General features: G+C 61.2%; 57 protein-coding genes and 2 tRNA genes (2 of these 59 cut by a window edge). 22 read left to right on the top strand and 37 right to left on the bottom strand.

The annotated features are described in order from the left end of the window. The 3 genes in view from HKX24_RS02805 to dxs are tightly spaced (at most 41 nt apart) and all read left to right on the top strand, a layout consistent with a single transcriptional unit that may run on beyond the window. Nucleotides 1-25: the 3' end of an exodeoxyribonuclease VII small subunit gene (locus tag HKX24_RS02805; protein WP_067264990.1), read on the top strand. It extends 218 nt beyond the left edge of the window; only the last 25 of its 243 coding nucleotides appear in the window; the start codon falls outside the window, past its left edge; the stop codon is at nt 23-25. 8 nt (nt 26-33) lie between these two features. Then, the gene (locus HKX24_RS02800; protein ID WP_271692789.1) at nt 34-915 is read left to right on the top strand and encodes a farnesyl diphosphate synthase; all 882 of its coding nucleotides are present in this window, start codon (nt 34-36) and stop codon (nt 913-915) included. Nucleotides 916-956: 41 nt separating this feature from the next. Beyond that, entirely contained in the window at nt 957-2,885 is a 1,929-nt protein-coding gene (dxs, locus tag HKX24_RS02795) for a 1-deoxy-D-xylulose-5-phosphate synthase (RefSeq protein ID WP_168613002.1), read from the top strand. Here dxs and HKX24_RS02790 read toward each other — a convergent pair. From HKX24_RS02790 to HKX24_RS02775, 4 genes are all read right to left on the bottom strand, one after another. After that, nucleotides 2,882-3,475 carry an exopolysaccharide biosynthesis protein gene (locus HKX24_RS02790; protein WP_271692787.1) on the bottom strand — a complete coding sequence of 198 codons (594 nt, stop codon included), beginning with the start codon at nt 3,473-3,475 and terminating at the stop codon, nt 2,882-2,884. The genes dxs and HKX24_RS02790 overlap by 4 nt on opposite strands. A gap of 26 nt (nt 3,476-3,501) precedes the next feature. Next, nucleotides 3,502-4,356 carry an SDR family oxidoreductase gene (locus HKX24_RS02785; RefSeq protein ID WP_271692786.1) on the bottom strand — a complete coding sequence of 285 codons (855 nt, stop codon included), beginning with the start codon at nt 4,354-4,356 and terminating at the stop codon, nt 3,502-3,504. 126 nt (nt 4,357-4,482) lie between these two features. Next, complete coding sequence (locus HKX24_RS02780; protein WP_271692785.1) at nt 4,483-5,094, bottom strand: sugar transferase; 612 nt, start codon at nt 5,092-5,094, stop codon at nt 4,483-4,485. 10 nt (nt 5,095-5,104) lie between these two features. After that, complete coding sequence (locus tag HKX24_RS02775; protein ID WP_271692784.1) at nt 5,105-5,998, bottom strand: NAD-dependent epimerase/dehydratase family protein; 894 nt, start codon at nt 5,996-5,998, stop codon at nt 5,105-5,107. Nucleotides 5,999-6,139: 141 nt separating this feature from the next. Here HKX24_RS02775 and HKX24_RS02770 point away from each other — a divergent pair, with 141 nt between their 5' ends. Further along, entirely contained in the window at nt 6,140-7,258 is a 1,119-nt protein-coding gene (locus HKX24_RS02770) for a polysaccharide biosynthesis/export family protein (protein WP_271692783.1), read from the top strand. Between the two features lie 2 nt (nt 7,259-7,260). Here HKX24_RS02770 and HKX24_RS02765 read toward each other — a convergent pair whose 3' ends face one another. After that, on the bottom strand, nt 7,261-8,505 hold the full coding sequence (locus tag HKX24_RS02765; protein ID WP_271692782.1) for a glycosyltransferase family 4 protein: 1,245 nt from the start codon (nt 8,503-8,505) through the stop codon (nt 7,261-7,263). A gap of 123 nt (nt 8,506-8,628) precedes the next feature. Between HKX24_RS02765 and ade the strand changes: the two genes are divergently transcribed. From ade to msrA, 6 genes are all read left to right on the top strand, one after another. Further along, on the top strand, nt 8,629-10,431 hold the full coding sequence (gene ade, locus HKX24_RS02760; protein ID WP_271692781.1) for an adenine deaminase: 1,803 nt from the start codon (nt 8,629-8,631) through the stop codon (nt 10,429-10,431). Next, entirely contained in the window at nt 10,428-11,891 is a 1,464-nt protein-coding gene (locus HKX24_RS02755) for an AMP nucleosidase (protein ID WP_067262140.1), read from the top strand. Before ade ends, HKX24_RS02755 begins: the two co-directional genes overlap by 4 nt. A 127-nt stretch (nt 11,892-12,018) precedes the next feature. After that, entirely contained in the window at nt 12,019-12,306 is a 288-nt protein-coding gene (locus tag HKX24_RS02750; RefSeq protein ID WP_007118569.1) for an HU family DNA-binding protein, read from the top strand. A gap of 180 nt (nt 12,307-12,486) precedes the next feature. Then, complete coding sequence (locus HKX24_RS02745; protein WP_271692780.1) at nt 12,487-13,356, top strand: DMT family transporter; 870 nt, start codon at nt 12,487-12,489, stop codon at nt 13,354-13,356. A 79-nt stretch (nt 13,357-13,435) separates the two neighbouring features. Next, nucleotides 13,436-13,885, top strand: a complete 450-nt coding sequence (msrB, locus tag HKX24_RS02740; RefSeq protein ID WP_271692779.1) for a peptide-methionine (R)-S-oxide reductase MsrB — start codon at nt 13,436-13,438, stop codon at nt 13,883-13,885. After that, on the top strand, nt 13,882-14,391 hold the full coding sequence (msrA, locus tag HKX24_RS02735; protein ID WP_276153814.1) for a peptide-methionine (S)-S-oxide reductase MsrA: 510 nt from the start codon (nt 13,882-13,884) through the stop codon (nt 14,389-14,391). The genes msrB and msrA overlap by 4 nt, the downstream gene beginning before the upstream one ends. 28 nt (nt 14,392-14,419) lie before the next feature. On the opposite strand, the gene HKX24_RS02730 is transcribed toward msrA, so the two are convergent. The 9 genes from HKX24_RS02730 to HKX24_RS02690 all read right to left on the bottom strand — a co-directional run bounded on the left by HKX24_RS02730 (nt 14,420) and on the right by HKX24_RS02690 (nt 27,859). Next, nucleotides 14,420-16,426, bottom strand: a complete 2,007-nt coding sequence (locus tag HKX24_RS02730) for a hydantoinase/oxoprolinase family protein (RefSeq protein WP_276153813.1) — start codon at nt 16,424-16,426, stop codon at nt 14,420-14,422. A gap of 11 nt (nt 16,427-16,437) precedes the next feature. Then, complete coding sequence (gene queG / locus HKX24_RS02725; protein ID WP_276153812.1) at nt 16,438-17,502, bottom strand: tRNA epoxyqueuosine(34) reductase QueG; 1,065 nt, start codon at nt 17,500-17,502, stop codon at nt 16,438-16,440. Further along, on the bottom strand, nt 17,502-18,170 hold the full coding sequence (locus HKX24_RS02720; RefSeq protein ID WP_067263858.1) for a glutathione S-transferase family protein: 669 nt from the start codon (nt 18,168-18,170) through the stop codon (nt 17,502-17,504). The genes queG and HKX24_RS02720 overlap by 1 nt, the downstream gene beginning before the upstream one ends. Before the next feature lie 58 nt (nt 18,171-18,228). Next, nucleotides 18,229-18,957: a monofunctional biosynthetic peptidoglycan transglycosylase gene (mtgA, locus tag HKX24_RS02715; RefSeq protein WP_276153811.1), complete on the bottom strand. Its 729-nt coding sequence runs from the start codon at nt 18,955-18,957 to the stop codon at nt 18,229-18,231. A 7-nt stretch (nt 18,958-18,964) separates the two neighbouring features. After that, the gene (locus tag HKX24_RS02710; protein ID WP_271692775.1) at nt 18,965-19,669 is read right to left on the bottom strand and encodes an SGNH/GDSL hydrolase family protein; all 705 of its coding nucleotides are present in this window, start codon (nt 19,667-19,669) and stop codon (nt 18,965-18,967) included. Between the two features lie 108 nt (nt 19,670-19,777). Further along, nucleotides 19,778-24,310 (bottom strand): glutamate synthase large subunit, encoded by a 4,533-nt coding sequence (gene gltB / locus HKX24_RS02705; protein WP_276153810.1) that lies wholly within the window; start codon nt 24,308-24,310, stop codon nt 19,778-19,780. A 163-nt stretch (nt 24,311-24,473) separates the two neighbouring features. Then, the gene (locus HKX24_RS02700; RefSeq protein ID WP_271688733.1) at nt 24,474-25,907 is read right to left on the bottom strand and encodes an NAD(P)-dependent oxidoreductase; all 1,434 of its coding nucleotides are present in this window, start codon (nt 25,905-25,907) and stop codon (nt 24,474-24,476) included. A 159-nt stretch (nt 25,908-26,066) separates the two neighbouring features. Further along, nucleotides 26,067-26,873 carry an undecaprenyl-diphosphate phosphatase gene (locus HKX24_RS02695; RefSeq protein WP_271692772.1) on the bottom strand — a complete coding sequence of 269 codons (807 nt, stop codon included), beginning with the start codon at nt 26,871-26,873 and terminating at the stop codon, nt 26,067-26,069. Next, nucleotides 26,873-27,859, bottom strand: coding sequence for a complex I NDUFA9 subunit family protein (locus HKX24_RS02690; protein ID WP_271692771.1), 987 nt, complete (start codon nt 27,857-27,859; stop codon nt 26,873-26,875). The genes HKX24_RS02695 and HKX24_RS02690 overlap by 1 nt, the downstream gene beginning before the upstream one ends. Nucleotides 27,860-28,027: 168 nt before the next feature. Here HKX24_RS02690 and HKX24_RS02685 point away from each other — a divergent pair. From HKX24_RS02685 to HKX24_RS02670, 4 genes are all read left to right on the top strand, one after another. After that, nucleotides 28,028-28,113, top strand: a tRNA-Leu gene (locus HKX24_RS02685). A 227-nt stretch (nt 28,114-28,340) separates the two neighbouring features. After that, entirely contained in the window at nt 28,341-29,180 is an 840-nt protein-coding gene (locus HKX24_RS02680) for a TIGR04255 family protein (RefSeq protein ID WP_276153809.1), read from the top strand. Next, the gene (locus tag HKX24_RS02675) at nt 29,164-29,763 is read left to right on the top strand and encodes a hypothetical protein (protein WP_276153808.1); all 600 of its coding nucleotides are present in this window, start codon (nt 29,164-29,166) and stop codon (nt 29,761-29,763) included. The genes HKX24_RS02680 and HKX24_RS02675 overlap by 17 nt, the downstream gene beginning before the upstream one ends. Beyond that, complete coding sequence (locus tag HKX24_RS02670; protein WP_276153807.1) at nt 29,763-30,257, top strand: hypothetical protein; 495 nt, start codon at nt 29,763-29,765, stop codon at nt 30,255-30,257. Before HKX24_RS02675 ends, HKX24_RS02670 begins: the two co-directional genes overlap by 1 nt. 25 nt (nt 30,258-30,282) lie before the next feature. Here the strand turns inward: HKX24_RS02670 and HKX24_RS02665 are convergent, their stop codons facing one another. From HKX24_RS02665 to HKX24_RS02650, 4 genes are all read right to left on the bottom strand, one after another. Then, a complete protein-coding gene (locus HKX24_RS02665; protein ID WP_276153806.1) occupies nt 30,283-30,789 on the bottom strand; it encodes a hypothetical protein in 507 nt (168 codons plus the stop codon). Between the two features lie 69 nt (nt 30,790-30,858). Further along, a complete protein-coding gene (locus HKX24_RS02660; RefSeq protein WP_276153805.1) occupies nt 30,859-31,371 on the bottom strand; it encodes a hypothetical protein in 513 nt (170 codons plus the stop codon). Continuing rightward, nucleotides 31,368-31,979 carry a hypothetical protein gene (locus HKX24_RS02655; protein WP_276153804.1) on the bottom strand — a complete coding sequence of 204 codons (612 nt, stop codon included), beginning with the start codon at nt 31,977-31,979 and terminating at the stop codon, nt 31,368-31,370. The genes HKX24_RS02660 and HKX24_RS02655 overlap by 4 nt, the downstream gene beginning before the upstream one ends. A gap of 55 nt (nt 31,980-32,034) precedes the next feature. Beyond that, nucleotides 32,035-32,652: a hypothetical protein gene (locus HKX24_RS02650; protein ID WP_276153803.1), complete on the bottom strand. Its 618-nt coding sequence runs from the start codon at nt 32,650-32,652 to the stop codon at nt 32,035-32,037. A 96-nt stretch (nt 32,653-32,748) separates the two neighbouring features. Between HKX24_RS02650 and HKX24_RS02645 the strand changes: the two genes are divergently transcribed. Further along, the gene (locus HKX24_RS02645; protein WP_276153802.1) at nt 32,749-32,979 is read left to right on the top strand and encodes a helix-turn-helix domain-containing protein; all 231 of its coding nucleotides are present in this window, start codon (nt 32,749-32,751) and stop codon (nt 32,977-32,979) included. Between the two features lie 410 nt (nt 32,980-33,389). Continuing rightward, complete coding sequence (locus HKX24_RS02640; RefSeq protein WP_276153801.1) at nt 33,390-33,794, top strand: hypothetical protein; 405 nt, start codon at nt 33,390-33,392, stop codon at nt 33,792-33,794. A 455-nt stretch (nt 33,795-34,249) separates the two neighbouring features. Here the strand turns inward: HKX24_RS02640 and HKX24_RS02635 are convergent, their stop codons facing one another. The 13 genes from HKX24_RS02635 to HKX24_RS02575 all read right to left on the bottom strand — a co-directional run bounded on the left by HKX24_RS02635 (nt 34,250) and on the right by HKX24_RS02575 (nt 43,688). After that, nucleotides 34,250-36,001 (bottom strand): hypothetical protein, encoded by a 1,752-nt coding sequence (locus tag HKX24_RS02635; protein WP_276153800.1) that lies wholly within the window; start codon nt 35,999-36,001, stop codon nt 34,250-34,252. After that, nucleotides 35,994-36,332 (bottom strand): hypothetical protein, encoded by a 339-nt coding sequence (locus tag HKX24_RS02630; RefSeq protein ID WP_276153799.1) that lies wholly within the window; start codon nt 36,330-36,332, stop codon nt 35,994-35,996. Before HKX24_RS02630 ends, HKX24_RS02635 begins: the two co-directional genes overlap by 8 nt. Further along, nucleotides 36,329-36,775, bottom strand: a complete 447-nt coding sequence (locus tag HKX24_RS02625; protein WP_067265737.1) for a DUF5681 domain-containing protein — start codon at nt 36,773-36,775, stop codon at nt 36,329-36,331. Before HKX24_RS02625 ends, HKX24_RS02630 begins: the two co-directional genes overlap by 4 nt. Before the next feature lie 187 nt (nt 36,776-36,962). After that, on the bottom strand, nt 36,963-38,141 hold the full coding sequence (locus HKX24_RS02620; protein ID WP_276153798.1) for an AAA family ATPase: 1,179 nt from the start codon (nt 38,139-38,141) through the stop codon (nt 36,963-36,965). Next, the gene (locus HKX24_RS02615) at nt 38,141-38,581 is read right to left on the bottom strand and encodes a hypothetical protein (protein ID WP_276153797.1); all 441 of its coding nucleotides are present in this window, start codon (nt 38,579-38,581) and stop codon (nt 38,141-38,143) included. The genes HKX24_RS02620 and HKX24_RS02615 overlap by 1 nt, the downstream gene beginning before the upstream one ends. Before the next feature lie 103 nt (nt 38,582-38,684). Beyond that, complete coding sequence (locus HKX24_RS02610; protein ID WP_276153796.1) at nt 38,685-39,053, bottom strand: hypothetical protein; 369 nt, start codon at nt 39,051-39,053, stop codon at nt 38,685-38,687. A gap of 107 nt (nt 39,054-39,160) precedes the next feature. Beyond that, nucleotides 39,161-39,313, bottom strand: a complete 153-nt coding sequence (locus tag HKX24_RS17620) for a hypothetical protein (RefSeq protein WP_346428852.1) — start codon at nt 39,311-39,313, stop codon at nt 39,161-39,163. Between the two features lie 155 nt (nt 39,314-39,468). Continuing rightward, on the bottom strand, nt 39,469-40,149 hold the full coding sequence (locus HKX24_RS02600) for a hypothetical protein (protein WP_276153794.1): 681 nt from the start codon (nt 40,147-40,149) through the stop codon (nt 39,469-39,471). Next, nucleotides 40,142-40,321, bottom strand: coding sequence for an AlpA family transcriptional regulator (locus HKX24_RS02595; RefSeq protein WP_276153793.1), 180 nt, complete (start codon nt 40,319-40,321; stop codon nt 40,142-40,144). Before HKX24_RS02595 ends, HKX24_RS02600 begins: the two co-directional genes overlap by 8 nt. A gap of 73 nt (nt 40,322-40,394) precedes the next feature. Next, the gene (locus HKX24_RS02590) at nt 40,395-41,582 is read right to left on the bottom strand and encodes an integrase arm-type DNA-binding domain-containing protein (RefSeq protein ID WP_276153792.1); all 1,188 of its coding nucleotides are present in this window, start codon (nt 41,580-41,582) and stop codon (nt 40,395-40,397) included. A 255-nt stretch (nt 41,583-41,837) separates the two neighbouring features. After that, a complete protein-coding gene (locus HKX24_RS02585; RefSeq protein WP_271692770.1) occupies nt 41,838-42,233 on the bottom strand; it encodes a response regulator in 396 nt (131 codons plus the stop codon). A gap of 74 nt (nt 42,234-42,307) precedes the next feature. Beyond that, nucleotides 42,308-42,487 carry a hypothetical protein gene (locus tag HKX24_RS02580; RefSeq protein WP_168613435.1) on the bottom strand — a complete coding sequence of 60 codons (180 nt, stop codon included), beginning with the start codon at nt 42,485-42,487 and terminating at the stop codon, nt 42,308-42,310. Nucleotides 42,488-42,605: 118 nt separating this feature from the next. Next, entirely contained in the window at nt 42,606-43,688 is a 1,083-nt protein-coding gene (locus tag HKX24_RS02575; RefSeq protein ID WP_276153791.1) for an FAD-dependent oxidoreductase, read from the bottom strand. 249 nt (nt 43,689-43,937) lie between these two features. Between HKX24_RS02575 and HKX24_RS02570 the strand changes: the two genes are divergently transcribed. The 4 genes from HKX24_RS02570 to HKX24_RS02555 are packed head-to-tail and all read left to right on the top strand — an operon-like array spanning nt 43,938 to nt 48,275. After that, on the top strand, nt 43,938-45,029 hold the full coding sequence (locus tag HKX24_RS02570) for an ABC transporter ATP-binding protein (protein WP_067265756.1): 1,092 nt from the start codon (nt 43,938-43,940) through the stop codon (nt 45,027-45,029). Between the two features lie 59 nt (nt 45,030-45,088). Further along, the gene (locus HKX24_RS02565) at nt 45,089-46,132 is read left to right on the top strand and encodes an ABC transporter substrate-binding protein (RefSeq protein WP_276153790.1); all 1,044 of its coding nucleotides are present in this window, start codon (nt 45,089-45,091) and stop codon (nt 46,130-46,132) included. 60 nt (nt 46,133-46,192) lie between these two features. Next, complete coding sequence (locus tag HKX24_RS02560) at nt 46,193-47,422, top strand: ABC transporter permease (RefSeq protein WP_276153789.1); 1,230 nt, start codon at nt 46,193-46,195, stop codon at nt 47,420-47,422. Between the two features lie 4 nt (nt 47,423-47,426). Beyond that, entirely contained in the window at nt 47,427-48,275 is an 849-nt protein-coding gene (locus HKX24_RS02555; RefSeq protein ID WP_067265764.1) for an ABC transporter permease, read from the top strand. Nucleotides 48,276-48,337: 62 nt separating this feature from the next. Here the strand turns inward: HKX24_RS02555 and HKX24_RS02550 are convergent. Beyond that, nucleotides 48,338-48,413 (bottom strand) — tRNA-Lys (locus tag HKX24_RS02550). 104 nt (nt 48,414-48,517) lie between these two features. Between HKX24_RS02550 and dapF the strand changes: the two genes are divergently transcribed. Further along, nucleotides 48,518-49,351 carry a diaminopimelate epimerase gene (gene dapF / locus HKX24_RS02545; RefSeq protein WP_276153831.1) on the top strand — a complete coding sequence of 278 codons (834 nt, stop codon included), beginning with the start codon at nt 48,518-48,520 and terminating at the stop codon, nt 49,349-49,351. Further along, nucleotides 49,348-50,601 carry a tRNA (N(6)-L-threonylcarbamoyladenosine(37)-C(2))-methylthiotransferase MtaB gene (mtaB, locus tag HKX24_RS02540; protein WP_276153788.1) on the top strand — a complete coding sequence of 418 codons (1,254 nt, stop codon included), beginning with the start codon at nt 49,348-49,350 and terminating at the stop codon, nt 50,599-50,601. The genes dapF and mtaB overlap by 4 nt, the downstream gene beginning before the upstream one ends. Before the next feature lie 255 nt (nt 50,602-50,856). Here the strand turns inward: mtaB and HKX24_RS17615 are convergent, their stop codons facing one another. From HKX24_RS17615 to HKX24_RS02515, 5 genes are all read right to left on the bottom strand, one after another. After that, nucleotides 50,857-52,251 (bottom strand): cytochrome c1, encoded by a 1,395-nt coding sequence (locus HKX24_RS17615; protein WP_346428850.1) that lies wholly within the window; start codon nt 52,249-52,251, stop codon nt 50,857-50,859. 11 nt (nt 52,252-52,262) lie between these two features. Beyond that, nucleotides 52,263-53,606, bottom strand: a complete 1,344-nt coding sequence (gene petB / locus HKX24_RS02530; RefSeq protein WP_067265773.1) for a cytochrome b — start codon at nt 53,604-53,606, stop codon at nt 52,263-52,265. Between the two features lie 15 nt (nt 53,607-53,621). Further along, a complete protein-coding gene (petA, locus tag HKX24_RS02525; protein WP_276153787.1) occupies nt 53,622-54,182 on the bottom strand; it encodes a ubiquinol-cytochrome c reductase iron-sulfur subunit in 561 nt (186 codons plus the stop codon). Between the two features lie 190 nt (nt 54,183-54,372). Next, a complete protein-coding gene (locus tag HKX24_RS02520) occupies nt 54,373-54,981 on the bottom strand; it encodes a glutathione S-transferase (protein WP_276153786.1) in 609 nt (202 codons plus the stop codon). Nucleotides 54,982-55,041: 60 nt separating this feature from the next. After that, nucleotides 55,042-55,464: the 3' portion of an FMN-binding negative transcriptional regulator gene (locus tag HKX24_RS02515; RefSeq protein ID WP_276153785.1), read on the bottom strand. 192 nt of this gene lie beyond the right edge of the window; 423 of the gene's 615 nt are visible here — the last part of the coding sequence; its start codon lies beyond the right edge, outside the window; the stop codon is at nt 55,042-55,044.

The following is a 55,464-nucleotide window of genomic DNA, read 5'->3' as shown; positions in this document are numbered from 1 at the left end:
GCTGAAACCCGTCGAAGGGCTTTGACCGCCCACATGCAAGAGACCACCCCCCATCCCTTGGCAGAGGCGCTTGCCCATGCCCGCGATCTGGCGCAAGCGCAGATCGACGCAGCACTCGGCGCGCATGACGGCCCGGTGGCCGAGGCGATGCGCTATGCCTGCGGCGGCGGCAAGGGGCTGCGCGGCTTTCTGGTGATCGAATCCGCCCGGCTGCATGGCATCGCCCCCGGCATGGCCGCCCCTGCGGCGGCAGCCATCGAGGCGCTGCACGCCTATTCGCTGGTGCATGACGACCTGCCCTGCATGGACGACGACGATCTGCGCCGGGGCCAGCCCACGGTGCACCGCAAATGGGACGAGGCCACCGCCGTTCTGGCCGGTGACGCGCTGCAAACGCTGGCCTTTGAACTGCTCGGCAAAGCGCCCTGCCCGGCGGAGGCACGTCTGACCTTGATGACCAGCCTCGCCCAAGCGGCAGGCGTCGGTGGCATGGTCGGGGGGCAAGCGCTGGACATCGCCGCCGAAACCGCCCCCGCCCCGCTGTCGCTGGCCGAGATCACGGCGCTTCAGGCGGGCAAGACCGGTGCCTTGATCGAATGGTCCGCCATGGCCGGGCCCCGGATGGCCGGTGCTGATGCCACCGCCCTTGGGACTTACGCCAAACACCTCGGCCTCGCCTTTCAGATCGCCGATGACATTCTCGATGTCGAAGGCGACGCCGAAACGGTGGGCAAGGCGGTCGGCAAGGACGACGCGGCGGGCAAGGCCACTTTCGTGTCCCACCTTGGGCTGGCCGGGGCCAAGACCCGCGCCGCCGAATTGGTGGACATGGCCTGCGACGCCCTATCTGAATATGGACCAGAGGCGCAGAGCTTGCGAGCCGCTGCCGCCTTCGTTATTGCCCGCGACAGCTAGCCGGGCGGCACATGCGCCAATGCGGCACCAGAGAGGCCCCGATGAGTGACAAACCCGCCACACCCCTGCTTGATCAGGTCACCCGCCCTGCGGACCTGAAACACCTGTCCGATGCCGAACTGACCCAAGTCGCCCGCGAACTGCGGGCCGAGACGATCTCGGCCGTGTCGGAAACCGGCGGGCATCTCGGCGCGGGACTGGGCGTGGTGGAACTGACCGTGGCGCTGCACGCGGTTTTCGACACCCCGCGCGACAAGATCATCTGGGACGTGAGCCACCAATGCTACCCGCATAAGATCCTCACCGAACGCCGCGACCGCATCCGCAGCCTGCGCATGAAGGACGGGCTATCGGGTTTCACCAAACGCAGCGAATCCCCCTACGACCCCTTTGGCGCGGCGCATAGCTCGACCTCGATCTCAGCCGCGCTCGGCTTTGCCGTGGGCCGCGATTTAGGCGGTGTGATCCCCGAAGGCTTGGGCGATGCGATTGCCGTGATCGGGGATGGCGCGATGAGCGCGGGCATGGCCTATGAGGCGCTCAACAACGCGGGTGATCTGAAAAAACGCCTGATCGTCATCCTCAACGACAACGAGATGTCCATCGCCCCGCCGGTGGGCGCGATGTCGAGCTACCTCAGCCGCCTCTACGCCGAAGCGCCGTTTCAGGACTTCAAAGCCGCCGCCAAAGGCGCGGTGAGCCTGCTGCCCGAGCCCTTCCGCGAGGGGGCCAAACGGGCCAAGGATATGCTCAAAGGCATGGCCGTGGGCGGCACGCTGTTTGAGAACCTCGGGTTTTCTTACCTCGGGCCGATCAACGGGCATGACATGGACCAGTTGCTGCCAGTGCTGCGCACCGTCCATCAACGCGCGACCGGGCCGATCCTGATCCACATCCAGACGCAAAAGGGCAAGGGCTACGGCCCCGCCGAAGCCGCGCGGGATCGCGGCCATGCCACGGCCAAGTTCAACGTGGTGACGGGCGAGCAAAAGAAAGCCCCCTCCAACGCGCCGAGCTACACCCGCGTTTTCGCCGACAGCCTGCTGGCCGAGGCCGCCGAGGACGACAAAATCTGCGCCGTGACTGCCGCCATGCCCGATGGCACCGGCCTTGACCTTTTCGCCGAACGCTACCCCAGCCGCTGCTTCGACGTGGGCATCGCCGAGCAGCATGGCGTGACCTTCTGCGCGGGTCTCGCCGCGGCGGGGATGAAACCCTTCTGCGCGATGTATTCCACCTTCCTCCAACGCGGCTACGACCAAGTCGTGCATGATGTGGCAATCCAGCGCCTGCCGGTGCGTTTCGCCATCGACCGCGCGGGGCTCGTGGGCGCCGACGGGCCGACCCATGCGGGCGCCTTCGACGTGGCCTTCCTCGCCAACCTGCCGGGTTTCGTGGTCATGGCCGCCGCCGATGAGGCCGAGTTGCGCCATATGGTCGCCACAGCCGCCGCCCATGACGACGGCCCCATCGCCTTCCGCTATCCGCGCGGCGAAGGGCGCGGGGTTGAGATGCCAGAGCGTGGCACCCCGCTGGAAATCGGCAAGGGCCGGATGATCCAAGAGGGCAGCAAGGTCGCGCTTTTGTCCTTCGGCACCCGTTTGGAAGAGGTCGAGAAGGCCGCCGAACAGCTTCGAGCCAAGGGCATCACCCCCACCATCGCCGATGCCCGCTTCGCCAAGCCGCTGGACCGTGAGATGATCCTCAAGCTCGCCCATGACCACGAGGCGCTGATCACCATCGAAGAGGGGGCAGTCGGCGGCTTCGGCAGCCATGTCGCACAGCTGCTGGCGGATGAGGCGGTGTTCGACAAGGGGCTCAAGTTCCGCTCCATGGTGCTGCCCGATACCTTCATCGATCAGGCCAGCCCGGCGGATATGTATGCCGTGGCGGGGATGAACGCCGAACAGATCACCGCCAAGGTGCTTGAGGTGTTGGGCATTGGCGACTTGGACGCGCAGCGCGCCTAACTTGCGGCGGTCAGCACCAGCAGGCCGCCCGCGACCAACGTAATCGCCACGCAGAGATAGCCCAAAAGCACGAAGAGCCCGTCGCGGGTGAATAGCCCGAAAGCCAACAGCGCCACGGTGCCCGCCCCGAGCGACGACATCATCGGCAGCACCTCCATGAAGGGCCAGCCGAGCGGGATGATCGTGACCACGACAAGTGTGATGAACCGCATCGGCCCGGTGGTGAGAAACTGAAGGCGCGGCTTGCAACGCCCGTCGACGAAAGCGCAAGGGCGGCGCAGAAAGCGCACGCAGCCGCTCAACCGATGGCCTGCCACCTCGCGCCGCAACAGAAATCGCGGCATCCATAGCCTGCGCCGCCCAGTCACCGCCTGCACGGCCAGCAGGATGATTGTCACCGCCGCAAGGGTCGAGACGCCGGGAATGCCCGACAGGGGTGAGACCAGCAGCAAGGCGACGATCAGGATCAGAGGGGTGATCGAACGGTCGCCGATCTCATGCAGCACGTCGTTGATCGACACCGCCTCCTTCTCTGCCGCGCGCTCCATGCTATCCAGCAGATAGGCCAACGTATGTTCGTCTTGACGCATTCAATGCCTCTGGCGGTGCCTCGGATTCAGTCTTCCGCCTCCAGCAGCGCGGCCAGACCAGAGCGGTAATCGGGATAGATCGGTTGCCAGCCCAACGCCGCCTTGGCGTGATCGTTCCGGACCTTCTTGCTCTCCGCGTAAAAGCTGCGAGCCATGGGGGTCATCTCGGCCTTGTCGAAGTCCACCGCCGGGGGCAAGGGCAGGCCCAAAAGCGCGGCGGCATGGCCGATCACATCCTGCGGCGGGGCGGGATCATCGTCACAAAGGTTATAGATCGCCCCCGGCTGCGGCTTGGCCAGCGACAGGTCCAAGGCTTGGGCGATATCCTCCACATGAATACGCGAGAAGACCTGCCCGGGCTTGATGATGCGCCGCGCCGTGCCTTTGCGCACCTTGGCGAATGGCCCGCGCCCGGGGCCGTAGATGCCCGCGAGCCGGAAGATATGCAGCGGCAAGCCGGGGATCGCGCCCCATGCCGCCTCGGCCTGCACCCGCGCCGCGCCGCGCCGGGTGGAGGGGGTGAGCGGTGTCGCCTCATCCACCCAATCGCCCCCGTGGTCGCCGTAGACGCCGGTGGTCGACAGATAGCCGACCCACCGCAAATGGGGGGCCGCTGCGGTGATTTCATCCTGCAAATCCAGCAGAACCGGATCCCCCTCCGGCCCCGGCCCGGCAGAGACCAATAGGTTGGGAACCTCTTGCAAAAGCGCAGACAGATCGCTGCCGGGCCAGAGCATGGGCTCCACCCCCGACGCTGCGATCTCATCCAGTTTTTCGCGGCTGCGGGTCGTGCCGATGATGCGCCAGCCCTGCGGGAGCAACCGGGCCGCCAAGGCCCGCGCGCTATAGCCATGGCCAAGGGAAAGAAGCGTTTTATCCATACCGCCAAAGTGGCCCGCTTGGGCCGCAACCACAAGCGGCAAGCGGTGGATTTACTCTTTCAGGAGGTAACAAAACCAATTCTTAGCACATACGCCCAGCGGCGTCTCCCCCGACGCCTGCAAACCTCAACCTCGGCTGAAGAAGTTCTGGACGGTTTGCAGCATCAGGGCAAAGTCAAAACAGATGCTTTGATGGCGCTGATAGATCAGATCAAGCTGGGCCTTGCGCGGGACGCAGGTGCGACAATAGACACGATCGGTCTCTGCCGCGGTCTCGCAGCGTGACAGCAGCCGTTCTTCATGTTTGTGAAAGCGGATCGTGGCCAGACCGGTCACGCCGGGCCGGGATTTCAGGACGTCGGCATAGACCTCGGGGAAACGCTCAACATATTCGCGCAGCGGCGGGCGGGGGCCGACAAAGCTCAGATCTCCGCGCAGGATGTTCCACAGCTGAGGAAACTCATCCAAGCGCCGTGCCCTGAGCCATGCGCCCGTGGGGGTGATCCGCGCGGTCTTGTTGCCGCCCGACACGCCCTGGTCCTCTTCTGCCACGGTCATCGTGCGCAGTTTCCAAAGCTTGAAACTCTCTTCCGGCGTTTTCATCCGTTCGGCCACATGGAAAAGTGGCCGCCCCTCTTTGACCAGCAGCCAGACCAGCAACCCCAGCAGGATCGGCCCCAAGATGATGACGAGCAGGCTGGCGAAGAACAGATCGAAAATGCGCTTGCGCCAAGTCATTGATGGGTCTTCATCGTTTATTCATATCCTGCTGCCATTCATGCACCAAACCGGCGGGCGTTTGAGTTTCTGGCGTGAAATCGACGTGGCGTTCAAGTGCATTCGTATCCAGCCGCACCTCGGGAATGGCAGCGGCAGGGGCGGGTTTGGGCTCCCACGCCAGCCCCGCCGCATCCAGCAACGCGCCCATTTCCACCGCGCCGGGGGCCGCGATGTTCAGAATGGGCGGCAGTTTGTCTGCTCGGTAGAGCGCGTGCAGCACCCGCGCCAAGGTCACCGGCCCGATGTAACTGCGGCTTGGTGTGCGACCATCGGGGAAGCGATCAATCTGCATGCCTGGTCGCCAGCCCCCGAGAATCGCATCCGCCCCCGCTACGTTGCCAATCCGCAGCGCGGTGACTGCGGTCTCGCTCTGCGCCTTATGCACCGCCCTTTCCATCGCAAGCTTCTGTCGGCCGTAGTCCGACAGCGGGGCACAGGACAGATCCTCCCACAGCGGGCCATTCTTTGCCCCATAAACCCTTGCCGATGAGGCGACGAGAAGCTGCGGGACCCCCGCCGTTTCTGCCAGTTTCAGCGCAGCTAAGGCGAGGGTCGCGTTATCTTCCAAGGCAGCACCCCCAGCCCCCGCCCGGGCTGGCGTCACACCCGCCAAAGAGATGATCGCTCTTGCCCCACGCGCGGCTGCGAGGGCCGCGTCGCTTGGGCTCTCTTCTGCATCTGGCAAATCGAAATCATAAAAACCGGGCCGCGGCTCTCTCGACTGGCTGCGCAGCGCCTCCGGCTCTGGCCAATGACGGCGCAGCATGCCGCCCAGCCGCCCCGTCGCGCCAAGCAAAAGCACATCGCCAGATGCCACCCCCCTGCCCGAAGCCGCATTGCCCATTGAAATCATTGACGCCATAGGTTCAGTCATTATCCTGCCGAATTAGAATTGTAATCATAGGCCGCGCAGGCAGCATTCTGCGAGACCCCTTATTTTACATTAGACATTGATCAAATACCCCGGTTTGCCGGCAAAACATTCGGAAGCGATGCGCATCTTATGAAGCACTTCAGCAAGCTGTTCCTCTCGATCCTGCTGGCATCCTCTCTTGCCGCCTGCGCGAGCCTTCCGCGCGGTGCCGCCATTCAGAAAGAGGTGACACGGGCGGCGGAGACTCCAGATGCGGATATCGCTGTCTATCCGGTGACCCATGCCTTTCTGCCCCATGTTGCCCAATGGCCCCGAACCGATAGTAAGCGCCATAGTTGGATCGGTGCCAGCCGGGGGTCAAATGCCCAAGTCATCCGCCCCGGCGATCGGCTGGACCTCTTGGTCTGGGACAGCGGCGATAACTCCTTGCTGACCTCTCCGGCTCAACAAGTCGCCACACTGCCCGGCATTCGCGTCTCGGAAAGCGGGACCATCTTCATGCCCTATATCGGCAAGGTCAAAGTCTCTGGCCGCACTCCGGATTCGGCCCGTCAATTGCTTCAACGGCAGCTTGAGGGGATCGTGCCCTCCGCACAGGTGCAACTGGCGATGACCGAAGGACGCGGCAATTCGGTGGACCTCGTGGGCGGGGTGAACAAGCCCGGCAACATCCTGATGCCGGACAACAACTTCACCGTTCTCGCCGCAATCTCGGCTGGCGGCGGCGTGCTCTCCAGTATCGAAAACCCGCAGGTCAAACTGCTGCGCGGCGCCAATATCTATACCACCTCGATCGACCGGCTTTACGAGAACCCAAGCCTTGATACCCGGCTGATCGGGGGCGATAAGCTGATCATCGAAGATGACCGCCGCTACTTCCTGTCGCTGGGTGCCGCCGGGCGGGAGGCACAGTTTCCCTTCAACCGCGACGAAGTCTCGGCGCTGGATGCATTGGCAATCATCGGCGGGGTGAACGAATCCCGCGCCGATCCCGAAGGCATCCTGATCCTGCGCGAATACCCCGCCAGCGCGGTGAGTGCGGGCGTGCGCGGCCCGCGCCGCAGGCGGGTGGTGTTCACGCTGGACCTGACCACATCCGACGGGCTGTTCTCGGCGCGGAATTTCCACATTCAATCCGGCGATCTGGTGCTCGCGACGGAAAGCCCGCTGTCGGACACCCGCACCATTCTGGGCCTTGTCGGTTCGGTCTTCGGGCTGGTGAATACCGCCGGAAACCTCAGCAACTGACCCTAGCCTATCCGCTTGCCCTCGGGCACCAATGCGTTGATCTGCGCAAGGTGTTCGGGCAGGCAGCGGGTCAGGAAATCATAATTCTCAACCACATGGGCTCGCGCCGCCGGGCCGAGATGGGCGTGATCCTGCGGACGGGCGAGCACCTCTACCACCTGCGCTGCCAGCGCATCGGGGTCGAAGAAATCCACCAGCAAGCCGGTTTCACCGTGGGTCACGGCCTCGCGCACCGGGGCCACATCAGAGGCGACGATCGTGGCCTGCATCGACATGGCTTCCAGCAAGGACCAAGACAGCACGAAGGGCATCGTCAGATAGATGTGACAGCGGCTGATCTGCACGAGCTTCTTGAAGTCGGGATAGGGCACTTTGCCCACGAAATGCACGCGGTCCCAATCGACCCGATCCTGCAACTCCGCCGCCATCTCTCCGCGCAGACCGCCGGGGTGATCGCTCTGTTTGCCGTAGGAGACCTCATTGCCGCCGACGATCACCACCCGTGCATTGGGCCGCTCAGCCAAGATACGCGGCAGGGCGCGCATCATCGTGTGAAAACCGCGGGTCTTTTCCAGATTGCGCGCGACATAGGTGATGATCTCATCCTCGCGCGTGACGGGCCGCGCCAAACGCCCCAGACGCAGGCTCACATCCGGGTCGGGCAAAAGCTGATCGGTGCGGATGCCGTCGTGACAGACATAGAGCTTGTGGTGAAAGCTCTCGGGAAAACGGTCGCGCTGCCAATAGGTCGGGCAATGGCCCAGATCGACGGTTTCGATATTGGCCAGCGGTACGATGTTGCGGGCATGGTTGAGGTAGGGCGCATGGGCCGAGATTTTCTCGGCAGGGTCAAAGCCCACCATGCCGCCGGTCATGTTATAGTAATACTCGAAATAACCGATGATCGGCACATCCGGCCAAAGCTGTTTGAAGAAACTCAACTCCCCCCAACCGACGTGGCCGATGATGATGTCGGGGCGAAACCCCTCTCGCGTTTCGATCTGCTGGGCGGCGTTGACGGCGCCGAACCCATTGCCTGAGGCTTCCTCCCAAATGCGCGAGAGACCATAGGCCTTCTCGTCGGGGCGGTGATGGGGGCGGTAGACACGGGTTTCGACCCCCGGCAACTGCGGCGCATTTTGACGTTGGGTCAGAAAATAAATGCGATGCCCGCCCGTCTGCGCCAGCCATTGTATCAATTCCCGGTATTGGCCGGGCATGTTCTGGTGCACAAAGAGAAAATTCATATAATCGTTCCGTAAAAGCCTTGCGCGCCAGTTAGCCGCAAGCGGCGCGCTCTGGCAACATCGCGCGCCCTTTCCGATGGCGTGATCGCTTGAACCTCCCCCGGCCCTATGTCACCTTTGGACATGACAGATAAAACGTTCCCCTCTTGGCCCGATGTGGCCGCGCAATTGGTCGAGGTCGCCGCCGGACGGCGCGCGGCCGACACGATCATCACCGGCGGCACATGGGTGAATGTGCACACCCGCGAATGCCTGCCCGACCATGACATCGCCATCGCCGCCGGGCGCATCGCCTTTGTCGGTCCCGACGCCGGCCATTGCCGGGGCGAGAGCACCCGCATCATCGAGGCCAAGGGCCGCTACATGGCCCCCGGCCTTTGCGACGGACATATGCATATCGAGAGCACCATGCTCACCCCCGCCGAGTTCGCCCGCGCCGTGATCCCGCATGGCACCACCTCGGCCTTCACCGACCCGCATGAGATCGCCAATGTGCTGGGCCTCGACGGCGTGCGCATGATGCATGATGAGGCGCTGATGCAGCCCATCAACATCTTCACGCAGATGCCCTCCTGCGCGCCCTCCGCCCCGGGGCTGGAGACCACGGGTTTTGAGATCACCGCCGAGGATGTGGCTGAGGCGATGACATGGCCCGGCATCGTGGGTCTGGGCGAGATGATGAACTTTCCGGGCGTCAGCAACGCCGATCCGCAGATGCTGGCCGAGATCGCCGCCACGCAACGCGCGAACAAGACGGTGGGCGGGCATTACGCCTCCCCCGACCTCGGCCCGGCCTTCGCCGCCTACGTGGCCGGTGGCCCGGCGGACGATCACGAGGGCACTTGCGAGGCCGACGCCGTGGCGCGGATGCGGCAGGGCATGCGCTCAATGATCCGGCTGGGGTCGGCCTGGTACGACGTGAAGACGCAGATCACCGCGATCACCGAGAAAGGGCTCGATCCGCGCAACATGATCCTGTGCACCGATGACAGCCACTCGGGCACCATCACCAATGACGGCCACATGAACCGCGTGCTGCGCCATGCCATCGATTGCGGCTGCGACCCGCTGGTGGCGTTGCAGATGGCAACGCTCAACACCGCCACGCATTTCGGGCTGGAGCGCGAGATCGGCTCGCTCACCCCGGGCCGCCGCGCCGACGTGATCCTGACCTCGGACCTTGCGAGTTTCCCGGTGGAGATGGTGATCGCCCGCGGTGAGGTCGTGGCTGAGAGCGGCGACTGCCTTGTCGATTGCCCGCATCTCGACTGGCCTGGCACCGCGCGCAATACCGTGAACATGGCGCGCGACCTTGCGGCGGCGGACTTCGACATCCCTGCCCCCGAGGGCGCCAATGCCGTCACCGCCAATGTCATCGGCGTGGTCGAGAACCAAGCGCCCACACGCGCGCTGAAGTTCGAACTGCCGGTGACCGAAGGCCGCGTGCAGGGCACCGGCGAGGTCTGCCAAATCGCGCTGGTTGAGCGCCACCGCGCCACCGGCACGGTGACCAATGCCTTCGTCTCGGGCTTCGGCTACGAGGGGCGCATGGCCATGGCCTCGACCGTGGCGCATGACAGCCACCATATGATCGTCGTCGGCACCGATGCCGAGGAAATGGCCCGCGCGACCAACCGTCTGCGTGAGGTGGGCGGTGGCATCACCATCTTCCGCGAGGGCGAGGAGATGGCGCTGGTCGCCCTGCCGATCGCCGGGCTGATGTCCGACCGTCCCGCCGCGGAGGTCGCCGCCGATGCCGAAGCCCTCGTTCAGGCGATGATCGACTGTGGCTGCAAGCTGAACAACGCCTATATGCAGCATTCGCTCTTGGCCCTTGTGGTGATCCCCGAACTGCGGATCTCGGACCTTGGGCTGGTCGATGTGCAGAAATTTGAAATCATACCTTTGTTAGAGCCGCAAACATGACAACGATCCTGACCCCGGACACCCCGAACCCGGAAAGCTTCCGCGATGCGACCGCTGCCGTGGACCGTCTGACCGAACTCTATCAGCAAGCCACCACCTTCCTGCGGGAGTCTTTTGCCAAGGCGATGGAGAGCTCGGCCCCCGATGCCCGCGTCCGCGCCTTTTACCCTGAGCTGCGGTTTCGCACTTCCTCCTATGCGCATGTGGATACGCGGCTGTCTTTCGGGCATGTCTCCTCTCCCGGCACCTTTGCCGCGACGATCACCCGGCCCGATCTGTTTCGGAACTACCTGATCCAGCAAATCGGCCTGTTGATCGAAAACCACGACCAGCCGGTGATTGTCGGCCCTTCGACCACGCCGATCCCGGTGCATTTCGCCATGTCCGGCGACAACGCGCTGAACGTGCCGCAGGAGGGGGCGGCGGACTTCACCCTGCGCGATGTCTTTGACGTGCCGGATTTGTCGACCACCAATGACGATATCGTCAACGGCACCTATGTGCCCGAGGATGACGTGCGCCCGCTTGCACCCTTCACTGCGCAGCGGGTCGATTACTCCCTCGCGCGGCTGGCGCATTACACGGCCACGGATCCTGAGCATTTCCAGACCCATGTGCTGTTCACCAACTACCAGTTCTATGTGACGGAGTTCGAGCAATACGCCCGCGAGATGCTGCGCGACCCGGAAAGCGGCTATACCGCCTTCGTCTCGACCGGCAATGCCGAGATCACCGATCCCGATGCGCCCTTGGCCGAGACGCTGAAGACGCCGCAAATGCCGACCTATCACCTCAAGCGGGCGGATGGGTCGGGCATCACGCTGGTCAACATCGGCGTCGGGCCTTCCAACGCCAAGACCGCAACGGACCACATCGCCGTGCTGCGCCCCCATGCCTGGCTGATGGTGGGCCACTGCGCCGGTCTGCGCAACACGCAGGCTTTGGGTGATTTCGTGCTGGCGCATGGTTACCTGCGCGAGGATCACGTTCTCGACGACGACCTGCCGGTCTGGGTGCCGATCCCGGCGCTGGCCGAGATCCAGATCGCGCTGGAGCAATCGGTCGCGCAGGTCACCCAGCTTGAGGGCTATGAGCTGAAACGCATCATGCGCACCGGCACCGTCGCCACCATCGACAACCGCAATTGGGAACTGCGCGACCAGTCCGGCCCGGTGCAACGGCTGAGCCAGTCCCGCGCCGTGGCGCTGGATATGGAAAGCGCCACCATCGCCGCCAATGGCTATCGCTTCCGGGTGCCCTATGGCACGTTGCTATGCGTGTCGGACAAACCGCTGCATGGGGAGTTGAAACTGCCCGGCATGGCCTCGGACTTCTACAAAACCCAAGTCGCCCGCCATCTGATGATCGGCATCCGCGCCATGGAGTTGCTGCGCCGCATGCCGCTGGAGCGGATCCACAGCCGGAAACTTCGGTCCTTCGACGAAACGGCGTTCCTATAGGGCTAGAAACAGCGGAAAATCGCATGTTTTCGCGTTTATAGCGCCACAATTCGTTGTGTTATCCCACAACATACCGTTACATTCCGGCCATGAGGCCCTAAAAAGCGGGCAGTCTAAGGAGAATAAAATGGCAAAACCGATGACCAAGACCCAGCTCGTTGCTGCTCTGGCAGAAGAGATGGACACCGACAAGAAATCCGCAGGCGCAGCGCTCGACGCCGTTTGCAACCTGATCACCCGTGAAGTGTCCGCCGGCGGTGCCGTGACCCTGCCGGGCGTTGGCAAAATCTATTGCCGTGAGCGCCCCGAGCGGATGGTCCGCAACCCCGCCACTGGCGAACAGTTCAAGAAAGACGCCGACAAAGTGGTCAAGATGACCATCGCGAAGGCGCTGAAGGACAGCGTGAACGAGTAAGCCTTGGGCTGAGCGTTTACGAAAGGGTCGTCTTCGGACGGCCCTTTTTTGTTGTGGGATTGATGGAGGGCCATCGCCTCCGGCTTGTTTCCGGGCCGGGTGGCACATCTTACCAAACCCACCTTGCCCTCCCCCTACAAACCCGCCATTCCTTAGCAAGTTCAGCACAGGGGGCATTTCATGGACATCCGCGCAATTCTCATGGGGCTGGCCTTTGCCGTGATGTGGTCCTCGGCCTTCACCTCAGCCCGCATCATCGTGATGGACGCCTCTCCCCTGCTGGCCCTCTCCCTGCGCTACCTGATCTCGGGCCTGATCGGCGTCGGCATTGCGCTGGCCTTGGGGCAAAGCTGGCGGCTCACCCCTGCGCAATGGCGCGCCACGATCATCTTCGGCGTGCTGCAAAACGCGGTCTACCTCGGCCTGAACTTCATCGCCATGCAGACCATCGAGGCGTCCCTCGCCGCTATCATCGCCTCTACCATGCCGCTGCTCGTCGGCTTCGCCGCTTGGGCCTTCTTGGGTGAAAAACTGCGCCCTCTAGGCATCGCGGGGCTGTTCGCCGGTGTCATCGGCGTCGCCATCATCATGGGCGCGCGCCTTGGCGGGCAAGTAGACCTCTACGGCCTCATCCTTTGCGCCATCGGCGTTGTGGCCCTCACCGCCGCCACCCTGCTGGTGCGGGGCGCGACCTCGGGCGGAAACTTCTTGATGGTTGTGGGCCTGCAAATGCTCGTCGGTTGCGTCGCCCTCTCCATCGCCACCGCGCTGTTCGAAACGCCTCGGATCGACCCCAGCCTGCGCCTGACGCTCGCCTTCGCCTATACCTGCCTCGTGCCCGGGCTTGCCGCCACTGTGGTCTGGTTCTGGCTGGTCAACCGCATCGGCGCCACAAGGGCGGCGACCTTTCACTTCCTCAACCCCTTCTTCGGCGTGGCCATCGCAGCCCTGCTGCTGGGCGAAACGCTGGGGCCGCGCGACATCCTTGGCGTCGCGATCATCGCGGGCGGCATCCTCGCCGTTCAAATCTCGCGCCAGCGCAGGGCATAACGCCAGTGTGAGCCGGACCCCCTTTGAATTTCACCGCCACACCCCATCTAATAGGCCAAGCCCATGAACGGAGGACGCCATGCCCCAATACGAGAAAACCAACGCCGCGATTGACGCGCTGAGCCCCGAAGAATTCCACGTCACGCAGCGCAACGGCACCGAACGCCCCGGCACCGGCAAGTACCTCGACAACAAGGAACCGGGCATCTACGTCGACATCGTTTCGGGCGAGCCGCTGTTTGCCTCCTCGGACAAATATGAAAGCGGCTGCGGCTGGCCGAGCTTCACCAAACCGATCGAGCCTGCCTACGTTGAAGAGTTGGAAGACGCCTCGCTCGGCATGGTCCGCACGGAAGTGCGCAGCAAACACGGCGACAGCCACCTCGGCCATGTCTTCCCCGATGGCCCGCCCGACCGGGGCGGGCTGCGCTATTGCATCAATTCCGCCTCCCTGCGCTTCATCCACCGTGACGACATGGAAGCCGAAGGCTATGGCGAATATCTCAACCAAGTGGAGAATGTGACATGACAACCGAACGCGCAGTATTGGCCGGAGGCTGCTTCTGGGGCATGCAGGACCTGATCCGCCGCCGCCCCGGTGTGGTCTCGACCCGCGTCGGCTATACCGGCGGCGACGTGCCTAATGCGACCTACCGCAACCACGGCACCCATGCCGAAGGGATTGAGATCATATTCGACCCCGAGAAGACCTCTTACCGCGAGTTGCTGGAGTTCTTCTTTCAGATCCACGACCCGACCACGGTGAACCGTCAGGGCAACGACATCGGGATGAGCTACCGTTCGGCGATCTACTATGTGAACGACGAACAGAAAGCCGTGGCCGAAGACACCATCGCCGATGTCGAAGCCTCCGGCCTCTGGCCCGGCAAGGTGGTGACCGAGGTTGAGCCGGTGGGCGACTTCTGGGAGGCCGAGCCCGAGCATCAGGACTATCTTGAGCGGCTGCCCAACGGCTATACCTGCCACTTCCCGCGCGTTGATTGGGTCCTGCCCAAACGCGACGCCGCAGAATGAACCGCAGCCCCCGGCCCCGCGCCGGGGGCTAGCCCACCGCCACCCGAGGGCGGCCCGAAGCTTCGACGGTCAGCGCGGCCTCGACTAACACTTCCCGCCCTTCGACATCCGCCAGACGAATATCCCGCGTCACATGGCACTCGATCTCTGCCGCTCCGGCTGACTGGGCGCGCGCACGAGCGGCTTCGGTCAAAGCGCGCTCCCCATGGGCCAAGGCCCGTTCAGCGGTCGGAAAATCCTGCGGCCCATCGGCAAGGTGAAGGCGAAACACCCCTTCGTTCGGAACGGTAATGGTTGCACTCTCGCGCATGATCACCCGCCCCACCACCGCGCCGATGGCATTGGCGACATGAGCGTTCGCGGGCAGGATCATCTCACTGCCCAGCCTTTCGCCCACCGCCGGGTAGTAGGTCGCCGCCGAGGCGCCCAGCCCCACCATAGGTAAGTTCAGCCCCGCATCGATCCGCAGCACGCCGCGATGGCCCGAGAGGCCGCGCTGCATCAGCACATGGCGCGCCAGAACCTCTGGCGGCAGGTCGAAACCGGGTGTTTCTTCGGCAAATGCGGTCTCTAACAGGGCCAAGGTCGTCTGGTCGGTCAATCGGTCGAGGATGATCTGAGCGAGGTCATCAGGATCAGGACAGAACCGCATCCCCGACCCGCCGCGCTTGCGCCCGAACAGGGTCAGCGCCTTGCGCGCGGCACCGGCATCCCATGCGCAAAGATGCCCCGCCACATGGCTCGCATCCGTGGGCGTCACCCCCGCCAGTTGCACCAGCCCCCGCGCCACCAGCCGCGCCAAAGCGCTTTGGTCGACCCGGTTCCGCAGCACATCGCCCAAGGGCCAAACGTCGCTGCCGATCCGGTCCAGCAGGACCAAGTCGCGCGGGGCCAGACCTTCGGCCCCCTGCCCCTCTACGGCACGGACAAAGCGACCGTCATGCTCTGACACCACGCTGCGGCGCAGCTGCGCGTCCAAGGCGTTATGCACCACCTCCGGCGCGTCGACCGCAATGAGAGAGATCGGCAGCAGGCGCTTCGGCCCAAGGGTCACGCCTGCGGTTAGACCCTGAGACGTGAAATGCACCTCGCTGTCGCCGCCCAGCCCGTGGGTGCGCATCGCGACCGCCTCGACCATGGTTCGATAGGGACCGACCTGCGCGCCTGCCGGGTCAATCGCTGGGCGACCGTCGCGCAATAGGGCCACATCGGTCGTCGTGCCGCCGATATCCGATACCAGTGCCGTCTCTGCCCCGGTCAACCAGCGTGCGCCCACCAGCGACGCCGCAGGGCCGCTGAGGATGGTCTCGATGGGCCGTTCGCGGGCCTGTGCGCTCGACATCAGGGCGCCATCGCCGCGCACCACCATCAAAGGCGCGTCGATGCCTAGACGGCGCAGCTCATCCTCTGCTCGCCCAATCAGCCGGTCGATCATGCCGATCAGCCGCGCGTTCAACAGCGCCGTAAGCGCCCGTTTCGGCCCGTTCAGCTTGGCCGAAAGACTGTGAGAGGCCGAGACGGGGCGCCCCGTAACCTTTGCGACCAGTTCTGCGACACGCTGCTCATGCGCGGGGTTGCGCGTGGCAAATTGGCTGGCCACGGCAAAGCCGCTGACCTCGGCCTTATGCGTCTCTAAAAAGGCGATCAGGGCCGGTTCGTCCAGCGGCGCCGCCTCTGCCCCCGCGTGATCATGCCCGCCGGAGAGCAGCAGACAAGGGTCCCCCCGCAGCGCCTCCGACAGCCCATGCGCTTCAAGATCCGCCGCACGAAACCCGACATAGATCAACCCGACACGCCCACCCTGCCCCTCGACCAGCGCATTGGTCGCCAGCGTGGTCGAGAGGGAGGCCATGGCGATATCTTCCACCGCCACGCCGGATTGGGCCAAAACCGCGCTGACCGCCTTGCCCACGCCCACGGCCAGATCGGCACGGGTCGTCAGCGCCTTGGCGGTGGCGATCACCTCAGTCTCATCGCGGATCAGCACCGCATCCGTATAGGTGCCGCCCGTGTCAACGCCCAATAACACCGCCATGGGCGTGCCTCCTATGCCAAACGCGCTGCGGCCCAACGCGCGGCATCGGCCACGGTGGGGTCAGCGTCTTCGGCCAGAGATTGCGCCACGGGGCGCAGCCGCGCCAGCCCGGAATTGCCGATGGCATAGAGCACGTTTCGCACGAAACGATCCCGCCCGATCCGTTTGATCGGAGAGCCGGAATAGCGCGCGCGGAAAGCGCTATCGTCAAGGCCCGCAAGCTCGGCCAGATCGGCGGGCTGCACCGCCAGACCGTGGTAGCGCATATCGCTGGCCGCCACGGCGAACTTGTTCCACGGGCAAGCGGCAAGGCAGTCATCACAGCCATAAATCCGGTTGCCCATCTTCTCGCGCAGGTCCAGATCGACCGGCCCTTTATGTTCGATCGTCAGATAGGAAATGCAACGCCGCGCGTCGAGTTGATAGGGCGCGGGGAAGGCATCCGTGGGACAAGCCTCAAGACAGGCCCGGCAAGAGCCGCAGTGGTCCACCTCCCGGGCGTCGGGCGGCAGATTGAGGGTGGTGAAAACAGAGCCTAAAAAAGCCCAATTGCCGAACTTCCGGCTAAGCAGGTTGGTGTGTTTGCCCTGCCAACCGAGCCCCGCCGCCTGCGCGAGCGCCTTTTCCGGCACCGGGGCGGTATCGACGAAGACCTTCACCTCCGGATCGAGCGCGCGGGCCTCTTCCATAAGCCAGCGGGCCAGCCGCTTCAGCCGTTTCTTGACGATATCGTGGTAATCGCGCCCCTGTGCGTAGACCGAAATCCCGCCCTTGTCGGGATGCTCCAACACCGCGCGGGGGTCATGTTCGGGGGTGTAGCTTTCGGCCAGCATGATGACGGACCGCGCCTCGGGCCAGAGGGCGGCGGGATTGCCGCGCCAATGCATCCGCTCTTCCATCCAGCCCATCTGCCCGTGAAACCCGGCCTCGACAAATCGGGCGAGCCGTTCGGGCACTTCGGGCACGTCTTGGGGGCGGCAAATGCGGCAGGCGACAAAGCCTTCCTCAAGCGCCCGGGCCACCACCCGCGCCTTCAGAGCCTCCGGCCCGATCTCGGCGCGGGGGCGGGCAGGCATCAGAAGTCGAGGTTGTTGTAATGCAGCGGAGGCGGGAAGCCCGGCAGTTGATCGGCGAGGATCGAGCGGAAAGCCGGGCGCGACTTGATCTTGGCGTACCAATCCTTGACCACGTCAGAGCGGTTCCAATCCACGTCTGAGATATAGTCGAGCGAGGACAGATGCGCGGCGGCGGCGAAATCGGCCAGCGTCATCACGTCGCCCGCCAGCCAGCGGCGGTGATCCAGCAGCCACGCCATGTAATCAAGGTGATATTTGATCGCCTTGGCGCCGGCTTTCACGTTCTTGCTGTCCGGGTAGCCCTGTTTGGTGACCTTCTTGTTGACCCGCTCATAGAGCAGTTTCGAGGTCACCTCGTCGTGGAATTTGTCGTCGAACCAACTGACCAGCCGACGCACTTCCAAACGCTGCACCGGGTCGCTGGGCAGCAAGGATGCCTCTGGACGGGTCTCTTCGATATATTCACAAATCGCGGCGCTTTCGGCCATCATGATCCCGTCGAGCCGCAGCACAGGCACCTTGCCCGCCGGGTTGCGACGCAGGAAATCGGGGTCTTGCTCCCAATAGCGCTCCTCGACCAGTTCCACCTCGATCTTCTTCTCCCCAAGGCTAAGCCGCACCTTGCGACAGAAGGGGGACAAAGGAACGTGAAACAAGCGAGCCGTCATATAAAGTCCGTGTGGTTAAAGGGATTGCACTCTTCCATGCCTGCTGGCGCGGGGATTTTCAACTCTCGAAACAGGCGGCGCGACCGTCCGCGCGGATGGTCGCCGCCCCGTCCATGATCTGGGCCGTGCGCTTGCGGGTAAAGTCACCGGGGCGCGAGGCGGAACGCTCTTTCGGGTCGGGTAGGATCGCGGCAAGGCGGGCGGCCTGCGTGGCGCTCAGGTCTGCCGCCGCGACGCCAAAGTAATGCGGCGCCGCCGCCCCGACGCCAAAGACACCTTCGTCGAACTCGGCCACATTCAGATAGACCTCGATGATCCGCCGCTTGGGCCAGAGGGTTTCGACCAGCGGGGTCATCCCGGCCTCAAGCGCTTTGCGCAGCCACGACCGGCCATGCCAGAGGTAGACGTTCTTGACCGTCTGCTGGCTGATCGTCGACGCCCCGCGGGCCGACCCGTTTTCGATCGCGGTCCGAATGGCCTGCATGTCAAAGCCCCAGTGATTGCAGAAATTCGCATCCTCCGCCGCCACGGCGGCGCGGGCCATCACGGGCGCGATCTGTTCCAGCGGCACCCAGTCCCGCTGCACCCCGCCCAGACGGCGCGATTCCGAGAACATGTAGAAACCCGTGGGTGGATTGACGAAGCGGAATAGCAGCACCAACAGCACCGCCAAGAGAAAGGCCAGCGCCAAGGTGCGCAAGGCCCAACGGCGCGCGCGTTTCTTGAGCGAGGGGCTACTCTTGCTCGATTTCTTACCCTTGGGGGCGGTCTTTTTCCGTGTCGCCATGGATCAGCTATAGGCCGTCTGCGGGATTTTGTGAACGGCTCTCACGCGCGGTGATCTCTTGGGCGAGGTAGGCCCCGATCCGGGCAGAGCCTCGGGCCGAGGGGTGCACATTGTCGCGAGCGAAGAGCCCGCGATCCCCCCGGTCGATCACATCTTCGGAATCGACGAAATGGACCCCGGGGCGGCGCGCAGCGAAGCGGGCGATGCGGGATTCGATTTCGACCAGATCATCACGGCAGCCCGCGAAGGCGCCCGAACCGGAGCCTGCGTAATACCCCATCCACATGACCTGCGCGCCGGTCTGAGCGCGGAGGCGTTGCAGGAAGGCAGGGATGCTACCGCTTTGACCATCCGGCGCGATCAACGCATCGACGGCGGCTCCGCAGGCGCCACAGCCGCAATCGGCGTTCAGGTCATTCGCGCTGCCATTGACCACCACCCAGTTCCAGCGCCCGCCGGGGAACTGCTGCTGGATGTCAAAGCCGACGGCGGAGGCCACGGTCGAGGCATTGTCGAACTGAGCACCCGGCACGGCGCGGCTGGTGACGTTGCGACCCGTTTGACTGGCGATGACATCAGGGATGGCCCGACCCCCGTTCCACGCCATGATGGAGTCGCCCAAGACGAGGATGTCACCCCCGCCGCGCGGGGCGGTGTCGGTGCAAGCGGCAAGGCCGGTGACTAAGGCGAGGGCGATCAGAATTTTATGCATGGAGTCCTCCGATGCGGAGGAGGTAGCGCATCCCGTTCCGTCTACCACCCCGGCCCGGAAGCAAGCCGATGGCCCTCCCCGCGCGACCGGAGCCGCGCGGGGCAAAGATTACTCCGCCGGAACCGCGGCTTCTTCCACGCTGAGCGGCGCGGGCAGATGCACCAACATCTCCTTCGGGCAAACCTGCAAGAAGTTGTGCTTCTCGGTCTCCCAATGCTGAAGGATATCGGCGGCCTTGCGGCTCTTGGTCTCGGCGACATGGCGTTCCAGCAGACCGTGCAACTGATCGAGCCAATGATCGACGCTGACTGGGCATGTCACGATGGTCTCGGCGTTCATCAACTTATGGGCCGAGCCTTCGGGATCATAGAGATAGGCCATCCCCCCGGTCATCCCGGCAGCGAAGTTCGCGCCGATTTCACCAAGGATCACCGCCACACCGCCGGTCATATATTCGCACCCGTTGCTGCCGCAGCCTTCGATCACCACATGCGCGCCCGAGTTGCGCACAGCAAAACGCTCGCCCGCCCGGCCCGCGGCAAAGAGATAGCCCGCCGTCGCACCATAAAGCACCGTGTTGCCGATGATCGTATTCTCCGACGCCACCACGGGGCTCGCCATCGAAGGCCGCACCACGATCGTGCCGCCCGACAGACCCTTGCCGACATAGTCATTGGCATCGCCCGAGACTTCGAGCTTGAGCCCGGGCGCCGCGAAGGCCCCCAGCGACTGCCCAGCCGAGCCGGTCAGCTTCACCGTCAGGTGGTCCGGTTGCAACGAATTGCGCATCCCGAAGCGCTTGACGATATGGCTCGACACCCGCGTGCCGACGGTCCGATGGGTGTTTTGGACGGCATAGGACAGTTGCATCTTCTCACCGTCCTCAAGGAAGCGCGCGGCATCGCGGACGATCTGCGCGTCCAGCGTGTCGAGCACGACCTGACGCGGCTTGTCGCGGTCATAGACGTTCTCATTCGCGCCATCGACGGTGATCAACAGCGGGTTCAGGTCGAGATCATCAAGGTGCGCCGAGCCTCGGCTAACCTGCGTCAGCAGGTCGGCGCGGCCGATCACTTCATCAAGGCTGCGCGCCCCGATGGAGGCGAGGATTTCCCGCACCTCCTGCGCGTAGAAGGTGATGAGGTTAACGACCTTATCCGCATTGCCGGTGAACTTGCCGCGCAGCGCTTCGTCCTGCGTGCAGACGCCGACGGGGCAGGTGTTGGACTGGCACTGGCGCACCATGATGCAGCCCATGGCGATGAGTGCGGCGGTGCCGATGCCATATTCCTCGGCCCCCATCATCGCCGCCATGACGATGTCGCGCCCGGTGCGCAGCCCGCCGTCGGTGCGCAGCGTCACCCGATCGCGCAGGTTGTTCATCGATAGAACCTGATGCGCCTCAGTGAGGCCCATCTCCCACGGCAGACCCGCATATTTGATCGAGGTCGCAGGCGATGCCCCGGTGCCGCCATTATGGCCCGAAATCAGGATGATGTCGGCCTTGGCCTTGGCGACGCCGGCAGCAATTGTACCAACACCACTCGAAGCGACGAGCTTAACGGTTACCTTGCAGCGCGGGTTGATCTGCTTGAGGTCGTAGATCAACTGCGCGAGGTCTTCGATCGAGTAGATATCATGGTGCGGCGGGGGCGAAATCAGGGTCACCCCCTTCGTCGAATGCCGCAGCCGTGCGATCAGGTCGGTGACCTTCATGCCCGGAAGCTGGCCGCCCTCACCGGGCTTGGCGCCCTGCGCGACCTTGATCTCCAACTCTTCGCACTGGTTCAGATACTCCGCCGTCACGCCGAAACGGCCCGAGGCGACCTGTTTGATCTTGGCCGAGGGGTTGTCACCATTGGCCTCCGGCACGAAATGCGCCGGATCTTCGCCGCCCTCGCCGCTGTCGGATTTGGCGCCGATGCGGTTCATCGCCACGTTCAGTGTCTTGTGCGCCTCGGGCGACAGCGCCCCCAGCGACATGCCCGGCGTTACGAAACGCTTGCGGATTGAGGTGATGCTTTCCACCTCCTCCAACGGCACCGGGTTGCCGCGCGGCTTGATGTCCAAAAGGTCGCGCAGATGGATCGGCGGATTGCTCTGCATCTTTTTCGAATACTGCTGCCACATCTGGTAGGACGCTTTGTTGCAGGCCATTTGCAGCATATGCATGCTGCTCGCCTCCCAAGCGTGTTTCTCACCCGAGCGGCGCAGCTTGTAGAAGCCACCGATGGGCATCACGACCCCGTCGCCCTGCCAGCCCTTGGCGTGGACTTCCTCGGCCTTGCGTTGGATACCGACGACACCGATGCCCGAGATGCGGCTGGTCATGCCGGGGAAGTATTCGGCACACATGGCACGGGACAGGCCCACTGCCTCGAAGTTCAGACCACCGCGATAGGACGAGATCACGGAAATCCCCATCTTCGCCATGATCTTGAGCAGACCTTGGTCAATCGCCTCACGGTATTTCTGCACCGCCTGCGTCAGGGTCATGTCCAGCAATCCGCGCTCAATCCGATCGGCGAGGGAATCCTCGGCCAGATAGGCGTTAACGACCGTGGCACCGCAGCCGACCAGCACGGCGAAGTAATGCGGATCGACACATTCCGCCGAACGCACGTTAAGCGAGGTAAAGGTCCGCAACCCCTTGCGCACGAGATGGCTGTGCACCGCGCTGGTGGCAAGGATCATCGGCATCGCCACGCGGTCAGCACCGCTGTGCTGATCGGTCAGCACCAGATGCCCCGCGCCCGAGCGCACGGCGTCTTCCGCCTCGGCCCGGATGCGCGCCAGACCGGCGCTCAGATTGCCGTTGCCGGGCTCGAAAGTGCAGTCGATGGTGACGGTATGCACCTTGAACTGGGCCATCAGCTCATCGAACTGCGCATTGCCCACAAAGGGGCTGTCGAGCACGATGATCTCGGTCTGGGAGCTGTCTTCGTCGAGCACGTTCTTGAGGTTGCCGAACCGTGTCTTGAGGCTCATCACCCGGAATTCGCGCAAGGAGTCGATTGGCGGATTGGTGACTTGGCTGAAGTTCTGGCGGAAGAAATGGCTCAGTGGGCGGTACTGGCCGCTGAGCACCGCCGAGGGCGTGTCGTCGCCCATCGAGGCCAGCGTTTCCTTGCCGTCCTCGGCCATCGGCGCGAGGATCTGTTCCAATTCTTCGATGGTATAGCCCGCGGCCACCTGACGGCGGCGCAACTCGGCCCCTTCGAACAGCGGTTTTTCGGTGACACCGGCAAGGACGCCATCCATCTCGGTGATCTTGCCGACCCATTCGCCGAAGGGCTGGTTGGCGGCCAGTTTGTTTTTGATTTCAGTGTCATGGAAGAGTTTGCCCTCTGCCATATCCACCGCGATAATCTGCCCGGGGCCAAGCGCGCCCTTGGCCACGACGCGCGCCTCGTCCAGCGGCACCATCCCGGCCTCGGACCCGGCGATCAACATGCCGTCCGAAGTTTCGACATAGCGCATCGGGCGCAGCCCGTTGCGGTCAAGCCCGGCACAGACCCAGCGGCCATCGGTCATCGCTAGGGCGGCGGGGCCGTCCCAAGGCTCCATGACGGAGTTGCAATAGGAATACATGTCGCGCCATGCCTGCGGCAGTTCCACGGCCTGTTTGGACCAGGATTCCGGCACCAACATCGTCTTGGCCATCGGCGCGGAGCGGCCCGCGCGCACCAGCACTTCGAAGACCGAGTCGAGTGCCGCGGAGTCGCTGGAGCCGGAGGCCACGATCGGCTTGATGTCCTCGGCCATCTCGCCAAAGGTCGCGCTCGCCATGCGGATCTCATGGCTCTTCATCCAGTTCATGTTGCCCTTGAGGGTGTTGATCTCACCGTTATGGGCCAACATGCGGAAGGGCTGCGCCAGCCACCACTGCGGGAAAGTGTTGGTGGAATAGCGCTGGTGATAGATCGCGAAAGCGCTGATGAATTTGTCGTCCTTTAGGTCGGGATAGAACTCCGCCACCTGTTCGGCCAGCATCATGCCCTTGTAGATGATCGAACGGCAGGACATCGAAGCGATATACATCTGCGGCACCTGCGCCGCGATGGCGGCTTTCTCGATGCGGCGGCGGATGACGTAGAGCTCACGCTCAAAAGTCTCTTCATCCACGCCCTTGGCGTTGGAGATCAGGATCTGCTCAATCTCGGGCCTGGTCGCATTGGCCTTTTCACCCAGCACCGAGATGTCGACCGGCACATGCCGCCAGCCATAGATGTAGTAACCCATGCGGAGAACTTCGGTCTCCACGATGGTCCGGCAGGTCTCTTGCGCGGCGAAATTGGTGCGCGGCAGGAAGACTTGGCCCACGGCGATCAACTCGTCCTCACGCGGGGTGTGGCCGGTGCGGCGGACTTGTTCATAGAAGAAGGGGACGGGGATCTGCACATGGATGCCCGCGCCATCGCCGGTCATGCCGTCGGCGTCGACCGCGCCGCGGTGCCAGATCGCCTTGAGCGCGTTGATCCCGTTGACCACAACCTCGCGGGTCTTTTCGCCATTGATGTTGACCACAAGGCCCACGCCGCAGGAGGAATGCTCTTCCTCGAAACTATACATGCCCTTTTCGGCCATCATCGCGCGTTTGGCTTCTTCGCGGGCCACCCAGGCGTCATCATATTTGGTCATGGCTTGGTTCCTTCCACAAACGCCGCAAATCCTGCTTTGACTTGGGCCTTGGTTTTATTCTCGTGCGCTGCGGCAAAGGCAGGGCCGTCGGGCGTCACGTCTATTTCACTCTTGGTCTCGGGCAGCGCCGCAGGGGGCGGGGCGGCAGGCCGCCCCGATACCATCACTCCGCCGCGATGCGCTGCGCGCCGTTGAAATCGTCAAGGATGGCCTGCGCGCAGTCGCGCCCGTCCTTGATCGCCCAAACCACAAGGCTCGCCCCGCGCACGATGTCGCCCACGGCATAGACCCCGTCGAGCGCGGTCGCCCCGGTGACGTAATCGGCCTTGATCGTGCCCCAGCGGTTGACCGGCAGCTCCGGCTCGTTCCAAAGCGTCGGCAGGTCTTCGGGCTCAAAGCCGAGGGCCATGATCACCATGTCGGCTTCTTCGACATAGTCGGCGCCTTCGATCACCTCAGGCGACTGGCGCCCGGTCACGTCAGGCGCGCCGAGGCGCATCTTTTGCACCATCACACCGGTCACCGGATCGCCGACGAAGCCTTTGGGCGCGCTCAGCCATTCAAAGATCACGCCCTCTTCCTCGGCGTTTTGCACCTCGCGCTGACTGCCCGGCATATTGGCCCGGTCACGGCGGTAGAGGCATTTGACGCTTTCCGCACCTTGTCGGATTGAGGTGCGCACACAGTCCATCGCGGTGTCGCCGCCGCCGATGACGACGACTTTCTTGCCCGCGGCATTCAGACGGCCATTCTCGAATTCTTCGACCGTGTCGCCAAAGCTCTTGCGGTTGGAGGCGGTGAGGAAGTCGATCGCCCGCTCCACGCCGAAACCACCCACGCCGGGGGCTTCGATCTCACGGGTTTTGTAGACGCCGGTGGCGATGATCACGGCGTCATGCTTGCCCCGGATCGCGCCAAAGCTGATGTCGACACCGACATCGCAGTTCAACTCAAAGGTCACGCCGCCTTCGGCCAACTGCGCATTGCGGCGCTCAACCACGTCTTTCTCAAGCTTGAAGCCGGGAATGCCATAGGTCAGCAAGCCGCCGGCCCGGTCGTAGCGGTCATAGATGGTGACCTGCACGCCCGCGCGGCGCAGCATATCCGCCGCCGCCAGACCGCCCGGGCCTGCGCCGATGATGCCGACACTTTCGGGCCGTTCTTCGCGCGGGGCGGCGGGTTTGACCCAGCCCTGCTCCCAAGCGGTATCGGTGATGTATTTCTCGATCGAGCCGATGGTGACGGTGCCATGGCCCGACTGTTCGATCACGCAGTTGCCTTCGCAGAGGCGGTCCTGCGGGCAGATACGGCCACAGATCTCGGGGAAGGTGTTGGTGGCCTGGCTGATCTCATAGGCTTCTTGCAGACGCCCCTCGGCGGTCAGGCGCAGCCAGTCGGGGATGTTGTTGTGCAGGGGGCAATGGGTCTGGCAATAGGGCACGCCGCATTGGCTGCACCGGCTCGACTGCTCTGCCGCTTTGGCATCCGCATATTCAGCGTAAATTTCATCGAAATCCGTCCGGCGCAAATCGGGCGGGCGTTTTTCGGGCATATCCCGCGCAACGTCTGTAAATTTTAGCATGACCTGCTTCGCCATATACCCGTTCCTTCGACAAATTCCGTCAGGAGGCTCGTATACGAGAGCGCCAAAGTAAATAAAAGACATCAATGCTGACCTATTTACTTCTTTCCGAGCAAATGGGAGGCTCGGCCATCATTTTTATGCATCATTTAAGGTCCGATGCGGACCTACCCACTAAAACCCAGCCCAAAGCGCGAGGATAACCACCCCGCCCACAAGGATTCGCCACCACCCGAAAAGCGCATAGCCATAGCGGCTGATGTAATCGAGCACCCAACGCACCACGAAAACGGCAGAGATAAAGGCCATGGCGAAGCCCACGGCAATCTCCCCCATGGCCGAGGCATCCAGCACATCGCGGTTCTTATAGATGTCATAGGCGAAAGCGCCCGCCATCGTCGGCATCGAAAGAAAGAAAGAGAACTCCGCCGCAGCACGTTTGCTGGCCCCCAACAACAAAGCCCCGACGATCGTCGCGCCCGACCGCGAAGTGCCCGGCACCATGGCGAGACATTGGATCACCCCAATCTTAAACGCCATGGAAAGCGGGAATTTGGTCGCGTCGGAATGGGTCGGCGCTGGTGCGATGCGGTCTACGATCAACAGCACCACCCCGCCCAGCACCAACATGACGGCAATCAGCAATGGCGTCTCGAAAAGGACCGTTTTGATAAAGTCATGCGCCAAAACGCCGATCACGACCGCTGGCAGGAAGGCCAACAGCACCGACCAGATAAACCGCCGCGCCTGCGGATCATGGGGTGCTGCCGAGAAGACCGCCCAAAGCCGCGCGGAATAGACCGTCAAGATCGCGAGCACCGCGCCCAATTGGATCACGACCTCAAAGGTTCGTCCGGCGCTTTCGAAACCCAGAAAATGACCGGCCAACAAAAGATGCCCGGTCGAAGATACGGGGATGAACTCTGTCAGCCCCTCCAGCAAACCCAGAAAGGCGGCGATCAGAGTGGTCGATTGTTCCATTATCCCTGCCGCAGGTTACGTGCCGATGCTTTGATGGCGTCATATTGCCCCGAGGGCCGGAACCGCCAGAGATAGTCGGGGAGCACCGCATCCATCGCGGTGGGGGTGATGTCAAGCTCGGCAAAGCCGCGCGCGTCTTCCGCTACGACATTGTCCTTGCGCAGGTTCTTGACCTGATCGCGGGTCAGCATCTTGTTGGTGAACAGCCCCAAGGTAGCCGTCTGCACCATATCGAACCCGAAGGCGACGATTTTGGCGAGGAACCACGGCATGTTGAGCACCAACCGACGGCGGTGAATCACCTTAAGCATGCGCTGCATCAACCCGCGGAAGGTATCCACATCGGGACCGCCGAGTTCATAGACGCCCGAAGCGACCTGCCCCTCCAGTGCTTTTTCCGCCGCCTTGGCCACGTCATCGACGAACACCGGCTGGAACCGGGTCGAGGCACCGGCGACCGGCAGGATCGGGCCGCTGCGGGTCATGCCTGCAAAACGGTTAAAGAATTCATCCTCTGGCCCGAACATGATCGAGGGTCGCAGGATCACGGCATGGGGCATATGTTTGAGAATGGCCGCCTCGCCCTCGCCTTTGGTGCGGGCATAGTCGCTCTCGGCCTCCATATCCGCGCCGATAGCAGAGACATGGACGAAATGACCGATCCCTTCGGCGGCGGCCATGCGGGCGATACGCTCGGCCCCTTCGGATTGCACGGCGTCAAAGCTGTTCTTGCCGGTCTCGACCAGAATGCCCACGCAGTTCACCACCGCATCCGCGCCGCGCAGCGCGTCGGCCACGGAGCCATCGTTGCGGATGTTGCACAAAACAGGTTCGACCTGGCCGACCACACCATAGGTCCGCACAAAGAGCGCCTCGTTGGGATGGCGCACCGCCACCCGCACCCGCCAACCAGCTCTGGCCATGCGATACGCGATATAGCGTCCGACAAACCCCGAACCGCCATAAATCGTGACCAGCTTAGACATTCTGCCGCTCCTGTAGATAAATTCTCTGACAGGATGTACCCGCGCGCCGCCCCTGTCACAAGGCCAAACCCCCGGTTGCAGCGCCTCGCGTGCAGGATTTTCCGATTTTCGCATAAATTGCGATTGACAGTCACCCGGCTGAGCCTTAGAGCACCCCACACGATACGTGCCCAGGTGGCGGAATGGTAGACGCGCTAGCTTCAGGTGCTAGTACTGGCAACGGTGTGGAGGTTCGAGTCCTCTCCTGGGCACCATAATTCCGCAGTAAGTGACTGATAAGTCTGAACTTATATTCGCCCAGCCAATCTCAATCCACCCCACAATCCACCTTTGCGTTTCGCTTGCGCGATGGCTAGCCTTTGCCGCCCGGCTCCTTCTAGGGTAATTCTGCATCTCAAGCCTTGTCGACCAGAAGGAATGGCATTCTAGCTTGCCTCTAAGGCTGAATGCTGATTCAGTCAGGCAAGGGACAAGGGTAATTATGAGCCAGAGTAACGACTATCTGTACGAGAACGCACCGTTAGTCGAGGTGGTCGCGGAAGTCCGTTGGGATATGGTCGCAATTGCCTCTATGCCCGGCTCAGAGATTGATCCTTTGTTTGAGCGAAAGCATTCAGCTATGCAGGCCGCGATGGCGGAAGTCGGGTTTGCCTTTGCTGAACGCTTAGTCCCAGATCATGTCCCAAATGAGATGCTAGCGGGCCAACCCATTTTTCGCTATAGAACCGCGCCAAATAGTTGGCCTTTGGTCCAATATGGCCCAGGCGTCTTTACAGTGAACATCACACCACCGTACGATGGTTGGAGCGAGTTTCGCGAAACTTTAGCTTTGGCGGTCAATGCATTTGATTCCGTATTATCCCTTGGCAGTGACTTCACGAACGTCAGAGCCGCAGATTTGCGCTACATAGATGCTTTCACCGAAATGCACGGCATGAACCAGTTCTCAACATTCTTGCGGGACCATCTTTCAGTACCGATGGCGCCACCCCAAGGGTTGCTGGCTTCAATCGGTTCGCCCCAAGCCGACTATGTACCACGCGTCGAATTCAGCACCCAAGTCGGCAAACGTCTAGATACTAGGTTTGTTTTCCATGCCGCATCTGGCACAAAGGACGATACCCCCGCTGCAATACTCGACCTTCGTGCGCGCAGGGAGTTTAGTGAGGCAAAAGTGGCAAAATCCAATGAACTGCTTACATGGTTCGATGAGGCTCACAGCATACTTCACAGCGCCTTCGAGAGCACAATAAGCGATGAACTAAGGAACAGAATTGGCCCGGCGAGGCCGATTGGGAGTGAAAATGGCACACGTACTTGAACCGCTAGCGAAAGCTTATTTAAGTTCCATGGGCCACGCGGCTGCAAACAATATCCATATTGGCTCCAACCAAGATACGCCGCATAAAACTTGGGTGTGTCCTGTCCACAGCACGGCCCACGAAAGCGATTGGCTGGTTGTCCGCCCGATAGCTCACGCCAATTTAGAGATTATGAGCGCCGGTACGAATAGGGGCACCGCCCCGTCAGGTTGTTTGTTGGGCTCAAGAGGCGCACAGCGTACGGACCGAGGTATAGTAGGCCAGCTGATTGGATTTATTTTAAGCGGGGGCCGGAGCAAAAAGCTGGACCCCAAGGTGTGCCGAGATGCTGTGAAGTTCATTGCTAAGGTCCCTCTCGGGCTCCCATTTCCCGAGATTGATTTCGGCGAGGATGAAATCCTTTTCGAATGGCGGGGCGATGAAACCTCAGCAGTCGCGAGCGTCGAAGGGGACGGCCTCGTAGGATATGCTATGAAAATTAATGGATCGTACCGGCCCGGCGCCGGGCCGGAAGACTTGGATTCGAGCGGACTTCCGAATGATCTGGTTGAGTACCTTCAGACTGGAAAAGCAGCGGCATAATGTCAGGCTGTAAATGTGAGGAACATCGCCAATCGGCATATTCACCTTGCACCGTCAATGCCAGCGAAGAGATTGTTTACTGCCTTATCGACCCTGACTTGATAGATAAGGGCACCGGGGAACTTAAGAAGAAAGCTTTCTCTAAATCGGTACTCTCAAAAACCGACCTTTCTGTAGTACGTGCAGACTACTCGAGTGAGGCTGAAATCTGGGACTGTGTAGTAACGCCTCAATTAAAGACTAATCCTGCCCGAATTTTTTGTGGCGTTTTAGTCGCTCAGGCATCTGATATTCGCGGAATTGCAGATTGCACTATACAAGATGTCTGCGTCGCCGATGCCGGGCTCAAAAATTTTGCAGCCCATGCGCACTTGGGTTTTTCATCCGAAGTCGCGTCGAGCAATAAAAGTGTCCAAGTTGCGGTACGCGCGAACCTCATAGATGTCTTCAATCGCCGAGGCGGGCCTATCACACTTACTCGCGCCTTTAGTTAAGCTGATCCGGCTACAACGAATTTTCCTACAGACGCGCATGTCCATACGAGGCCACGACCATGGGCGGATCATCGGGAAATGACCGAAGGTCAAACCACTTGAAGCGCGTTCCGTCCGCATTTCGCTGGTCGCCCATGACAATCTGCGGAGAGTTCACTCGGTTGCGGATCAGCGCGGCCCGAAAGGCCCGCAAGTCGATCAGCCACCACGCTTCCAGGCCAGTCTGATCAGCATTGGAGTGGCCATAGAACATCCAGTCCCCATTGCCGTTCACAATCTTGGAAAGCTCCGTCTGAGCGCCTGACGCCACTGCTGAGCGTATGGTGAACTGGTAAGGATAGCGCTGCGCATAGCCTGGACGCCGCACCCGTGCCGCAACCCGCATGTCGCGGGCATCAAGCATCATCAGGTCGGTGGCTTGGATATGGTCGAAAGGATCGGCAGCGGTTTCCAACAGGTAGCCACCGATCAGTTGCTTTATCTCAGGCAAGAACCTGTCGGACCAGTTCCGGTTGTTGGTGTAGCAGTTCATTTCTGACAGCCTCCAATGCGGCCCCCACCGCGTTGCCCACGCCCCGGTAGAGAGGCGCAGGCGGGTTTGCTAGGCCTTGGCCCGCAGGTATTCGATCACGGCCTTCTGGGCGCGCGGGTACTGCTCACAGAGCAACTGGCCAGCGCAATCTTCTACGCACCATTCGAGCATGGCGGCAGCATCCGCATCCGTTTTCGGCTCAAAGCAGGAAATGCGCTCTGCAAGCCACTCGATGTTCTCATCAAGCTCGCTCAACTCAGCCGGTTCAGCCCCATGCTCATCAGGCAGTTCCTGCAATAATGCACTTCTACTGCGTCTGGCTGCATTCCATTTATCCAGCAGTTGAACAGCACCTGTCCTTTGGCTGGCATCCTCGTCTGGGCGTTCGCCTCTTAGTTCAACCAGTTCAAGGGTGCTGATCAGGTCGCCCACCATATTCCCCGCCAGCTTGACAGTGTGCGCTGTAGCCTCCCCGTCTCCCGGTTGCTCGGGCGCGTCCCCTTCAAGGGAGCGGACACAGACGCGGAGAATGCTGCTCAGGTCGTATGCATTGGAAATTGCGGTTGCGAGGTTCGTGTTCATTGTGCTTCCTCCCCTGCCAGACGCCGCGCGCCGGTGCGCAGATTTAGCATTGCGAGGTAGGTAGGATTCTTCATTGAAGCCTGCCATTCGGGCGACCCGATATGAGAGACTGGACCTTCGGTCTCCCAAAGAAGGTTAGCCAATGCGGCAAGCCCATCGGCGGTGGTCGGCACATGCTTCAGCATTTCATCTTCGACGCGGTGCAGCTCTTCCATCATGTCATCAAGCAACGGATCGCGGCTGTCCACGCTGTTGATGAGCTTCCGCAGTGGACGGCACCGGGCGTCCAGATCAACCAGCGGATCGGGTTCATCTTCGGTCAGGCGTTCAGCATCGGCGCGAAGGGCGTCAATGGCTTCATCGAGCATGCCATCGCAGATGAGGGCCTTCACCTTCCGCAAGGCATCCATCGGGGTTTGCGGCTCAATGGCCATAAGGGCGCGTTCGGCCTTGCCTACAGCCTCTGCGGCGTCCCCGACTGCATCTTCTTTCACAGGTGACATCTTGCCCCCGTTCGCGGCCTGATGAGCGTCACTGGCTGCGATAGCAACCTCATGGGCTTGGCGGGCATCGTAAACAGCCTGTAGGGCGTTCGTGAAATTTGACATGTAGATTTCCTCCGTTCGTATGGTGTTCGGTCACGGTTGTTAGATGGCAGGCAGTTCAGGCGCGGTATTCGTGGACAACCCCATCAACGGCGATGCGTGAGATGGTCGCCAGATTCACAGAGCGGGGCGCTCGGGCCTTTGCGTCCCAGACAGGCAGCAGATGAGGGTGGCGAGCTTTGCGCGTCTCTACGGCCCGCTTTCCGGCCCCTGTGGCAGCATCGCCTTTCACATGGCGCTGCAAGGTCGCGGGCTGCACCTGCATGGTGCGCTCAGTGCCATCAGCCTTCGTGAAGGTGACAGCGCAGAAACGGCCACCAGCAGAAGCGATCAGGTCGCGCTTGGCGGCATAGTCCTGGGCTGCGCCGTCGTGCTCCTGTGCTGCTCTCAGTGCGGCTCGCAGGACACCGATGCGGGCATAGTCGGGCTGCTCCCAATGGGTTTTGCTTTCAAGGACAGCAATTTCGCTCTGGATGCGGGCCACCTCGGGCGATGCCTTAGCCTGCTGGTCATCCCGCGCTTTCATCGCACGTTCGTGCTTCGCGTTCGCCCATGCGGCTTTGAGGGCGCGGCGCATAATCACCCGAAACCCGTACAGGGCCACGTTGGCGTTGCGGACGATTTCCCAAGCTGCGGTCATAATGGCTTTGCGGTTGTAAGTAGCGGAGTTCGTCATGGCGATTGCCTCTCATGTGCTGATAGCATACAATTAATACTGACAGCACATGCTGTCAACACATTAAATATGCTGGTAGCACATATTAGGATTCTCATGACCCCGGAACAGTTCAAAATGGCCAAGTCCGCATTGGGCTTAAGCAATCCTGACCTCGCTGAAATCGCGGGTTTGCACCGGAACACCTTAAACAAGGTCGATAAAGGGGAAGGTAAGGCCTCGACGGTACAGCACCTGCGTCTCGCCTTAGAAGCTCAAGGCGTTCAGTTCTTGGATAGCGGAGAAGTCGCCACAGGTCCCGGTGTCGCAATTAGCAGAGACGAGTAGATAGCCGCTAGCCATATTGAGCCGCCTCCCCCCGTTACTCCCAAGGTTAAGTACGACAAGACCGGAGGAATGTAACACAACATTGGAAGCGGGATTTCTCAGATGTTGCGATACTTATCTCCGGTCTTCTTCTAACTAGATTGCGGAAAAGCGTTACAACAACCGCGTGAAGGAGCACAGAAGGCCGCCGCAGTTGGCCGCGATTGCATCTCTGTAGGTTGCTAGATTGGGTAAAGTTTGGTCCTCTGGAGAAATTGGTTTGGATGGATTGAGGTGGGACAATGGCAACTAGGAAGCTGCATAGGAATGCGCGACGCTTTTCGAGAAACGTGAGAGCCTTTGTATCAGCTAGCATTGTCTTGGCAGCACCAACGGCTTTCGCTGGGCCAGATGCCACGACAAACTATCTTATGAACACCCCTGCCACATTGTTGGATTTCGGATTGTACAAACTCTCGCTGCGAATTCAGGCAGTCAATGGCAATGGATATGCTGCGTACGATTGGGACAACGATGAGATTAAAATTGTCCTCTTCAGGTCTCTGGAACCCAAAACAAAGTCCAAAGTAGCCTGCGTAAAGGCAATTGCAGATACCAGACAAGCCGCAGGCGTTGTTGACGGAAAATCACTAGAGGAATTTAGCAGCTTCGCTCGCATGTTCGGCCACAACGGTTTCATCGCAGGCGACCTCGACGCACACAATAAGCGCATGCAGGATTTAGATAAGAAGTTCCAAATTCTCTGCATAACTCCTCAAGCCACGTATGAAGCAGCCGTAGTTGGAAGTGGGTATAGTTTGCGGGTTAATGAATGAGCGCCTATCTTTAGCTCATGAAGCGGAGGAATTGCGCAATGCGAAGCAAGATAGCCCAATGGTTGCAAAGTAAGGCCGCCCTAGACGTTGCTACGAATTCCTACTGGATAGGGGCATTCTACGTCGTTTGGATCGGGGCGGTTTGGTACTTCGACTGGGGCGTAACCCTCTGGTAAGCTACGCGCTGGGCGTAGAGGCATTAAACTCTGCCCTGCACACGTCTCCCGCCTCAGCCATGCCAAACTGCACTTCTGCCACCATTGTATCTGGCCCAAGTTCGCCCAGCGCATCGTAGATGTTCCAGGTGAGGCATATGAAATACTCCTCGAACGTTCTGCATTCCTTCGCAATTGCTCGCCCCACAGGATCAGCAGCAAGTGCCTCTGCGGCCTGTCGAATGGCATCCACCCGATCAGGCCGCATTGGTCGCTCAAAAGGTTCTCTCCCTGAGTGCTTCACTGCGCCACCGCACCAGACAGGGCGCGAACCACTGCGCTTTGGTCACCTTCCGCGCCAACGCTAGGCATGAGGGCTTTCTGTGCCAACAGAGCGGCTATAACGCGGCTCTCAAGGGCGCTGGCGGTTTTCTTGGGTAGAGGCTTGCCATTGCGGATTAACTCACCCAGCGCCGCGATTTTCTTGCGGGTGTTACGTTCGCCCAGATATTTCGCGGTCTGACCCGCTATACCGGGTGCGATGAACAGCGGGTTTCCGGTTGCTCCTGCTGCACCTGCTGCACCAGTGAAACCCCCAAGCGATAGAGCACCGGAAGTTGGCGCTAGGCGACCAATGAGGCGCAAGGCATTCTGCGTGGGCGTCCCGTCTGCAATGTCACGCATGGCTTGCAATTCAGTTTCGCTGAACCCCCTACGCAGCTTTGGGTTCTCCAGCACCCTGCGCACGTTCTGACGGATTGCGTTTATCTCGTTCCCTCCGGTCCCTGTAGTCGCAGCACGGCGCAGTCCTTTTGCTACCAAGCCGGTATCCTCGGCTTCGAACAGTTGCGACTTGTATACCCGCCGCGCCTTCTCGCGGGCACCAGTCAGCGCCTCCACCACTTCGCTCGCTCTGTTGGTCCCGGTAACATCACCGGGCTGCAACTGATCTAGGTGGCTATCAATCGCATCTTTCATCATCACGCCAAGGCGACGTTCGCCTGCCTCGTTCGATCCTGCCACGTTATCGCCGATCCACTGGCGCGCCTCATCCACCTCAGCAATTGTTGGCGGACGCTGGCGCATATCTCCGGCCAATTCCTCTGCCGCAATCGCCGCCTTGGGGTTCATGCGTCGAGTTGCCGGTCGGGTGCCGAACGTGCCTTCAATGCTTCCGGCCAAAGCATCGGCAGATTGTGGGCTGAGCGTTGCACCGGATTCTCGCACAGCGTCATAGCCAGCACTACTCTGTGCCTGTAGCTCCTCAAGCGTGGGAGCCTTGGGACTTGGGCGCATTGCCCGACTTGCGGCCACCGGAGACAACCCGCCAGCAAGGGAGGCGATGAAATCGGCAGTATCGTTCTCAGGCGCAATCTCACGTGACGTCTGGCCAGCAATGCCCGATCCCACCGCACTCGCTGCCTCCCCACCCGCTACGGCCAGAGGGGCTTTGGCACCGCGAAGCATGATACCACCCGGGACCGCCATCGCGCCAACTTCCATCCCGACCCGCCTTCCGAACCGTTCTGCCGCGTTCTGAGGTTCAACTTCTGAAATTGTGGGAGCAAGCAGGTCTCGGAATGTACCGCTGCCGCCCACCGGGTTTTCGATGGGTTTGAGGTCCGTGCCCGCCAAGGCATTCACACCCTGCTTGCCCATGTTGATCGCGCCGGTCATCAAATCCACAGGTGCGCCAAGAATTCCGGCAATGCCTTCGTTAACGCCGCTCATGGTCTGCCCAACCATGCCCGTCTGCTGCCCGCGATCCTCAGCGTAGCGCGTCCAAGGGCCATCAGTGGCAGGTGACTGGTATTTGTCCCAAGGCCCTGCCATCGCTTCGGCTTCGGCCTCAAGCACAGCAATCAGGTCAGCGTCGCTCATCCCCGACAGCCCCTTTTGCTTAATAAGCAACTGCCGCTTGAGCAATTCCGACTGCAATTCGCTAGGCTTTCCACCCGCGATTGCAGCTCTGCGCCGTTGTTCAGCCAAAGCCCGCGCTCTACGGGTCTCAGCGGCTTTTCTAGCCCGTTCTACGTTGTTCTGATCACTCATTTGCTCGCCCCTTTTCCATGGCAGATTCTACTCTATTTTCATTGCTTTCCAAAGCCATAACGTCCTTTTCTTGGGTCGTAAGCGGCTTCTCATTTGGGTCAATCTCTCCCCGAGAAATTGCTTGGCAACGTGCCTGAAAATCCTCCAACGCTTCTGCGCTATCGCGTTCAACGAAAGCGCCTGCATGAGGGCCTGTAACAATCGAGGCTTTCCAAATTTCTCCCTCGATACCACCGCCTTTGGCCTCAAAGACCGTTCGAAAATACACGATGAGGTAGTCTAGGCCTCCCGACTTCCGCTCCATCGCTTCTAGGCGTCGTTTGATATTCATTTCTCTGCCTCCAGTGCCGTGATCCGGCGCTCAATCTCGGTGGTTTCCAAGGTGCGGCGGAACTGCTCGACCACTGCCATGACAGTCGCTGCCTCCAATGGCGTCACGTCGCCCTCTGCGATTGCTTTGAGAATGGCCCTTGCGGCCTTGGCTGCGTCCTCTGCCGTTTCAATCTCTGGCAGGGCGAAGGATACCGGAGCATCCTTGCGGGCAGGCGCGATACGGTCGAGGCAGAGGCGTAGAGCCGTAACATCGCCCTCCAGCGCCTTGTCTATGGCTCTCTGCGTCAATGCTTCCTGTTGCCCCTCAAGCATTGCCTCGATGGCCTGCGTTGCCCTGTGGCGTGACCCTTTCGGCTTGCCGGGGTTACCGGGGGCGAATGTGCCATCAGCGTTCCGGCCTTCCGTTTTCGCGCCGCTGTTTCGGTCGTTCTTTTTGCTCATGCGGATTGCCTTTCCTGAGAACGTTTTTGCTGCTGAAACAGGTCGGTTTGCGTCACCACCTTGCGAGAACCAACTGAGCGCGTGACCACCCCCTCCCCCCCTTTAGGGGGAGGGGTGGTGACGCAGTGGTTTTGGGGGGTGTTTGCGTCACCCTGCGTCACCTGCTTTTCGGGGGTGGTGACGCACATCATTCGTTTGCCCATTCACCGACTTCAATCGTCGGAACTGGCTTTCTGATCGGGCCGGTTTTGGTCCCCTTCACCAGCGCCCCGGAATGAAGCCAAGCCTCGATCATTTTCTTGATCCGGCGCTTGTCCTTCACCGCGTCCAGGCCCAGTACTCCTGCAACGATCACCCCGGCCCAATCCTTACCCGACTGATCCGAGTATCGCGGTTGTTTGCCCTCAATGGCATGCTGTACAGCCAACAGGTCCTTGCTAGTGAAGCCGTCGAAGGTATCCGGCCATTCCCAGGCTTCGGCCACTCCGATGCTCTCACCGTTCGCCAACTCGACGGAAGCCATACGCCGCCATGTGCGCTTCCCTACGGGCGCAAGATTGGACTTATCGCGGGTCACGGTGAAATAGGTGGTTAGGTCATCGGACTGAATGCCCGCCTGCTCTCTCTCATCCGCTGTCATACGGTTGAGCACCCGGCCAGACCGTGCTGCCGCCAGAAGGGCTGAACCGCCCCTGCTGTCCTCTGAGGTGGCCTCTACGCCGTTGGTCTTGCGGGTATGGTGGACCAGTTCAATCGCGCAGTTGCATCGATCCGCCAGCCGCGCCCATTCCTTTGCGATGAGATCAATGGCGACGTTGTCGTTCTCGCCCGCCTGATGCGACGACACGAACGGGTCAACAATCATCACGTCAATCTGCCGTTCTGCGATTTCCCGCGCCAGTTCCTCAATCTCAGGCTTTACGATCACGACGCCTTCGCGTGACTGAATAGCCGTGCAAAGCTCGCGTTCGCGCCCGGTATCTACAAACAACCGCCCTTCGACTTCATCAGGCTGCACTTCATGATGCTGCATAGCCGCTGTGATCCGCAGGTTCATCTCATCGCGCGGGTCTTCGAGGTTGTAGAGCCAGACGTTTAAGCCTTTGGCTGTCCACTCCCCCAGCAGTTCCCGCTCAGAAACCATCGCAAGGCCTTCTACGATGGTCAGGGAGGACTTACCCACCCCACCGGGGGCAACAGTCACGGCAACCTGCTTGCGCAGTAGGTGCCGCCCATAGACCCACGGGCGGCGGGGCAAGCTGTTGGGGTCCTGCCAGATGAAGGGCGTCGGCAATCGGTGAGTGCCGGACGGATGTTCCGCCCGGTGCTGATCCAGTTGCACGGCCATTGCTGTGAAATCGCGCATCAAGCTGCCTGCCTCCCCTGTACGAAGTCGAGGAAGGCCGCCTGGCGCTCGCAGGGCATCGCCTCGAAGCTTGCGAGGCAATAGGCCTCCCGCTCATCAGGTTCGGCCATATCGGCCCAGAACGCCGCCTCGTCCATGTAGTTGAACAAGGGGGCAACTGGTTGACCCGCCGCCGTGGGCATAGCGTTTCCCAGCGCCGCCCCTGTTACAGCGTTCGCGTCCTGCATCGGCAACGCCTTCAACGCTACATAGGCCAACGCGGCCCGCTCGGTTGCGCTAAGACGAGCGCGCAGGATGACTGCGAAGCCCAGCCACGCGTCAAGGTCATCCAACAGCAAGCAGTACCCCAGAGACCGGGATACGCTATCGATACGGGGCGCGGTGCGGTTGACCGAGGCGCTGTGGCCCCGGTCGTTCGCGGGCATGTGCAACCCGTCCATCAAACGCCCTCCCCGTAATACAGGCCAGCGACAAGACGGGCTTGGGTAGCGGTCAGGCCATAGAGGCGCTGCAAGCGGGCAATCTGGATTTTAAGGGCCATAATCACGCTGCACCCCCATCAATGCGGCGAACAGTGCCGCTGAGAAAATACACACCGAACCTCGCTCGGTCTGTGGCAGTATCGTTAACGTACATTTCCTTGGTGATAGGCACCCCGTAGTCACGGCGCAGGATGCAAACCCGGTCAGAGATGCGCACTGGGCTAGCGCAGTAGACAGGCCGCTGGATCAGGGCATCAAGGATGATCCGATTGCCCTTTGCCAAGGTAAAGGTCTTTGTTGTCCCGTCTTCGGCCACAACTTCATAGCGAGCCGGGGCGGTGCCCTTGGGCATGTCGCTCCACTTCTCGACGCGCAGGGCGTTTGCGGGTGGGCGGTCGGTGCTGACACCGAAGTCTGTGTTGATGTTCATTGCCGTTTTCCTTTCTTGTTGAAAGGACGGGCCAAATGCGCTATCTCTTGTTCACCGCTGAAAAGAAATTTCGCCCCGGCTCGTCCTCGTACGGCTGGGGTTTTCTCTTAGGCTGCTTCTTTTTCGCGATGAGCGGCGGCGGCTTCGATAACAACTTCGATATCGCTGCGACGCCAGCGAGACATGCCGCCAATTTTGATAGCTGGACGAATAGTCCCGTCAGCTACTCGACGCCAGAATGTCGCCTTCGAGCAACCCATCATGGCAGCACATTCGTGATCTCGGATAAGCGGGTCTGTGATATGCATCTGTCAGTCTCCAGAAGGCGCTGATGCGCGGTTCAACTGACTGAACTAATAAGAGCATATTTGAGACTATTGCCAATGGTAGCGTTCCGACATTCCGGAAAGAATATTCAATGGTTGTCGGAAGCTCCGAGCAAGCCTGCACGCTCCAAAGCCTTTTCAAGCCCCGCATCGCTTGGCCTTTCTAACCCACGAAGTTGATAAGCGGATCGCAGGAATTCGGGGAATGGTCCACTCAAGTCATGATAATTGCGTCCCAATCCGTCCAGCGGGTCCATACCAATGCCTTCACGATATACCTTAGTTAGACGCTCTAGCAGGAGAGAATTCTGTGACTGATTTATCTTCAGTGGCGGTTCAGGATCACCAGTTTCTCGCCTTAATCTCATCACCGCTTTACGCAGAGCATCCATGCCATCCACTATTTCGTGGTAGCCCACCCCGGTATCCACGTTCCTGCGAACAAGAGGGGAAATTTCATTTGCCAAGCCATTCTCATTAATATCCTCAAGGACTGACGCCATCCGGGATTCTATCCTGACTAGCGCTTTCAGCCTTTTGTTCGCGGCACCTTTCTGCGTCAGGCGCGGATGAAGGTCGTACCACATAAATGCATTGGAGATATCACCTCCTAGTTTCAGTCTCGCCGCCCGAACGGCGTCCTGTTCGCAACCCTGTTGCACGTAGTATTTACTAGGGATCGACCCGCCCGCCTGCCGAACCTTCTCGAGCAATAGGCCTATCTGTATATAACCAAAACCGATTACGGTGTTTTCCTGCCCTTCATCCATCACAGCGCCCCTCAATCCAATCGGCAACAGCACTCTGCCGCCACCCAATGGCGCGAACGCCTAGCTTGGTAGCCTTCGGGAAGTCATCCCGATCCATCATCCGGTAAATCGTGGACCTGCTTAGACCTGTCACCTCCTGTACGTCCCGGCAGCGTAGAATTTTATCAGTCATCGTTATCTCTTTGTTAAATGAATGATGCCATTCATACCGGCACTTGGTTTCTACAAGATTTAAGATACGGGAATCAGGCAATTTTAATCACCTTGCTGGCGTTCTTGCCGGTTACGTGGTTCGCCCAGCGCGCCATTAGCGGACGGCGGCGCTCTAGCAGGTCAGTACGGCGGTAAGACCGCTTGACCTTATTGCCATCGACATGCGCCAATGACGTTTCAACAACCACTTCGGGTACATCGGTGGTTTCTTCGCACCAGGTCTTGAAGCTTGATCGAAATCCATGCGGACGAGCATCCAACCCCTGCCGCTCCATATGGCGGCTCATCGCTGCATCAGAAATTACTTTCCTCCGAACACCTGGGAACAGGTATCCATCCCGCGCCAGCGGCTTCGCTAGTTCTATGACGGCGAGAGCCTCTTTCGATAGCGGCACTCGAAAATCGGTTACGGCACCCACCTGCCCCTTCATGTTATCTTCGGGTACGGTCCATACGCCGCCTTCGATTTGATCCAAATGACAGAAGCGAATTCCATATGACCGAACCGTTGTCAGGATCAGCAGGCGCAATGCAAGATGGGTGGGCGTCTGCTCAACAAGGCTTTTGTAGAAAGCTGGCACCTCTGGCCAAGGCATATAGGGAATGTTCTTTGCCTTGTGACGCGACTTCCCCAGAAGCGCTTTCGCTTTCATGATTGCCTGAAGATCCACGTTAAGGCCCATAGCCGCTGCATGCTCAAGCGTGATGTTCAGGCGGTTCATTGCTTTGCGGGCCGTGTCCGCCTTCTCGTGCCAGATGGGTTCTAGTGCGTTCTTGATATCCTGCTGGTCGATTTCCTCGACAGGAACCTTGCCGATTTTCGGAAGCACATGCAGTTCGAGCGGGGAGAACCAGCGCCCGGCCTTACCGTCACCCTTAAGCTGAGCCTTGCGAGCCTCGAATGCCTCCAGCGCCACTGATGAGAGTGTGTGCTCATCCTTAGCGGCCAATCGCTTTAGCCGGTCACGCTCTTTGATGGGGTCTTTGCCCTCTCGCACCACAGCCCGCCATTTCTCTGCCGCTGCTCTTGCTTCCTTCAACGAAACAGCCTGAAGGTTGCCGATACCCATCTCGCGGCGTCGCCCATGAACAGTAACACGCAGCACCCACTGAGCGCCGCCATCTTCGCGCTTTACCAGCCAAAGCCCTCCCCCGTCTGAGTACTTGCCGGGAGGGGCGGTTCTGACCTTGGCCGAAGAAAGCTTGTTCAATGCCGCCAAATTCCTATCCCCCTCTCAATCCACCCCTATATGTAGCATAGCATGGGACCGGATGAAACAGGATGATACAACCAAACGCATTAAAAACAAAGCTTTGCATATTTGATGAAACAGGCTGACACTAGATGATACGTTAGTTCAATGCCTCTCCTGGGCACCATATTCCCCGACAGATGATTGACTAAAGATCAGGCCTTAAACGGCCCCGACGCACCATCCCTTCGGGGCGCTGCGACCCGCCGGTCACGCACGGCCCTATTGGGCGCGGACACCCGCGTTTTGCAGGCAAAGCTGTAGCCGCGTAGCAAGCTCGGCCAGGCTGAAAGGCTTTTTCAAACAATCGCTTGCCCCCGCCGCCAAAGCGCGGCGCAGCAGATCGGCGTCTTTCCGGGTCGAGATCATGACGACCGGTATGCCCCGATAGAACGGCAAGCCCCTGACATGGCTACAGAACTCAAGCCCATCCATCGCGGGCATCATGAAATCTGTGATGATCACATCCGTCGCGATCCGCTTCTGCGTCAGCGCGACCAGAGCTTGGGCGGGGCAGCCATAATCTGCCACGCAGGAAAACCCGACCTCGGCGAGGGACGCTTGGATGAACTGTCGCGCGATTTCAGAATCGTCGATAACGATTGCATTCCAGTTCATTACGCCCCGCCTTACACTTTAATCACGCCCCAAGGGTCACCCTAGTGGTGAGAGACTTAATATGACGTGAATGCTTAAATGCGTTTGCCGACGAACATCGCCGAGTCGGAACGCACGCAGGCGATCTCACCCCTTTGCCAGATAAGCTCCCCCTGCGCGGTCGCGTATTTGCCCATGCTGACGCAGGCGGTGATCGGGGTGATTTCGGTAACGGCTTGGGCGGCGTCGAAACTGTTGCTGAACTGAATGGACATGGCTTGTGCTCCTGAGTTGACTTGTCTCAACCTTCACACATCTCGCCGCGCAATGCCTGCTGGCGTCGGGATAAGCGCCCTATTCTAAGGTATAGAGCGCCCCACCCTCGGGCTGCGGTTAATGCCTGTTCAGCAGCTTTTGGTACTTCGACACAAAGAGATGCGCACCCTTCATCTTTTGCGTCACCCAATCGCCCGCAGTGAAGAGCATCAAAAAGCTATTGCCGCGCACCGGCCCCAAGGGCAGCAGAATCGGTGCCTCCGCCCCCCAAGGGCGATAGGTTTTCATATCCCCCAGTTTGCGGCCCGTGATCAGCCCGGTGAGGGTCTTTCTCAGCCATGGCAACTGCCGGCTGACCGCGACGATGGTCATATTGTCGCCGGGGTCCGCCACATCCCCCGCGGCAAAGACATTGGGCAGGGATGAGGGGCGCAGATAGCCATCGGTCTTGATCCGCTCCGCAGCGGTGACCTCGGCCCCCGGCAGGTGCTTCAACAATTCTGACGCGGCGCGCGCGCCCAAGACGGGGAAGATCAGATCGAACGTCCGCTCCGCCCCGCCGTCGAGGGTGAGGCTGCCCGCATGTGGCTCTGTCATGGAGGCGAGCCCTTCGGCCTTCTTGCCAAGGATCAGCTCCACCCCGGCGCGCTTCAGCTTTCTGCTCAGCGAGGCACCGAGGCTGTCGGGCTTTCCGGCAAAAAGCTTGTCGTCTTTGGTGATCAGGGTGATCTCTTTGTCGGGCATGGCATGGGCGATCTCACCGGCTAGCTCGACCCCGACAGCGCCCGCGCCGATGATGCCCACGGTCTTGGCCGCCAGCAGTTTTTCACGCGTCTCTTGGTTCGCGGCCCGCAGCCCGTCGATATCTGCGCCCTTGGGCTTGAACGGCGTCGCATAGTCCGAGCCGGTGGCGACGACGATGTAATCCGCCTCGACCCGCGTGCCGTCCTCCAGCGTGACACCCTCGCCATCGACATCAGTCGCCCGCGCCGCGACAACGCGGCCCCGTTTCAACAAACGGTCATAGGGGATCAGCGATTCCTCAACCAAACTGGGCTGCACCACGGCGCGGATCATCGCGGAGGCATGTACGAAATGACTGCGCGGCTCGATCAAGGTCACCTCGGCGATCTGGTCCATCGCCTTGCCCAGTTCGGCCCCCAAATAGCCGCCCCCTACGATTGCGATACGCTTGCCCATCGGTGCCTCTCCTTTTGATCGGTTTCGCCTGCCGGACAGTCTGCCCACGCGGTCAGCTTTCTACATAGGTGCCCTATCACCGATTTCTCGCAGAACGTGGCGAAAGCCGCCGATCCTGCCATCACGGGGGGCTAAATGCCCATGCGATAAGCGCCGGGAAGGGCGCGATTCTCTTAAATGGTGCAACATATTGTTTAGAATCATCGCACCTGCTTAACTCCCCCCAGCGACAGGGAGAGCCGCGACACAATGAAAGACACCAAAGCAGAGACTTTTCTGCGTTTCGATAACGTCAAGAAGAGCTACGATCAGGAAAATCTCGTCGTCAAAGGCTTCGACATGGATGTGCAGGAGGGGGAGTTCATTACCCTTCTTGGCCCCTCGGGCTCGGGCAAGACCACCGTCTTAATGATGCTGGCGGGGTTTGAAAGCGTCACCTCAGGCGATATCGCCATCAATGGCCGGTCGATCAATAAGACCGCGCCGAACAAGCGCAACATCGGCATGGTGTTCCAGAACTACGCGCTGTTCCCGCATATGACCGTGGCCGAAAACCTCGCCTATCCGCTGAGCGTGCGCAAAATGTCCAAGGCGGATATCCAAGAGCGTGTGGCCGAGTATCTGTCGCTGGTGGAACTTTCGGCCTTTGGCGACCGTCGCCCCGGGCAGCTTTCGGGCGGGCAACGGCAGCGCGTGGCGCTGGCCCGCGCGATGATCTTCCAGCCGACGCTCATCCTGATGGACGAACCTCTGGGCGCGCTCGACAAGAACCTGCGCGAACAGATGCAGTTTGAGATCACCCGCTTACACAAGCAGATCGGCTTTACCGTCATCTACGTCACCCACGACCAGACCGAGGCGCTGTCGATGTCCGACCGGATCGCCGTCTTCAACGACGGTGTGGTGCAGCAATGCGCCCCGCCCGCGGAATTGTACGAGCGCCCGGTGAATGCCTTCGTGGCCGAGTTCATCGGCGAGAACAACTTCGTGCAGGGCCGCGTCACCCGGATCGAAGGCGAGATCGCCAAGGTCGAAACCGATACCGGCACGATCACCACGCAAACCTCCGAAGGGCTGACCGAAGGCGCGCAATGCCGCGTCTCGATCCGTCCCGAGAAACTGTTCATCCATCCCACGACCCACGCCCATGACAACGCGCTGACGGCAACCTTCGTCACGCGCATCTATGTGGGAGATTTCATCCGATATTATTTCCGCCTGCCGGACGGCACCGACATTATCGTCAAAGTGCTCAATGACCTGTCCGCGCCTGAGTTCGAAGAGGGCGCGACGGCGCAGCTGTTGTCCCTGACGAAAGACTGCATCGCCTTTGCCAATTAAGGGCGACCGGGGGCAAACCGGGGCCCCGCATAAAACCTGGACATGACAAGGAGAGACCGATGAAGAAGCATCTGAGTTATCTGGCCACCGCGGCGCTGATCGCCAGCCCCGCCTTGGCCGAGGATCTGACGGTGACGTCCTTCGGCGGGGCCTATGGCGCCGCGCAGATGGAGCATATGATCCAGCCCTATATGGATAAATCCGGCACCAACATCCTGTTCGAAGACTACGGCGGCGGCGTGGCCGAGATGAAGGCGCAGGTCGAGGCGGGCAACATCCTGTGGGATGTCGTCGACATTGAGGTGATCGACCTCGAACGCGCCTGTGCCGAGGGCTATCTGGAAGTGATCGACCAATCGGTTCTGCCCGATGGCGACGATGGCACCCCAGCGGCGGATGACTTCATCGATGACGCGCTGGCCAATGAATGCGGCGTGGGCAATATCGTCTGGTCCGTCGTCTTTGCCGTGAACACCGAGAACGGCGAAGGCCCGAAAACCATCGAAGACTTCTTTGATACGGAGGCGTTCCCCGGCAAACGCGGTCTGCGCAAGCGGCCGCAGGTCAACATGGAATGGGCGCTGCTGGCCGATGGCGTCGCCCCGGAAGAAGTCTATGAGGTGTTGGCCACCGAAGAGGGGCAGAAACGCGCCTTTGCCAAGCTCGACACCATCAAGGACGCCATCACTTGGTACGACAGCTGGTCGCAGGCCCCCGTGCTGCTGAACGACGGCGGGGCGACCATGGTGCAATCCGCCAATGGCCGCATCTTCGCCGCGATCAAGGACGATGGCGCCCCCTTCGAAATCGTCTGGGACAGCCACATCTATGACCTCGACGTTTGGGCCATCATGAAGGGCACCGAGAAGAAAGAAGAGGCGATGGAGTTCATCAAATTCGCCACCGGCACCGTGCCGCTCTCGGGCATGCAGGACGTGGCCTATGGCCCGACCCGCGCCTCTGCCCAAGCGCTGCTGCCCGAGGACGTGAAACAAGACCTGCCCACCGCGCATCTTGACGAAGGCGTCAAAGCCGATGGCATCTTCTGGGCCGACTATGGCGAGACGTTGGGCGAGAAGTTCAACGAATGGCTGCTGCAATAAGCACCCCGCCCCGCGCCTGACCGGGCGCGGGGCACCCAACCCCTATAGATGAGTAACCGCGTGTCCAGCCTCACTTCCCAAGACGCCGCCAATGCCCGTCGCCAAATGCGCAGACGCCGCCTGCAGGCGTTTCTTTTCGTGGTGCCGCTGCTGCTCTTCATCCTTTTCGCCTTTGTCGCGCCGATCACCACGATGCTGTTCCGCAGCGTCTACAACCCCACCGTGGCCGAACTGGTGCCCGAAACGCTGGAGATGCTCGAAGACTGGGAGGGCGAGAGCCTGCCCGACACGGCGGTCATCACCCAGATGGCCATCGACATGAAGCGGATGGCAAACAACCGCACCTCCGGCAGGTTCGCCGATGAGATCAACCGCGCCCTGCCGGGCATGTCGAGCGTCATCAAATCCACCGCCCGGGGCCTGCGCCGCGCCGAGGATGCCGAGCTTACCGCCAATGGCGCAGAGATGCTGCTGGAAAAGAACGACCGTTGGGCCAAGCCCGCCACTTGGCGCGCGATCCGCAGCGCCGGGCAGGTCTATACCTCAAGCTACTACCTCACCGCTGTCGATATGGAATACGACTCCGAAGGGGACATCGTCCAACGCGACACGCAGATCTACAAACAGCTCTACACCAAAACGCTGAAGATGGCGCTGATCATCACCGGGCTGACGATGCTGCTGGGCTATCCGCTTGCTTTCTACATGTCGCAGGCCAGCCCCGCGACGGCGAACTTCCTGATGGTCTTCGTCCTGCTGCCCTTCTGGACCTCGCTCTTGGTGCGCACCACCGCGTGGATCGCGCTGTTGCAAGCCGGGGGCGTGGTGAACTCCTCCCTGCTCTGGGCCGGGCTGATCAACGAGCCCATTGAGCTGCTCTACAACGAGTTCTCCACCATCCTCGCCATGACCCACATCCTGCTGCCCTTCATGGTGCTGCCGCTCTACGCGGTGATGCGCGGGATCGATTCGAGCTTCATGCGCGCGGCGATCTCCATGGGGTCTAATCCGATCGGCGCGTGGTACAAAATCTACCTGCCGATGAGCCTGCCGGGCCTCTCTGCCGGGGCGCTCTTGGTCTTCATCATCTCGGTCGGCTACTACATCACGCCCGCGCTGGTCGGCGGCACTGATGGGCAGATGATCTCGAACATCATCGCCTTCCACATGCAGGTGTCCAACAACTGGGAACTGGCGGCGGCCTTGGGCTCGCTCCTGCTGATCCTGATCCTCGTTCTCTACTGGCTGTTCGACCGTTTCGTCGGCACCGACAACCTTAAGCTGGGATGACGTCATGAGCCAACTGCCCGACTATTACACGATCTGGCACAAGGCGGGGCACTATGGCCTGCGCATTATGGCGGGGCTGGTGCTGGTGTTCTTGATGCTGCCGATCCTCGTCATCATGCCGCTGTCGTTCAATGCCGAGCCCTTCTTCACCTTCACCCAAGGCATGCTGTCGCTCGACCCGGACGCCTATTCGACGCGCTGGTATCAGGAGATCGTCGATGATCAGAAATGGCGCATCGCGATCCGCAACTCCTTCGTCATCGGCATCGCGGCGGCCAGCATCGCCACTGTGCTGGGCACGCTGGCGGCGGTGGGCCTCGCCTCGCCTTGGATGCCATTCAAACGGGTGATCACGGCGTTGCTGCTGTCGCCCATGATTGTGCCGCTGATCATCATCGCGGCGGGCATGTTCTTTTTCTACACGCAGTTCAACCTCGTGGGCACCTTCACCGGGCTGATCATCGCCCATGCCGCCCTTGGCGTGCCCTTTGTCATCATCACCGTCACCGCCACGCTCAGCGGATTCGACCGGTCGCTCTTCGTCGCGGGGCTAAGCCTCGGCGCTTCGCCGATCAAGGTGTTCTGGGACGTGGTGATTCCGCTCATCCGCCCCGGCGTGATCTCGGGCGGGCTTTTTGCTTTCGTGACCTCCTTCGACGAGGTGGTGTTGGTGCTGTTCCTCGCGGGGCCAGAGCAGCGCACGATTCCGCGGCAGATGTTCTCGGGCCTGCGCGAGCAGATCAACCCGACGATTCTGGCGGTGGCGACGCTGCTGGTGGTGCTCTCGGCGACGATGCTTTTTGTGCTGGAAGCCCTGCGCCGACGCTCGGCCCGGCTGCGCGGTCAGGAATAGGCGAAACCGCCCGAGGGCGGCACCAAACACCTGATCCATAACCATTTAAGGAGGGGGGTGAGTGGTGAGCCGTGATGGGTTCGAACCATCGACCTACTGATTAAAAGTCAGTTGCTCTACCAACTGAGCTAACGGCCCACTAGGCGGGTAACTAGAAATTACGGGCGGCAGGGTCAAGCCCTTAATTACGAAAATCTTGCGAGATGCTGGATTAGTTTTCATGCCGGGGTTATATGCGCCGAATGTACAGCGATCAGACCCCCGGTTTGCCCTTCATGAAGATGCATGGGCTTGGCAATGATTTCGTCGTGTTCGATGCACGCGCGGAAGGAATCGACGTAACCCCGGCGATGGCACAGGCCATCGGGCACCGGCAATTTGGCGTGGGATTCGATCAGCTTGCGGTGATCACGCGCGGGACGGGCAACGCGCATCTGACCTTTTACAACAGCGACGGCTCCCTTTCCGCCGCCTGCGGCAACGCCACCCGCTGCATCGCGCGCTATCTGATGGACGACACAGGCCGCGATTCGCTGCATCTGACCACCGCGCGTGGCGATCTGGCAGCGAAAGACGCCGGGGGTGGCTTGACCTCGGTCAACATGGGCCACCCGCAGCTGAAGTGGGACGAGGTGCCGCTGGCGCGCGAGATGGACACGCTGCACCTGCCGATCGACGGCGATCCGACAGCCACCGGCATGGGCAATCCGCATTGCACCTTTTTCGTCGAGGATGCCGAAGCGGTGGACCTTTCCGACCTCGGCCCCCGCGCCGAGCATGATCCGCTCTACCCCGAGCGCACCAACGTGCAGGTCGCGCAGATCGTCGGGCCGGACCATATCCGCATGCGCGTTTGGGAGCGCGGCGTCGGCGTGACGCTCGCCTCGGGTTCCTCCTCCTGCGCCACCGCCGTAGCCGCCGCGCGTCGGGGCCTCACGGGCCGTGCCGTGCGCATCGATCTCGACGGCGGCACGCTGCATATCGACTGGCGCGAGGATGGCGTCTGGATGACCGGGCCGACGATGCATGTTTTCTCCGGCAGCCTCACCCCCGAGTTTCTGGAGAGCCTGACATGAGCGCCCCGATTTTCAGCACCATGGGCTGCCGCCTCAACGCCTATGAGACCGAGGCGATGAAAGAACTCGCCGAGCAGGCAGGGCTGGAGAACGCCGTGGTGGTCAATACCTGCGCGGTCACGGCCGAGGCGGTCCGCAAGGCACGGCAGGACATCCGGAAGCTGCGCAAGGCACATCCCGAGGCGCGGTTAATCGTGACCGGCTGCGCGGCGCAGACCGAACCCGAGACCTTTAACGCCATGCCTGAGGTCGATGCCGTGATCGGCAACACCGAGAAGATGCAGGGTGCGACGTGGCAGGGCATGGCCGCCGATTTCATCGGCGAGACCGAGACAGTGCAGGTCGACGACATCATGTCGGTGACCGAGACCGCGGGCCATCTGATCGACGGATTCGGCACCCGCAGCCGCGCCTATGTGCAGGTCCAGAACGGCTGCGACCACCGCTGCACCTTCTGCATCATCCCCTATGGCCGCGGCAACTCCCGCTCAGTGCCCGCGGGCGTGGTCGTGGACCAGATCAAGCGGCTGGTGGACAAGGGCTTCAACGAGGTCGTGTTGACCGGGGTCGATCTGACCTCTTGGGGCGCCGATCTGCCAGCGACGCCAAAGCTCGGCGACTTGGTGATGCGCATCCTGAAGCTGGTACCCGACCTGCCGCGGTTGCGGATCTCCTCAATCGATTCGATCGAGGTGGACGAGAACCTGATGCAAGCCATCGCCACCGAACCGCGCCTGATGCCGCATCTGCATCTGTCGCTGCAGCATGGCGACGACATGATCCTCAAGCGCATGAAGCGCCGCCACCTGCGCGATGACGCGATCCGGTTTGCCCAAGAGGCCCGCGCGCTGCGCCCCGACATGACCTTTGGCGCGGATATCATCGCAGGTTTCCCGACCGAGACCGAAGCGATGTTCGAGAACTCGCTGAAACTGGTCGAGGAATGCGACCTGACATGGCTGCATGTCTTCCCCTACTCCGCCCGCCCCGGCACCCCCGCGGCACGGATGCCCGCGGTAAACGGTGCGGCGATCAAGGAACGCGCGGCCCGGTTGCGGGCGGCTGGCGAGCGGCAGGTGCAACGGCATCTTGAGGCGCAGGTCGGGCGCACACATGACGTGTTGATGGAGAACCCCCACATGGGCCGCACGGCGCAGTTCACCGAGGTGAACTTTGCCGCGCCGCAAGTTGAGGGTGCGATCGTGCGGGCCGAGATCACCGGGACTTCAGGCACGCAGCTGACCGCCTAGCGCGAAGGGCATCGCCCTCCCCGGGGGCGATAGAACGAGGCTGTGGCCGGAAGGGCTGCCGTACTCGAAACGATTCCGCTTCATGGAACCTCGCAAAATCGCCCTCCGGGGGGGGAGGGAGGGCGATGCCCGGTGTGCCACCGGGCGGAACCTGTTGAGAGGTTTTAGGCCAAATGGCCGCCGTCACTACGCATGGCCACAAAAAAGGGCGCCGGTCTCCCGACGCCCTTCTCATTTCCAAAAGCCGTGGCCCGATCAGCCGTCCTTGCGGCGGTTCTTGACCGGCGCCCAAAGCTTCTTGTTGGTCAGATAGAGCAGGACCGAGAGCAGACCCAGCAGAACAACCCCGGCAAAGCCAGCTTGTTTGCGTGCACCCAGCTTCGGCTCAGCAGTCCACATCAGGAAGGCAGAGACATCCTCGGACATGTGCTGCACGTCATTCGCATGTTCATCCGCGAACTCGACCAGCCCATCGGAGAGCGGGGGTGCCATGGCGATCCAGCCGCCGGGGAAAACGGTGTTCTCGTAGAGAACCGTGCCCGCCTGCTCTTTCTCTTTGCCGGTGTAGCTGGTCAGAAGCGCAGTGATATACTCCGGCCCGCCGATCCCTTTCAGGAACTGGTTGATGCCCAGACCATAGGGGCCGTGGAACGCAGCACGCTTCTTGGCCATCAGCGACAGGTCAGGTGCGTTGGATAGATTGGAGCCGGGGAAGTGATCGACCGGGGTGCCGGGACGGGTGTCGTCCAGCTCGGCGTCATAGACGTCATAGCCTTTGGCGTATTCGATCACCTGCTCTTCGGGCATGTTCGGACCGGTTTCGTCCGACAATGTCCGCATCGCGACATACTCCAGACCGTGGCAGGCCGCGCAAACCTCGGTGTAGATCTGCAGACCGCGCTGGAGCTGGTTTACGTCGTAACCGCCGAACGGACCATCGAAAGAGAAATCGATGTTGTCGATATGCGGTGTGGCGTGGGAATCGTCACCCTGATCGTCGTCACCGGCGTGATCTTCAGCGGCAGTTTCCTCGCCGTGGTCTTCCGCTTCCATGACACCCACGTTGGGGTCATCACTATGCGCCTGACCGGCAACATCGTCTTCGGCGATCACTTCGTTTTCAGCGTTTTCCTCGGCTGTCGATTGCGCTTCGTCCGTGGCTCCGACTTCTTCGGCAGGCGCTTCTTCGGCGTCTTCGGCAGAAACCTCTTCGGGCGCTTCCTCGGTGGCAGCATCCTCAGTGGCGGTTTCTTCGGCCGGGGCCTCTTCCGCTACTGGTGCTTCCTCGGCAGGCGCCGTTTCAGCCGGAGCTTCTTCGGTTGTCGCCTCTTCAGCTGGTGCGTCTTCAACCGGAGCCTCGGCAGCAGGTGCCTCTTCGGTTGCGGTGTCCTCAGCAGGGGCTGCCTCAACCGCGGGTTCGTCAGCCGGGGCCGCGTCGACCTCGGGTTCGGCTGCGGGCGCGTCAGTTTCAGCAGGTGCCTCTTCCGCCGCTGGCGCTTCAGCAGGCGCGGTTTCGGCTTCGGCCTCCGGCGTTTCCGCCGGAGTTGTTAGCAGTTCTTCTTCTGTCGCTGTGTCCTGCGCCAGCACCGCCGTCCCCGGCAGGGCAAGGCCCAGAGTTACCACGGCAGAAAGGAGGTTGGTCTTCATCATGGTCATGATCCTTATTCCGCCGGGTTCACAAGCGTCTTGGTGCCGCCTGCCTTGGGCGCGTAATGCGCGTCAAAGTCGGCTTCGATGGTTTCAGGCTGCGCCAGCGGCTTCTCGATCACGCCCAAGAGGGGCAGAATCACGAGGAAGTAGGCGAACCAATAGGCCGAAGCGATCAGTGAGAAGCTCGCATAGGGCTCTTCTGCGGGCATCGCACCCAGCCACATCAGGGCGAAGAAGTCGATCACCAGCAGAGCGAACCACCATTTGAACATCGGACGATACCGGCCCGAACGTACAGAGGATGTGTCCAGCCATGGCACCAGCGCCATCACGGCAATCGCACCGAACATCGCCAGCACGCCGAAGAACTTGGCGTCGATGATGCCACCGGTCACGAAGGACGCGATCTGCACAACCCAAACCTCAGAGGTGAAGGCCCGCAGGATCGCGTAGAAGGGCAGGAAGTACCATTCCGGCACGATGTGTGCAGGCGTCGCCAGAGCGTTGGCTTCGATGTAGTTGTCCGGGTGGCCCAGATAGTTCGGCATGAAGCCAACAACCGCGAAGAACAGCGTCAGGATCACGGCCAGCGCGAACAAGTCCTTGATCACGAAGTAGGGCCAGAACGGCAGCGTGTCTTTCTTGGCGTCTTCCTTCGAGGTGCGGCGCACTTCGACCCCGGTGGGGTTGTTGTTGCCGGTCGTGTGGAAGGCCCAGATGTGCAGCACCACAAGGCCCGCAATCACGAAGGGCAGCAGATAGTGCAGCGAGAAGAAGCGGTTCAGCGTCGCGTTATCAACCGCAGGTCCACCCAGCAGGAAGGTCTGCAGTGTTTCACCGACAAAGGGAACCGCGCCAAAGAGGCCGGTAATCACGGTCGCGCCCCAGAAGGACATCTGACCCCAAGGCAGAACATAGCCCATAAAGCCGGTGGCCATCATCAGCAGATAGATCAACATGCCGATGATCCATGTGATCTCACGCGGGGCTTTATAGGAGCCATAGTAGAGACCACGGAAAATATGCGCATAGACCGCGATAAAGAACAGCGACGCGCCGTTCATATGCAGATAGCGGATCATATAGCCGCCGTTCACGTTGCGCATGATGTGCTCAACCGACGAGAAGGCCAGATCGACATGCGGCGTGTAGTGCATCACCAGAACGATGCCGGTGATGATCTGCAGTGCCAGACAGAAAGTCAGCACGATGCCCCAGATCCACATCCAGTTCAGGTTCTTGGGCGTGGGGATCATCAATGTGTCGTACAACAGGCCAACGATGGGAAGGCGGCGGTGCAGCCACTTTTCGCCGTTCGAATTCGGCTCGTAATGGTCGTGAGGAATTCCAGACATCTCTCTTCCGCTCCCTTAACCCAGTTTGATCGTGGACTCGTCCACGAATTCGGCGACAGGCACCGGCAAGTTGCGCGGAGCCGGCCCTTTACGGATGCGGCCCGCGGTATCGTAGTGCGACCCGTGGCAGGGGCAGAACCAGCCGCCAAAGTCGCCAGCATCACCCAAAGGCACGCAGCCAAGGTGTGTGCAAACGCCCATCTGAACCAGCCACTCGCCGCTTTCGTCCAAGGCGCGGTTCGCGTCCGTCGCAGGCACATCGCCGCCAAGGTTCGCGTTCTGCGCGATGGGGTCCGGCAGGCTGGACACGTCGACAGCGTTTGCTTCTTCGATCTCGGCCTCGGTGCGGCGGCGAATGAACACGGGCTTGCCCAGCCATTTCACAGTCAGCTGCGTCCCGACTTCGACGCCGGACACATCCACACGAATGGACGACAGCGCCTTTACGTCGGCAGAGGGGTTCATCTGGTTGACCAGCGGCCAGACGGCGGCACCAACGGCGACGGCACCTGTACCGGCTGTCGCGTAATACAGGAAATCCCTCCGGGTGCCTGCGTGTTCTTCTGCTTGGGACACGGGTTTACTCCAATTCTTGGCCAACTTTGGCCGACAGACATAGGGGTGGCGTCACCTTGCCACCTGACTTCTCGCCGCTATCTACCGGGATGGACCGCGCCCGTCCAGATGTCAAAGCCGCGCATCTTGGATCAACCGCGCCACAACGCGGCAAAAATACCGCGATTGTGGCAATATCATTACGGCGCGCTTACTGCGGCGGCGCGGTATGGGTCATCGCAGGGCGCGAATCAAAGGCATCGAACCATGTCGCCAGATCGGGGTTTCCGGCCCGCCAATCCCGCGCAGCATGGCGAAAATCGATATATCCCAAGGCGCAGCCAAGCGCGATTTGGCCCATGTCCAAGGGCCCGGCCAAATGCGCAGCCCATTGATTGTTAAGCGTCTTACAGGCCCGGTCGACCTTGCCCCACTGGCCTTCGACCCATTCCGACATGCGTTTATCTTCGGGGCGCAGCTTGCCCTCATAGACCATGGCAAGCGCGGCATCGAGCATCCCATCCGCCGTGGCCTCCAGCGTCAAAGTGTCCCACCTGCTTGCGCCTTGGGGGTAAAGCCCCGCCCCGGCGCGGTCATCCAAATAGGCGCAGATCACCCGGCTGTCATAAAGCGTACAGCCGTCTGGCCGCTCCAACGCGGGCACTTTGGTCAGCGGGTTGCGCGCGGCAAAGCCCTCTGCCGGGGCCAGCGGCGTGCCCGATGTCGGCTCCAGCGCCACATCGTCAAGCTGGCCGGTCTCATGCAGCAGCACCATGACTTTGCGGACATAGGGCGAGGTTGGAGAATAAAATAGTTTCACGTGAAGTCCCCCCTTGGTTGCCCGCACTATTCAACGGGGCCGCGCCAGACGCAACGGCGATCACACCCCGCGCATCAGGGCCGCCATCACCCCCGGATCCGTGCCGAACCCATGCGCCGCCATCTGGTCTGCCGCGGCCAGACGCACGGCCTCATCCTTGTTCTGACCCAGCTTCCATGTGCCGTCGACCCCGGTGACGCGGAGCTGACAAGGCACGATCATCCGCAGCATCTTGTCCCGCGCCTCGGGGGTCATCTTGTCCATTTTCCACGGAGTCTTTGGGGCCAGCCGCGCCTCATAGATCGCCGATTGCCGCGCCAGCAGATCGCGCAGTTCCTCGGCCGGGCGAAGCTCTAGCGTGCCGGTCAGATGCACGGCCACATAGTTCCATGTCGGCACCTGATCCTCGATCCCGTACCAGTCGGGCGAGACATAGCTGTCGGCCCCCGTTACCGCCAAACGCACCGGCTGCGGGGTTTTCAG

The organism is Sulfitobacter sp. M85, assembly GCF_029285915.1.
Taxonomy (GTDB): Bacteria; Pseudomonadota; Alphaproteobacteria; order Rhodobacterales; family Rhodobacteraceae; genus Sulfitobacter; species Sulfitobacter faviae.
Note: the sequence above shows the minus strand (reverse complement) of the source record. Positions and strands in the feature narration are given on the sequence as shown.

Coding starts and splice junctions, on each gene's coding strand:
- HKX24_RS02800 (WP_271692789.1), top strand. CDS start 34: ATGCAAGAGACCACCCCCCATCCCTTGGCAGAGGCGCTTGCCCATGCC.
- dxs (WP_168613002.1), top strand. CDS start 957: ATGAGTGACAAACCCGCCACACCCCTGCTTGATCAGGTCACCCGCCCT.
- HKX24_RS02790 (WP_271692787.1), bottom strand. CDS start 3,475: ATGCGTCAAGACGAACATACGTTGGCCTATCTGCTGGATAGCATGGAG.
- HKX24_RS02785 (WP_271692786.1), bottom strand. CDS start 4,356: ATGGATAAAACGCTTCTTTCCCTTGGCCATGGCTATAGCGCGCGGGCC.
- HKX24_RS02780 (WP_271692785.1), bottom strand. CDS start 5,094: ATGACTTGGCGCAAGCGCATTTTCGATCTGTTCTTCGCCAGCCTGCTC.
- HKX24_RS02775 (WP_271692784.1), bottom strand. CDS start 5,998: ATGGCGTCAATGATTTCAATGGGCAATGCGGCTTCGGGCAGGGGGGTG.
- HKX24_RS02770 (WP_271692783.1), top strand. CDS start 6,140: ATGAAGCACTTCAGCAAGCTGTTCCTCTCGATCCTGCTGGCATCCTCT.
- HKX24_RS02765 (WP_271692782.1), bottom strand. CDS start 8,505: ATGAATTTTCTCTTTGTGCACCAGAACATGCCCGGCCAATACCGGGAA.
- ade (WP_271692781.1), top strand. CDS start 8,629: ATGACAGATAAAACGTTCCCCTCTTGGCCCGATGTGGCCGCGCAATTG.
- HKX24_RS02755 (WP_067262140.1), top strand. CDS start 10,428: ATGACAACGATCCTGACCCCGGACACCCCGAACCCGGAAAGCTTCCGC.
- HKX24_RS02750 (WP_007118569.1), top strand. CDS start 12,019: ATGGCAAAACCGATGACCAAGACCCAGCTCGTTGCTGCTCTGGCAGAA.
- HKX24_RS02745 (WP_271692780.1), top strand. CDS start 12,487: ATGGACATCCGCGCAATTCTCATGGGGCTGGCCTTTGCCGTGATGTGG.
- msrB (WP_271692779.1), top strand. CDS start 13,436: ATGCCCCAATACGAGAAAACCAACGCCGCGATTGACGCGCTGAGCCCC.
- msrA (WP_276153814.1), top strand. CDS start 13,882: ATGACAACCGAACGCGCAGTATTGGCCGGAGGCTGCTTCTGGGGCATG.
- HKX24_RS02730 (WP_276153813.1), bottom strand. CDS start 16,426: ATGGCGGTGTTATTGGGCGTTGACACGGGCGGCACCTATACGGATGCG.
- queG (WP_276153812.1), bottom strand. CDS start 17,502: ATGCCTGCCCGCCCCCGCGCCGAGATCGGGCCGGAGGCTCTGAAGGCG.
- HKX24_RS02720 (WP_067263858.1), bottom strand. CDS start 18,170: ATGACGGCTCGCTTGTTTCACGTTCCTTTGTCCCCCTTCTGTCGCAAG.
- mtgA (WP_276153811.1), bottom strand. CDS start 18,957: ATGGCGACACGGAAAAAGACCGCCCCCAAGGGTAAGAAATCGAGCAAG.
- HKX24_RS02710 (WP_271692775.1), bottom strand. CDS start 19,669: ATGCATAAAATTCTGATCGCCCTCGCCTTAGTCACCGGCCTTGCCGCT.
- gltB (WP_276153810.1), bottom strand. CDS start 24,310: ATGACCAAATATGATGACGCCTGGGTGGCCCGCGAAGAAGCCAAACGC.
- HKX24_RS02700 (WP_271688733.1), bottom strand. CDS start 25,907: ATGGCGAAGCAGGTCATGCTAAAATTTACAGACGTTGCGCGGGATATG.
- HKX24_RS02695 (WP_271692772.1), bottom strand. CDS start 26,873: ATGGAACAATCGACCACTCTGATCGCCGCCTTTCTGGGTTTGCTGGAG.
- HKX24_RS02690 (WP_271692771.1), bottom strand. CDS start 27,859: ATGTCTAAGCTGGTCACGATTTATGGCGGTTCGGGGTTTGTCGGACGC.
- HKX24_RS02680 (WP_276153809.1), top strand. CDS start 28,341: ATGAGCCAGAGTAACGACTATCTGTACGAGAACGCACCGTTAGTCGAG.
- HKX24_RS02675 (WP_276153808.1), top strand. CDS start 29,164: ATGGCACACGTACTTGAACCGCTAGCGAAAGCTTATTTAAGTTCCATG.
- HKX24_RS02670 (WP_276153807.1), top strand. CDS start 29,763: ATGTCAGGCTGTAAATGTGAGGAACATCGCCAATCGGCATATTCACCT.
- HKX24_RS02665 (WP_276153806.1), bottom strand. CDS start 30,789: ATGAACTGCTACACCAACAACCGGAACTGGTCCGACAGGTTCTTGCCT.
- HKX24_RS02660 (WP_276153805.1), bottom strand. CDS start 31,371: ATGAACACGAACCTCGCAACCGCAATTTCCAATGCATACGACCTGAGC.
- HKX24_RS02655 (WP_276153804.1), bottom strand. CDS start 31,979: ATGTCAAATTTCACGAACGCCCTACAGGCTGTTTACGATGCCCGCCAA.
- HKX24_RS02650 (WP_276153803.1), bottom strand. CDS start 32,652: ATGACGAACTCCGCTACTTACAACCGCAAAGCCATTATGACCGCAGCT.
- HKX24_RS02645 (WP_276153802.1), top strand. CDS start 32,749: ATGACCCCGGAACAGTTCAAAATGGCCAAGTCCGCATTGGGCTTAAGC.
- HKX24_RS02640 (WP_276153801.1), top strand. CDS start 33,390: ATGAACACCCCTGCCACATTGTTGGATTTCGGATTGTACAAACTCTCG.
- HKX24_RS02635 (WP_276153800.1), bottom strand. CDS start 36,001: ATGAGTGATCAGAACAACGTAGAACGGGCTAGAAAAGCCGCTGAGACC.
- HKX24_RS02630 (WP_276153799.1), bottom strand. CDS start 36,332: ATGAATATCAAACGACGCCTAGAAGCGATGGAGCGGAAGTCGGGAGGC.
- HKX24_RS02625 (WP_067265737.1), bottom strand. CDS start 36,775: ATGAGCAAAAAGAACGACCGAAACAGCGGCGCGAAAACGGAAGGCCGG.
- HKX24_RS02620 (WP_276153798.1), bottom strand. CDS start 38,141: ATGCGCGATTTCACAGCAATGGCCGTGCAACTGGATCAGCACCGGGCG.
- HKX24_RS02615 (WP_276153797.1), bottom strand. CDS start 38,581: ATGGACGGGTTGCACATGCCCGCGAACGACCGGGGCCACAGCGCCTCG.
- HKX24_RS02610 (WP_276153796.1), bottom strand. CDS start 39,053: ATGAACATCAACACAGACTTCGGTGTCAGCACCGACCGCCCACCCGCA.
- HKX24_RS17620 (WP_346428852.1), bottom strand. CDS start 39,313: ATGGGTTGCTCGAAGGCGACATTCTGGCGTCGAGTAGCTGACGGGACT.
- HKX24_RS02600 (WP_276153794.1), bottom strand. CDS start 40,149: ATGGATGAAGGGCAGGAAAACACCGTAATCGGTTTTGGTTATATACAG.
- HKX24_RS02595 (WP_276153793.1), bottom strand. CDS start 40,321: ATGACTGATAAAATTCTACGCTGCCGGGACGTACAGGAGGTGACAGGT.
- HKX24_RS02585 (WP_271692770.1), bottom strand. CDS start 42,233: ATGAACTGGAATGCAATCGTTATCGACGATTCTGAAATCGCGCGACAG.
- HKX24_RS02580 (WP_168613435.1), bottom strand. CDS start 42,487: ATGTCCATTCAGTTCAGCAACAGTTTCGACGCCGCCCAAGCCGTTACC.
- HKX24_RS02575 (WP_276153791.1), bottom strand. CDS start 43,688: ATGGGCAAGCGTATCGCAATCGTAGGGGGCGGCTATTTGGGGGCCGAA.
- HKX24_RS02570 (WP_067265756.1), top strand. CDS start 43,938: ATGAAAGACACCAAAGCAGAGACTTTTCTGCGTTTCGATAACGTCAAG.
- HKX24_RS02565 (WP_276153790.1), top strand. CDS start 45,089: ATGAAGAAGCATCTGAGTTATCTGGCCACCGCGGCGCTGATCGCCAGC.
- HKX24_RS02555 (WP_067265764.1), top strand. CDS start 47,427: ATGAGCCAACTGCCCGACTATTACACGATCTGGCACAAGGCGGGGCAC.
- dapF (WP_276153831.1), top strand. CDS start 48,518: ATGTACAGCGATCAGACCCCCGGTTTGCCCTTCATGAAGATGCATGGG.
- mtaB (WP_276153788.1), top strand. CDS start 49,348: ATGAGCGCCCCGATTTTCAGCACCATGGGCTGCCGCCTCAACGCCTAT.
- HKX24_RS17615 (WP_346428850.1), bottom strand. CDS start 52,251: ATGATGAAGACCAACCTCCTTTCTGCCGTGGTAACTCTGGGCCTTGCC.
- petB (WP_067265773.1), bottom strand. CDS start 53,606: ATGTCTGGAATTCCTCACGACCATTACGAGCCGAATTCGAACGGCGAA.